Annotated in this window: 49 protein-coding genes, 1 tRNA gene and 1 pseudogene; 22 read left to right on the top strand and 29 right to left on the bottom strand. The window is 38.5% G+C overall.

Annotation, left to right across the window (positions count from 1 at the left end; all coding sequences use genetic code 11):
- The first annotated feature begins 331 nt into the window (after nucleotides 1-331).
- The 11 genes and pseudogenes from VB691_RS19780 to VB691_RS19730 all read left to right on the top strand — a co-directional run bounded on the left by VB691_RS19780 (nucleotide 332) and on the right by VB691_RS19730 (nucleotide 10,558).
- Entirely contained in the window at nucleotides 332-694 is a 363-nt protein-coding gene (locus VB691_RS19780) for a Mo-dependent nitrogenase C-terminal domain-containing protein (RefSeq protein ID WP_323293245.1), read from the top strand.
- A gap of 85 nt (nucleotides 695-779) precedes the next feature.
- Nucleotides 780-971 (top strand): annotated as a pseudogene (locus VB691_RS19775) (hypothetical protein); the annotation flags it as partial.
- Nucleotides 972-1,163: 192 nt separating this feature from the next.
- Nucleotides 1,164-1,340: a hypothetical protein gene (locus VB691_RS19770; RefSeq protein WP_323293311.1), complete on the top strand. Its 177-nt coding sequence runs from the start codon at nucleotides 1,164-1,166 to the stop codon at nucleotides 1,338-1,340.
- Nucleotides 1,341-1,415: 75 nt separating this feature from the next.
- Nucleotides 1,416-1,667 carry a hypothetical protein gene (locus tag VB691_RS19765; protein WP_323293244.1) on the top strand — a complete coding sequence of 84 codons (252 nt, stop codon included), beginning with the start codon at nucleotides 1,416-1,418 and terminating at the stop codon, nucleotides 1,665-1,667.
- 166 nt (nucleotides 1,668-1,833) lie between these two features.
- A complete protein-coding gene (locus tag VB691_RS19760; RefSeq protein ID WP_323293243.1) occupies nucleotides 1,834-2,997 on the top strand; it encodes a murein transglycosylase A in 1,164 nt (387 codons plus the stop codon).
- 60 nt (nucleotides 2,998-3,057) lie between these two features.
- Nucleotides 3,058-3,354, top strand: a complete 297-nt coding sequence (locus VB691_RS19755) for a hypothetical protein (RefSeq protein ID WP_323293242.1) — start codon at nucleotides 3,058-3,060, stop codon at nucleotides 3,352-3,354.
- Between the two features lie 58 nt (nucleotides 3,355-3,412).
- On the top strand, nucleotides 3,413-5,422 hold the full coding sequence (gene uvrB / locus VB691_RS19750) for an excinuclease ABC subunit UvrB (protein ID WP_323293241.1): 2,010 nt from the start codon (nucleotides 3,413-3,415) through the stop codon (nucleotides 5,420-5,422).
- Nucleotides 5,423-5,885: 463 nt separating this feature from the next.
- Nucleotides 5,886-7,394 (top strand): LamG-like jellyroll fold domain-containing protein, encoded by a 1,509-nt coding sequence (locus VB691_RS19745; RefSeq protein WP_323293240.1) that lies wholly within the window; start codon nucleotides 5,886-5,888, stop codon nucleotides 7,392-7,394.
- Nucleotides 7,395-7,561: 167 nt separating this feature from the next.
- Nucleotides 7,562-8,710, top strand: coding sequence for a branched-chain amino acid ABC transporter permease (locus VB691_RS19740; RefSeq protein ID WP_323293239.1), 1,149 nt, complete (start codon nucleotides 7,562-7,564; stop codon nucleotides 8,708-8,710).
- An 18-nt stretch (nucleotides 8,711-8,728) separates the two neighbouring features.
- On the top strand, nucleotides 8,729-9,184 hold the full coding sequence (locus VB691_RS19735; protein ID WP_323293238.1) for a GNAT family N-acetyltransferase: 456 nt from the start codon (nucleotides 8,729-8,731) through the stop codon (nucleotides 9,182-9,184).
- Nucleotides 9,185-9,223: 39 nt separating this feature from the next.
- Nucleotides 9,224-10,558, top strand: coding sequence for a glutamine synthetase family protein (locus VB691_RS19730; protein WP_323293237.1), 1,335 nt, complete (start codon nucleotides 9,224-9,226; stop codon nucleotides 10,556-10,558).
- 13 nt (nucleotides 10,559-10,571) lie between these two features.
- Here VB691_RS19730 and VB691_RS19725 read toward each other — a convergent pair whose 3' ends face one another.
- The 4 genes from VB691_RS19725 to VB691_RS19710 all read right to left on the bottom strand — a co-directional run bounded on the left by VB691_RS19725 (nucleotide 10,572) and on the right by VB691_RS19710 (nucleotide 18,734).
- Nucleotides 10,572-12,314 (bottom strand): ShlB/FhaC/HecB family hemolysin secretion/activation protein, encoded by a 1,743-nt coding sequence (locus VB691_RS19725; RefSeq protein WP_323293236.1) that lies wholly within the window; start codon nucleotides 12,312-12,314, stop codon nucleotides 10,572-10,574.
- Entirely contained in the window at nucleotides 12,277-14,967 is a 2,691-nt protein-coding gene (locus VB691_RS19720) for an S-layer family protein (RefSeq protein ID WP_323293235.1), read from the bottom strand. The genes VB691_RS19725 and VB691_RS19720 overlap by 38 nt, the downstream gene beginning before the upstream one ends.
- 227 nt (nucleotides 14,968-15,194) lie before the next feature.
- Nucleotides 15,195-15,359, bottom strand: a complete 165-nt coding sequence (locus VB691_RS19715) for a protochlorophyllide oxidoreductase (protein WP_323293234.1) — start codon at nucleotides 15,357-15,359, stop codon at nucleotides 15,195-15,197.
- A 762-nt stretch (nucleotides 15,360-16,121) separates the two neighbouring features.
- Nucleotides 16,122-18,734, bottom strand: a complete 2,613-nt coding sequence (locus tag VB691_RS19710) for an EAL domain-containing protein (RefSeq protein WP_323293233.1) — start codon at nucleotides 18,732-18,734, stop codon at nucleotides 16,122-16,124.
- Nucleotides 18,735-18,998: 264 nt separating this feature from the next.
- On the opposite strand from VB691_RS19710, the gene VB691_RS19705 reads away from it, so the two are divergent.
- The gene (locus VB691_RS19705) at nucleotides 18,999-19,841 is read left to right on the top strand and encodes a DUF928 domain-containing protein (RefSeq protein ID WP_323293232.1); all 843 of its coding nucleotides are present in this window, start codon (nucleotides 18,999-19,001) and stop codon (nucleotides 19,839-19,841) included.
- Here VB691_RS19705 and VB691_RS19700 read toward each other — a convergent pair.
- Nucleotides 19,838-20,560 (bottom strand): WecB/TagA/CpsF family glycosyltransferase, encoded by a 723-nt coding sequence (locus VB691_RS19700; RefSeq protein WP_323293231.1) that lies wholly within the window; start codon nucleotides 20,558-20,560, stop codon nucleotides 19,838-19,840. The genes VB691_RS19705 and VB691_RS19700 overlap by 4 nt on opposite strands.
- Nucleotides 20,561-20,833: 273 nt before the next feature.
- On the opposite strand from VB691_RS19700, the gene VB691_RS19695 reads away from it, so the two are divergent.
- Nucleotides 20,834-21,799 carry a lysylphosphatidylglycerol synthase domain-containing protein gene (locus tag VB691_RS19695; protein WP_323293230.1) on the top strand — a complete coding sequence of 322 codons (966 nt, stop codon included), beginning with the start codon at nucleotides 20,834-20,836 and terminating at the stop codon, nucleotides 21,797-21,799.
- 250 nt (nucleotides 21,800-22,049) lie between these two features.
- On the opposite strand, the gene VB691_RS19690 is transcribed toward VB691_RS19695, so the two are convergent.
- Nucleotides 22,050-22,481, bottom strand: a complete 432-nt coding sequence (locus VB691_RS19690; protein WP_323293229.1) for a DUF29 family protein — start codon at nucleotides 22,479-22,481, stop codon at nucleotides 22,050-22,052.
- Nucleotides 22,482-22,531: 50 nt separating this feature from the next.
- Nucleotides 22,532-23,656: a threonine synthase gene (thrC, locus tag VB691_RS19685; RefSeq protein WP_323293228.1), complete on the bottom strand. Its 1,125-nt coding sequence runs from the start codon at nucleotides 23,654-23,656 to the stop codon at nucleotides 22,532-22,534.
- A 133-nt stretch (nucleotides 23,657-23,789) separates the two neighbouring features.
- Between thrC and VB691_RS19680 the strand changes: the two genes are divergently transcribed.
- Both VB691_RS19680 and VB691_RS19675 read left to right on the top strand, forming a co-directional pair.
- Nucleotides 23,790-23,873, top strand: a tRNA-Leu gene (locus VB691_RS19680).
- A 25-nt stretch (nucleotides 23,874-23,898) separates the two neighbouring features.
- Nucleotides 23,899-24,681: an RNA methyltransferase gene (locus tag VB691_RS19675; RefSeq protein ID WP_323293227.1), complete on the top strand. Its 783-nt coding sequence runs from the start codon at nucleotides 23,899-23,901 to the stop codon at nucleotides 24,679-24,681.
- A 120-nt stretch (nucleotides 24,682-24,801) separates the two neighbouring features.
- On the opposite strand, the gene VB691_RS19670 is transcribed toward VB691_RS19675, so the two are convergent.
- Together VB691_RS19670 and VB691_RS19665 are read right to left on the bottom strand one after the other, a co-directional pair.
- Nucleotides 24,802-25,908 carry an AI-2E family transporter gene (locus tag VB691_RS19670; RefSeq protein WP_323293226.1) on the bottom strand — a complete coding sequence of 369 codons (1,107 nt, stop codon included), beginning with the start codon at nucleotides 25,906-25,908 and terminating at the stop codon, nucleotides 24,802-24,804.
- Nucleotides 25,898-27,835 carry a S9 family peptidase gene (locus VB691_RS19665; RefSeq protein ID WP_323293225.1) on the bottom strand — a complete coding sequence of 646 codons (1,938 nt, stop codon included), beginning with the start codon at nucleotides 27,833-27,835 and terminating at the stop codon, nucleotides 25,898-25,900. Before VB691_RS19665 ends, VB691_RS19670 begins: the two co-directional genes overlap by 11 nt.
- Nucleotides 27,836-27,986: 151 nt before the next feature.
- On the opposite strand from VB691_RS19665, the gene VB691_RS19660 reads away from it, so the two are divergent.
- A complete protein-coding gene (locus VB691_RS19660) occupies nucleotides 27,987-29,063 on the top strand; it encodes a D-alanine--D-alanine ligase family protein (protein ID WP_323293224.1) in 1,077 nt (358 codons plus the stop codon).
- On the opposite strand, the gene VB691_RS19655 is transcribed toward VB691_RS19660, so the two are convergent.
- The 8 genes from VB691_RS19655 to VB691_RS19620 all read right to left on the bottom strand — a co-directional run bounded on the left by VB691_RS19655 (nucleotide 29,002) and on the right by VB691_RS19620 (nucleotide 36,629).
- Nucleotides 29,002-29,340 carry a hypothetical protein gene (locus tag VB691_RS19655; protein ID WP_323293223.1) on the bottom strand — a complete coding sequence of 113 codons (339 nt, stop codon included), beginning with the start codon at nucleotides 29,338-29,340 and terminating at the stop codon, nucleotides 29,002-29,004. The two genes, VB691_RS19660 and VB691_RS19655, sit on opposite strands and share 62 nt — an antisense overlap.
- A gap of 214 nt (nucleotides 29,341-29,554) precedes the next feature.
- Nucleotides 29,555-30,001 (bottom strand): hypothetical protein, encoded by a 447-nt coding sequence (locus VB691_RS19650; protein WP_323293222.1) that lies wholly within the window; start codon nucleotides 29,999-30,001, stop codon nucleotides 29,555-29,557.
- A gap of 228 nt (nucleotides 30,002-30,229) precedes the next feature.
- Nucleotides 30,230-32,467, bottom strand: coding sequence for a pentapeptide repeat-containing protein (locus tag VB691_RS19645; protein ID WP_323293221.1), 2,238 nt, complete (start codon nucleotides 32,465-32,467; stop codon nucleotides 30,230-30,232).
- Entirely contained in the window at nucleotides 32,464-33,693 is a 1,230-nt protein-coding gene (locus tag VB691_RS19640; protein ID WP_323293220.1) for a P-loop NTPase fold protein, read from the bottom strand. The genes VB691_RS19645 and VB691_RS19640 overlap by 4 nt, the downstream gene beginning before the upstream one ends.
- Nucleotides 33,694-33,719: 26 nt before the next feature.
- The gene (locus tag VB691_RS19635) at nucleotides 33,720-33,989 is read right to left on the bottom strand and encodes a type II toxin-antitoxin system mRNA interferase toxin, RelE/StbE family (protein ID WP_323293219.1); all 270 of its coding nucleotides are present in this window, start codon (nucleotides 33,987-33,989) and stop codon (nucleotides 33,720-33,722) included.
- Nucleotides 33,989-34,195 (bottom strand): hypothetical protein, encoded by a 207-nt coding sequence (locus VB691_RS19630; RefSeq protein WP_323293218.1) that lies wholly within the window; start codon nucleotides 34,193-34,195, stop codon nucleotides 33,989-33,991. Before VB691_RS19630 ends, VB691_RS19635 begins: the two co-directional genes overlap by 1 nt.
- A gap of 121 nt (nucleotides 34,196-34,316) precedes the next feature.
- Nucleotides 34,317-36,230: a molecular chaperone DnaK gene (gene dnaK / locus VB691_RS19625; protein WP_323293217.1), complete on the bottom strand. Its 1,914-nt coding sequence runs from the start codon at nucleotides 36,228-36,230 to the stop codon at nucleotides 34,317-34,319.
- Between the two features lie 180 nt (nucleotides 36,231-36,410).
- Complete coding sequence (locus VB691_RS19620; protein WP_323293216.1) at nucleotides 36,411-36,629, bottom strand: hypothetical protein; 219 nt, start codon at nucleotides 36,627-36,629, stop codon at nucleotides 36,411-36,413.
- 420 nt (nucleotides 36,630-37,049) lie between these two features.
- On the opposite strand from VB691_RS19620, the gene VB691_RS19615 reads away from it, so the two are divergent.
- Nucleotides 37,050-37,415, top strand: a complete 366-nt coding sequence (locus VB691_RS19615) for a DUF1815 family protein (protein WP_323293215.1) — start codon at nucleotides 37,050-37,052, stop codon at nucleotides 37,413-37,415.
- Between the two features lie 37 nt (nucleotides 37,416-37,452).
- Here the strand turns inward: VB691_RS19615 and VB691_RS19610 are convergent, their stop codons facing one another.
- The 12 genes from VB691_RS19610 to VB691_RS19555 form a co-directional block, all read right to left on the bottom strand.
- On the bottom strand, nucleotides 37,453-39,753 hold the full coding sequence (locus VB691_RS19610; RefSeq protein ID WP_323293214.1) for an ABC transporter ATP-binding protein: 2,301 nt from the start codon (nucleotides 39,751-39,753) through the stop codon (nucleotides 37,453-37,455).
- Nucleotides 39,754-39,956: 203 nt separating this feature from the next.
- Nucleotides 39,957-41,231, bottom strand: coding sequence for an RNA-guided endonuclease IscB (gene iscB, locus VB691_RS19605; RefSeq protein WP_323293213.1), 1,275 nt, complete (start codon nucleotides 41,229-41,231; stop codon nucleotides 39,957-39,959).
- A 643-nt stretch (nucleotides 41,232-41,874) separates the two neighbouring features.
- Nucleotides 41,875-42,174, bottom strand: a complete 300-nt coding sequence (locus VB691_RS19600; protein ID WP_323293212.1) for a hypothetical protein — start codon at nucleotides 42,172-42,174, stop codon at nucleotides 41,875-41,877.
- 37 nt (nucleotides 42,175-42,211) lie between these two features.
- Nucleotides 42,212-42,862 carry a uracil phosphoribosyltransferase gene (gene upp, locus VB691_RS19595; RefSeq protein ID WP_323293211.1) on the bottom strand — a complete coding sequence of 217 codons (651 nt, stop codon included), beginning with the start codon at nucleotides 42,860-42,862 and terminating at the stop codon, nucleotides 42,212-42,214.
- 24 nt (nucleotides 42,863-42,886) lie between these two features.
- Complete coding sequence (locus VB691_RS19590) at nucleotides 42,887-44,101, bottom strand: tetratricopeptide repeat protein (protein WP_323293210.1); 1,215 nt, start codon at nucleotides 44,099-44,101, stop codon at nucleotides 42,887-42,889.
- 68 nt (nucleotides 44,102-44,169) lie between these two features.
- The gene (cobM, locus tag VB691_RS19585) at nucleotides 44,170-44,940 is read right to left on the bottom strand and encodes a precorrin-4 C(11)-methyltransferase (protein ID WP_323293209.1); all 771 of its coding nucleotides are present in this window, start codon (nucleotides 44,938-44,940) and stop codon (nucleotides 44,170-44,172) included.
- 4 nt (nucleotides 44,941-44,944) lie between these two features.
- The gene (locus tag VB691_RS19580) at nucleotides 44,945-46,660 is read right to left on the bottom strand and encodes an alpha/beta hydrolase (protein ID WP_323293208.1); all 1,716 of its coding nucleotides are present in this window, start codon (nucleotides 46,658-46,660) and stop codon (nucleotides 44,945-44,947) included.
- 159 nt (nucleotides 46,661-46,819) lie between these two features.
- Nucleotides 46,820-47,518 carry a phosphoribosylformylglycinamidine synthase subunit PurQ gene (gene purQ, locus VB691_RS19575; RefSeq protein ID WP_323293207.1) on the bottom strand — a complete coding sequence of 233 codons (699 nt, stop codon included), beginning with the start codon at nucleotides 47,516-47,518 and terminating at the stop codon, nucleotides 46,820-46,822.
- A gap of 3 nt (nucleotides 47,519-47,521) precedes the next feature.
- Entirely contained in the window at nucleotides 47,522-47,794 is a 273-nt protein-coding gene (purS, locus tag VB691_RS19570; protein ID WP_323293206.1) for a phosphoribosylformylglycinamidine synthase subunit PurS, read from the bottom strand.
- 184 nt (nucleotides 47,795-47,978) lie between these two features.
- Nucleotides 47,979-48,830, bottom strand: coding sequence for an energy-coupling factor transporter transmembrane component T (locus VB691_RS19565; RefSeq protein WP_323293205.1), 852 nt, complete (start codon nucleotides 48,828-48,830; stop codon nucleotides 47,979-47,981).
- Nucleotides 48,827-50,542: an energy-coupling factor transporter ATPase gene (locus tag VB691_RS19560; protein WP_323293204.1), complete on the bottom strand. Its 1,716-nt coding sequence runs from the start codon at nucleotides 50,540-50,542 to the stop codon at nucleotides 48,827-48,829. The genes VB691_RS19565 and VB691_RS19560 overlap by 4 nt, the downstream gene beginning before the upstream one ends.
- A gap of 7 nt (nucleotides 50,543-50,549) precedes the next feature.
- Nucleotides 50,550-51,335 carry a hypothetical protein gene (locus VB691_RS19555; RefSeq protein WP_323293203.1) on the bottom strand — a complete coding sequence of 262 codons (786 nt, stop codon included), beginning with the start codon at nucleotides 51,333-51,335 and terminating at the stop codon, nucleotides 50,550-50,552.
- Between the two features lie 351 nt (nucleotides 51,336-51,686).
- Between VB691_RS19555 and VB691_RS19550 the strand changes: the two genes are divergently transcribed.
- From VB691_RS19550 to VB691_RS19530, 5 genes are all read left to right on the top strand, one after another.
- On the top strand, nucleotides 51,687-52,316 hold the full coding sequence (locus VB691_RS19550) for a hypothetical protein (RefSeq protein ID WP_323293202.1): 630 nt from the start codon (nucleotides 51,687-51,689) through the stop codon (nucleotides 52,314-52,316).
- Nucleotides 52,317-52,347: 31 nt separating this feature from the next.
- A complete protein-coding gene (gene purC / locus VB691_RS19545) occupies nucleotides 52,348-53,079 on the top strand; it encodes a phosphoribosylaminoimidazolesuccinocarboxamide synthase (RefSeq protein WP_323293201.1) in 732 nt (243 codons plus the stop codon).
- A gap of 137 nt (nucleotides 53,080-53,216) precedes the next feature.
- On the top strand, nucleotides 53,217-55,493 hold the full coding sequence (locus VB691_RS19540) for a BamA/TamA family outer membrane protein (RefSeq protein ID WP_323293200.1): 2,277 nt from the start codon (nucleotides 53,217-53,219) through the stop codon (nucleotides 55,491-55,493).
- Between the two features lie 241 nt (nucleotides 55,494-55,734).
- Nucleotides 55,735-56,742 (top strand): DUF1517 domain-containing protein, encoded by a 1,008-nt coding sequence (locus VB691_RS19535; protein ID WP_323293199.1) that lies wholly within the window; start codon nucleotides 55,735-55,737, stop codon nucleotides 56,740-56,742.
- Nucleotides 56,743-57,645: a hypothetical protein gene (locus VB691_RS19530; protein WP_323293198.1), complete on the top strand. Its 903-nt coding sequence runs from the start codon at nucleotides 56,743-56,745 to the stop codon at nucleotides 57,643-57,645.
- Nucleotides 57,646-57,671 lie beyond the last annotated feature (26 nt).

Here is a 57,671-nt window from a genome sequence, read left to right as displayed (position 1 = left end):
TTGCTCACAACTTTCTTTAAGCATAAGAGGGATGATAGAAGCAAGGGGATGTTACTTTTCTTTAACTTTTTTTCTGTGCAGTCCCTTTGACGATTGGTTATGATGACGATGTTAGCTTCATCAGTCAGTTAGAAACATAAGGAAGTCTCTCGAATTTCCCTAACACAAGGAAAGTTCAAGGACTTCGCGGAATACCTGAGAACAAGCAGTTTTATGTTTAGACTCCCTAACCTAACTCCACTGACTCAGTGAATTTGTTGAGGAATCATTGACCAATCCGATGTAGTGATCTGACGTGACAACCTTAACTTAGTTGAAAGGAAGAAAATTTATGAGTGTTACCGATTATACCATACAAAACTTTATTTTGAGTAGTGGGACAAATACCCAATTTCCTTACTCATTTTCTGCTGCTAAATGGCTAAAATGGCCCTTTTCTCAAAGTATACAACGGATTCGCGCTTGGTTGGCTGAACAAGAAATCAGCGATCGCGCTTTTGCTCATCGTCTCTGTCGTTTAATTCCGTCTCAATGTCCCTTTGAACGGGAAATTAAGTTCTTTGGCTATGTATTGGTGAGTATTCCTCCCCTATGCAAGCTAAATCCCCTCTATGATGACTTAATGATGTTACGTTTCCGCGCTCTTTGTTATCTCGCTGATGAGTGGAACGAAGATATTAGCCCCTATTGTTAAGTTAAAAAAACAATACCTATGTACCAAAACGGGAAAAAATAGTGTAATATAGCAATGTTACCTATGATTGAGAGCAACAATTGCAATGGCGATTATACCTCTAAAAGCCTGGTATTTAGGAGAATACGAACCGTTACGGGAAGTAGTGAAGCGTCCCCCTGATTTACGGTTAAGTCGGAATAGTTTGCTAAAATCTGCTTTAAGAGCCGATTTTTTGGATGATAAACGGATAATTGAAGAATCCGAATGGTTTCAACGCTATTTAGTAACAGAAAGGCGGGGCCGAGATTGAAAACGAAGCTCGTTGTGTTAATATTTTAATATCTCGACAAGGCGAGAAACATAGCGATAACCAAGCTAGATTCATAATCATTTTTTTTGATTAACCTTGTATTTTACCTTCGGGACGAGGGAGTAGCTTATCGCCTTGGCTTAAGACTCGCTATTGCTTGCAATGGAAAGCTGCTGATTGGGTAAGAAGCCTACGCTGTACGCTTGCGCGACTCGTCGGGACAGTTCACAAGGGGAAGCCGTCGAATTTTATATAGAAGGCAGTGGCGGTTATATTATTGCTAATTTAGATTTAGTGTCTCAGGAAATGTACCTGAGTAAACAAGGGATTACAGCGACTTTAGAACCGATTTAGAAGCTTTATTGCAAAGCTTCTAATTATCCCCCTAGTCACCGATAATAGTAAAGAAGATCGGAGGAATTACTAATTATGCCTAGAAAAGCTGATGAATACGCGGTTTATTTGTTCTTGTCCAGTGGCCACCGCGAGGAAGTACGGTTTAGCCAAATTCAAGAGTTTCAGAAGTGGTATAGCGGGGAATTAGTGCCTAAATTTGATTCTGAGGAATTTATCAATGTTCCTATCAAAAATATTCAGGGAGAATATATGGTTGTTCGTCCTGCAAGTATTATGGCCATTCGGGTTGAACCCGTATTTTTTGGGAGTGTAGAACGAGACTAATCGCACATTTATAAGCTACTTTGTTAAATGTACAATAAAAAAGTTTGTAGTCAGGGCTTCAGCCATTAATTCTTTTAGGTTTCCACAAAGTGCTTACTACAAACCCTCGTTTATTTTTGACTACCTATTGACCATAAGTAAAAATAGTGAGCAAGATTATTGATATATGAATAAAGCGATCGCAATATTATCTATCGGACTCGGATTAATCTTTTGTACCCCACAAATTATCAGAGCAGAAGAACCGCCATTAAGTCAAGTTAAATTAACAGAAATCAATACTATTTGGGGAGAAGATGAACAACTTTGGGGAACGGTAGAAAACCCAGGAGATAAATGGGCATTAATTCGAGCAATTAGTTATAGTTTACGTTATTTAGATACCCCAAAAGCGGCTGAAGTTTATAATAATTATCCCATTCCTGGTATTACCCGTGATCGTGTGCGTCGTTCTTTAATCAGGTTTAAGGAATTATTAAAAACCGCTAAAACTCCCGAAGAATTGCAAACAGCAGTACAAAAAGAGTTTATTTTATATCAATCTCAAGGCAATGATAATCAGGGAAATGTACATTTTACAGGCTATTTTGAACCTGTTTATACTGCTAGTCGTCAGCGTACCCAAGAATATATTTATCCTCTTTATCGTCAACCAAAAAACTTTGAAAGTTTGGCAAAACCTCACCCAACTCGTTTAGAATTAGAAGGAAAAGATGGCTTGGGAAATAGTAGTATTATTAAAGGGAATGAATTAGTTTGGATGCGCGATCGCTTAGAAGCTTATTTAGTTCATGTTCAAGGTTCAGCAAAACTTAAATTAATCGATGGTAAAACTATCAGTATTGGTTACGATGGAAGTACAGATTATCCTTATGTTAGCATTGGGAAAGAGTTAGTAAATGATGGAATTTTTGCCTTAGATAAACTAACTTTACCAGTTTTAATTGACTATTTAACAAAAAATCCGCAACAATTAAGTAACTATTTGCCTCGTAATAATCGTTTTGTTTTCTTTCGGGAAACTAATGGCGCACCCCCTCAAGGAAGTATCGGGGTTCCTGTTACTGCGGAACGTTCTATTGCTACTGATAAATCAATTATGCCCCCTGGTGCGTTAGCATTAATAAAAACCCAAATTCCCTATACAACTAAAACAGGAGAAATGGAAACTAAATTAGTGAGTCGTTATGTGTTAGATCAAGATACAGGAAGTGCTATTAAAGGGCCAGGAAGGGTTGATATTTTTATGGGAACAGGAAAAACAGCAGGCGATCGCGCTGGTTTAATTAGTAATACAGGGCAACTGTATTATTTATTATTGAAAAATTGATGACTATTTGCTTTCGCAAGATAAAATAAATCAAGAAAAATATAGCAGGATTTTTGAGAAATGACAACACAACGCTGGACTGATGAAATGATTGATGGGTTAGCCTCTAGTATGGGTGAAATGAAAGAGAGTATTACAGAAATGAGAGAAAGTATTACTGAAATACGAGATAGCGTGGATGGTTTGAGAGTAACAGCACAAGCTTTGTTGCAAGTTGCGGCTCAAAATCAACGCAGGATGGATATGTTTGACGAAGAAATAGAATTAGTAAAGCGACGACAAGCTGAAAATGATGAGAGGTTTAATATTTTGCTTGAAGAAGTACGCTATTTGATTCGAGGAAATCAAAATAATTAGTTCGATAATGTTCTCATTAATTCACGAAAAATTAATCTAAAAGTATTGAATGTTTTTGATGATTACTAACACCATGTTTCAGTTAAAAGCACCTTTTAAACCTGCAGGAGATCAACCCCAAGCAATTTCTCAATTAACGGCATCTTTACAAGCAAAAAACCGCTTTCAAACCCTATTAGGAGCAACGGGAACAGGGAAAACCTTTTCTATTGCTGCTGTGATTGAAAAAATCGGCAAACCTACCTTAGTATTGGCACATAATAAAACATTAGCGGCTCAATTATGTAATGAATTAAGACAATTTTTTCCAGATAATACGGTTGAGTATTTTATTAGTTATTATGATTATTATCAACCAGAAGCTTACATTGCTGTCAGTGATACTTATATTGAAAAGACTGCCTCTATTAACGATGAAATTGATATGTTAAGGCATTCAGCAACTAGGTCATTATTTGAGCGCAAAGATGTGATTGTAGTTGCTTCTATTAGTTGTATTTATGGTTTAGGAATGCCCGCCGAATATTTAAAAGCATCTGTCCCTTTAGAAGTAGGGAAAGAAGTTAATCAACGTCAACTTTTAAGAGACTTAGTTACTATCCAATACTCTCGCAATGATCTGGAATTACAAAGGGGAAGATTTCGAGTAAAAGGAGATGTTTTAGAAATTGTTCCAGCTTATGAAGATAGAGTCATTCGAGTTGAATTTTTTGGGGATGAAATTGATGCCATTCGTTATTTAGATCCAGTCACAGGAGAGATTTTAAATAGTCTAAAAAACATGAATATTTATCCTGCAAGACATTTTGTTACTCCTGATGAACAAATAGAATCAGCTTGTGAAGCGATTGAATCAGAATTAAAACAACAAATTTTATTGTTAGAAAAAGCAGGTAAACTATTAGAAGCACAACGAATTAATCAACGCACTCGTTATGATTTAGAACTATTAAAAGAAGTCGGTTATTGTAACGGAGTTGAAAATTATTCTCGTCATTTAGCAGGAAGAAAAGCAGGATCACCACCAGAATGTTTAATTGATTATTTTCCTAAAGATTGGTTATTAGTGGTTGATGAATCTCATGTTACTGTCCCTCAAATTAGGGGGATGTATAATGGAGATCAAGCAAGAAAAAAAGTATTAATTGATCATGGTTTTCGTTTGCCAAGTGCGGCTGATAATCGACCTTTAAAAGCTGAAGAATTTTGGGATAAAGTAAATCAATGTATCTTCGTTTCTGCGACTCCTGGAAACTGGGAAATTGAACAATCTGAAGATAGAGTTATTGAACAAATTATCAGACCGACAGGAGTATTAGATCCTGAAATTTTTGTGAGGCCAACAGAAGGACAGGTTGATGATTTATTAGGGGAAATTAAACAACGAGTTAAGCTTCAAGAAAGAGTGTTAATTACCACTTTAACTAAGCGCATGGCTGAAGATTTAACGGAATACTTTCAAGAAAGAGATGTTAAGGTACAATATTTACATTCTGAAATTAAATCTATCGAACGCATTGAAATTTTACAAGCCTTAAGAAATGGAGAATTTGATGTATTAATTGGAGTCAATTTATTAAGAGAAGGATTAGACTTACCCGAAGTGTCTTTAGTCGCTATTTTAGATGCAGATAAAGAAGGTTTTTTAAGAGGAGAAAAAGCCTTAATTCAAACTATTGGACGTGCTGCACGTCATATTAATGGACAAGCTATTTTATATGGAGATAATTTAACAGATAGTATGATTAAAGCTATTGAAGAAACTGAAAGAAGGCGAGGTATTCAAATGGCACATAATAAGCTAAATAATATTACACCACAGTCAATTATTAAGCGTTATAGCAATTCAATTTTATCCTTTTTAGACATTTCTCGTCGTTTAAACTCTCAGCAGTTAGAAGAAGTTTATACCCAAGCTGATGATTTACCCTTAGATAAAATCCCAGAATTAATCCAACAATTAGAAACACAAATGCAAGAAGCTGCTAAGAATTTAGAGTTTGAAGAAGCAGCAAAATATAGAGACAAAATCAAACATCTGAGAGATAAAATATTAGGTCATAAATAAGCGATTATACATAGTAGATTTAATATTTAATTTAATACGGTATATTATTGCTCCATAATGTTGACTGAACAATCAAGTGTACAACATCAAATAGTTTACACATTAAAATTGACATTAATAGAGAAAATTTATGATATTTATCTAAATTGAATTTAGTTAATGATTCCGCGTACCTAAATCTACACCAAATTTTTGTATCAATCTTTGATTAAGGTTATATTTCTTAAACAAACTCTCTGTAAAATTGCTGAAACTGAAAAAATAGTCAGAATTTTTCCGTGTTTTTCCTAGTAGCGATAACAGCCATCACAATGACACAATGAGATTAATCACACAGAAATTATTTTTTAAGTTCCAGTAACAAGAATACTCATTAGTTACCTAATTTAATAAATCATAAACAGTGTGAGATTACTTTTTCGTGACGTTTTCACTTCATTAACAATATCAGGAGATTTCCATAATGACAGCTGTACAAACTCTAATACAACAGAATTTACAATCTGTGCTAAGTTTTGACGGACAAGATGATTATATTGATCTCGCTAAAAAGCCAGTTTTTAATATTAGTAAAGACTTAACACTTTCTGCTTGGATTAATGTTAATAGCAACAGGGAATGGGCAGGAATTATTTCCAAGATTTTTGATACAGGTTCTACTGAAAGTGGTTATGGTATCCTTCTTGATGGCAAAAGTGGTGTATATTTCGGTTTAAAAGTCCCATCAAAAGGGATTCAATATCTTAGCAGTGGTGCTAATACCGTGAAACTAAATCAGTGGCATCATATTGCTTGCACCTATGATGGTCAAACCATGAAAATTTATATTGATGGTATTGAAAAAGCATCCCAAAATCTTCCTGATTCTAAAATTGATTATGAACCTGAAAACAACTTATATATTGGGATGTATAAGGATGACAATGAAGCCTATTATTACACAGGTAAAATAGCCGAAGTTTGTGTTTGGGATAAAGTTTGTACCCCTGAAGAAATCAAACAAAATATGAACCATCGTTTAACTGGCCAAGAAGCTGGTTTAATCGGTTATTGGCCTTTAAATGGGAATGGTTCTGATCAAACTGCTAATAATAATAGCGGAGCAATTAATGGAACAAATTGGACACAAGAAAACTTAGACTTTCTCCAACCTCTTACAGCTAATGTAGAGATCGCAGAAATTGTCTACAAAGGCAATGTAAAACGGACTCAATCTGATGAATATATTGAGATTCGTAATAGTGGTAATGGTGCTGCTGACTTATCAAATTGGAAAGTTACCTCATCAGGAAAAAGTCAAATATTTGCCTTTCCAGAAGGAACTTCTTTAGCCGCAGGTCAAATTATTCGAGTTTATACTAACGAAGTTCATCAAGAATCAGGTGGTTTTAGTTTCGGCAGTAAAACGGCTATTTGGAACGATAAAGGTGACATCGGTAAAGTCTTAGATGCTGAAGGAAATGAAGTATCTAGTTTTAGTTACGGTGATCAAGGTCAAAAAGCCGAATCTATTGATAGTATTAAAGCAGAATTAGGCATTTCTGGGTTAAAAGTCAACATCAGTGAAAGCGATATTAATCAGTTAATGACACCTCAAATTAAAGTCAGCTTTTTAGATGCCTTCCGCAGTGCCATGAAAAGCTTTATGGAAGATGGAAACCTGGGAGAAAGTCCTCGGAATATTCTTCAAGAATTACCTGGAGAATATGGCTTATCCGATAACCATAATGCCCAAGAAATGAATGAGAAAATGAAAGAATTACTCAATGATTGTGGCATTAAATTAATCACCGATGCAGAAGATCCTGCGGATGAATGGGCGGGTAAAGTTATGTGTGATGAAACAGGAGAAACTTATGGAACTAATAGCTATTGGATCTTTAAATTATCTCCCTCTCAATTTACTGATCTTAACTATGCTGTGGTTGATAAAGCAGGAGTTAAACCTACCATTAACTGGGGTTTTAGCTAACTTTTAAATTGCATTTAATAACCTGATTTCTCAGTAGTTAATCCAGACTAACTGAGATTTTTTTTGATGAAAGTCACATGAGACAATTGAGAGGCTTAACAGTTTACTAGGAAATTTTTCTTAATTACTGTATAATCTCATTGCCATTCATCTTAGTTTTATTATTCATGGATAACGCCTTATTAGTTCAACTCATTGGCATTAGCGGTTATATTATTTATGTCGCAACCTCAGCCGGGGTTTACGGTATTTTTGCCCTGGGGTTAAACTTGCAATGGGGTTTCACAGGACTCATTAACTTTGGCGTGGTTGCTTTCATGACCTTGGGAGCCTATACTACTGTTTTATTGACCCTCAAAGGTGTTCCCTTCATCCTTGCTATCTTAGCTGGCGCAATTTTAGCAGCAGTGCTAGGGTTATTAATTGGACTCTCTACCTTACGCTTGAGAGAAGATTATCTTGCCATTGTTACGATTGGGGTATCAGAATTAGTTCGTTTAATTGCCTTAAATGAAGAATGGTTGACTAAAGGTGCATTAGGATTAAGACAATATCCCCTTCCCTTAAATATTGAACCGAGTTTACCCCTTAAATTAAGTCTCATTGCTATCTTAACTCTCTTAGGAATTTATGCAGAATGGACACTCTATAAAAGTCTTGCTTATCAATGGAAACAAAATAAGGAAATTCAAGGTAAAAGTTATCAACCGAGAAAACCTATTACTTTAGTTATTTGGGGAATTATTGCCACTGCTTTAATCTTATTAGTGTATGTTACAGGCATAACTGCCCTTTCTTATTACACTTATAAAGCCGGATTAATGGTGTTAGTTTTGTCTGTATTAGCGATCACCTATAGTGGCTTAGAATTTTTAGTTAATTCCCCTTGGGGACGCATTCTTAAAGCAATTCGAGAAGATGAAGAAATTCCCAAAGCTCTAGGGAAAAATATTTTATGGTATAAGTTACAATCTTTTATGTTAGGCGGTGCGATCGCAGGTATTGCCGGGGCTTTCTTTGCTTGGCAATTAACGGCAATTTATCCCGATAAATTCGATCCCTTGATTACCTTTAATACTTGGATTATTGTTGTTTTAGGCGGTTCAGGTAGCAATGCAGGAACAATTTTAGGAGCAGTTATTTTTTGGGCTTATGATTCCTTAACCCGTTTTATTTTACCTCAACTTGGTATTTTAAGCCCCAGTCAAGCTGGTTATTTTCGGATTATGGTCATTGGCTTAATTTTGATGATATTAATGGTTTGGCGACCTCAAGGAATTTTAGGTAAAAAAGAAGAATTAACCCTCGGTCGTTAAGTTCAAACATAAAGACAAATGCTTTTGCGAACCGTAGACCCAACAGAACCAGCTATCAGACGGCTAGTTGAAAAGTTAGACGAATACCGAAAATCCCTGTATCCGCTTAAATTAACTCTCATAGTGCCTCCCGAAAAGCTTAAATCGCCTCAAATCATCTTTCTCGCCGCCTATGAAAACCAACAACTGCTAGGTTGTGGAGGCATAGACTTCACTGACCCAGATTATGCTGAAATCAGGAAAATGTATGTAGAACCTGCTGCAAGACGCAAGGGAGTAGCCTCTTTACTCCTAAACGCCCTTGAACAACAGGCCCGACAACGCCAATATCATCTTATCTGTCTTGAAACGGGCAAATTCCAAGAACCTGCCATGGAACTATACCAGAAACACGGATATCAGCCCAGCAAAGCCTTTGGTTCCTATCAAGAAAATCCCTACAGCCGCTACTATTCCAAGACCATAGCGTTATAATTAAAGCAAGAGCCTTGTATCATAAGGCATCATAAACTTATGGATAATGAAATCCTTAAAGCTCTAGACCAGGCTGAAGTGCGATTTGTTCGCATCCTCTGGTGTGATAACGCCAATGTTATCCGAGCCAAAGCAATACATAATAAAAGACTATCCGCCCATTTCACTCACGGAGTCGGTATTACCGCCGCTCAGCAAGCCCTTCCCGTGATGTATGATGTCCCGGCAGCAGGAAGTGGACTCGGCCCAGTGGGAGAGGTTTGCTTAGTACCTGACTGGGATACCTTAACCTTGTTGCCCTATGCCAAGACCCACGCTAGAGTGATGGGTGATATGGTGGTCAATGGCAAGCCTTGGGCCTGTTGTCCCCGCCACTTTCTTAAGCGGGCGATCGCTGCTGCTGAGGTGGAAGGGCTAGAAATCAGGGCCGCCTTTGAGAATGAATTTTACCTGGTGCAAGCCTCAGCCGAGGGCATTGTTCCTACTGATGACACCGTTTTTGCCTCCACCCTGTCCATGGATTTACAGCAAGCTGTCATAGATGACATTGCTGATGCTCTACTGGCCCAAGGAGTGACGGTAGAACTGTATCATCCCGAATCAGGTTGGGGACAACAGGAAATTTCTGTCCTCTATAGTAACGCTCTCAGGGCAGCCGATCAACAGATCATCTTTCGGGAGACGGTGAAAGCGATCGCCAGATTTCACGATCTCAAAGCTTCATTTTTACCGAAAATCTGGCCTAACCAGGCAGGAAGTGGCTGTCATATCCATCTCAGTCTCTGGCAAGATGGCAAAAACCTTCTACCCCATGTTAAGGGTAACGGACAGCTTGCACCCATCGCTGAACACTTTATTGCTGGAATGCTGCACCATTTACCCGCCTTGATGGCCTTGACAACCCCTATTCCCAACTCCTACCGACGCTTACAACCGAGTTGTTGGAGTGGTGCTTTTCGCTGTTGGGGGTTTGACAACCGAGAGGCTGCCATCAGAGTACCGACGAATCCAGAACCGCCTAGTCCGACTCATTTGGAACTAAAAACTGTCGATGCTTCAGCTAATCCCTATCTGGCTTTAGGCGCAGTTATGGCAGCCGGATTAGATGGCATTCGTCGTCGTCTTGATCTGGTTCACCCTGTTGCCCTAGACCCCTGTACATTGAAGGAATCAGAGCGTCAGAACCAAGGAATTGAAAGGCTGCCAACAAATTTAGGAGACTCCCTTGAACATCTAAAGCAAGACGAGCTACTATTAACTGCTCTGGGGCCAGATTTGGCTAAGTCTTTCCTCGCTGTGCGTCAAGCGGAATGGGAGGCCATGAAAGATTGGGATTTAGATGCAGAAGTTAAGCTACTTCTTGAACGTTATTAGTAAATATCTCTCTTTAAGGACTAATCGTAATGGTAAAAAATATCCCATCATCCTGCAAAGAATTTCCCCCTTGAAACAGTTCTTTTCCTAAACGGTTTGCCCAGTCAATACGAGCATTAAAAAGACTACCATATTGTAATTGTAAACCGACCCCAACAGACGCTAATTCATTAATTTGCGGATCAGGCGTATTTCCACTATTCCAACCTTGACCATAATTGAAAAAAGGAATAATTTGCACCAAAACCTTATCTTTAGTAATACGATAAATCGGTAAACGTACTTCCATTCCTGCAAAAATTCCATTGTCGGTTAATAAAGAATTCTGTCGATACCCTTCTACATTCCCTAAACCCCCTAAAGAAAATTGCTCTAAAGATATAATAGGACGATCAGAAATTTGGAAATCACTTCTGATTAAAAATAAAGTATCAGGTGCCAATAATCTAACCCATTGTGCTTGACCTCTCCATAAAAAATAGTTACTATAAGGAGACTCAGAATTAACCTCAATATCAAAGGGTTTCGTTGTCCCTAATGCTTCAATTCCCCAGTCAAATTCTGACCGTGCAGACAACACTTGTTGATCGCTTCTTCCTACCCATTCCTGAGCAAATCTGACGGTTGAAATATTGGTTCTTCCATTATTATCTGAACCCCTCCCAGGAAAAGGAAGCCCCTGTAAATAAAGAGTTTTACTTTGTTGATGATCGAGATCTAACTCTAAAGTAAACTGTTGATTAGGGGTTTCTATAATCGGTTGTCGAAATTTGAAAGAATACTTTTGATAATCAGAATTAATCTCTAAAATATCTAAGGGTTGCTCAATAATTTCCCCCGTTAAATTTCTAAACCCTACTTGAACTGTACCATTATAAACATTGACAGGAACTTGATAAGTCACCTCAACATCATCACTGCCATCCGTATTAAAATATGTTAGCTCAACTTTATCCCCATTACCAGTTAAATTCTTCTCTGATAGATTAAAACCTCGACGAATTTCTCCAACTTGGGGGTTACGTCCATCATCAATAATAGCTGTCGGAAAAAAAGAACGGGCCGTGACTACATTAACAATTAAAAGATTATTACCGGGACGGGGACTCGCCGTTAATTCTGCGGAAATTTTCTCAATGATTGGATTTAATTGTAAGAGTTGTAAACCTTCCACTAAACGGTTAATATTTAAGGGAGTTTCTCCCGCTAAGGCCAAGCGATCACGGACATAATTTGGGTTTAGTTTTCCCTCAACTGTTACCTTAATATCTTCTAATTTTCCCTCAACAATATTAATTGTAACGATTCCATTTTCAATGGTTTGGGGAGGAATATAAGACCCAGAAGTGACATAACCATTATCAACATAAAGTTTAGTAATTGCCGATCTCGCTTGTAATAATTCGGCAAAAGTAACGGGACGACCCGTAAATTGCTGAGTCGCCTGAGCTAATTCTTCTGTACTAAAAGCCGTATTTCCCTGAAACTGAAACTGCTTAACTATAATGGTTCCTGGTATATTAGCAGGAAATTCTTCCACAGCATTCGGATTAAAGGAAGGGATTTTTAGAGGAGTTTCTGGTAAAGGGACAGGTTGGGTAGGGGTTAATTCCGGCAAAGAGGGGGGACGAATAGGGTTTCCTTCAAAGGGCTGTGCCTGAAGTTTACCGCCATTCAAACCACTAAGCCATAGAATACCAGCAAAAATAATCAACAGGTTAGGGAGACGGAGACTGGTTAGTCGTTGACAAATCATAGCAACTGGCTGGCATAAAACCGGAACTGTGAGGAGTCACAGCGGATGCTTGGGCCGTCAGCACTACTTTACCATCAGCATCGGTGATCCATCCTTGTGCTTCCACGATGGGAGGCCTGTGTGTTTCCCTCTGGTTAAGAGGTAGGGGGGAGGATGAATGATTTTCGTTGCCTTCTGATGAAGGCCTTGGATTAGACAAATTAGTATTAGGATAACCTAATTCAGTTAATCCTGTCTGAGTATTTACACCTTGATGGGGGTTTGGGTATAAACCCCCGCGTCCCGTAATGGTAAATTCCCCTTTAGAAAATGCCCCACCGGGACTACAAGCATCAATAATCAGGTTTTTGGCATCCACCACATCAGCAGGAAGTTTAACTAAGCTTCTTTGGGGGTCAACATCAGGACGGTTAATGGCCACAGTCCCTAATTGACCAAACTGGGAACTAGCAGTAATGTCACTCAGGGGAGTCAGTCTTGCTCTTTCTTCAATGCCAAAAACTCCCGAAGTCGTAATATTAATATTACCTCCTTGCCCCAGAAAAGCATTGGCAAAAATATCACTATTTTCAGCAGGAACGGCAATAATAAATTTAGCGTTAATATCAATATTACCCCCGTTACCTGTTCCTCCTTGGGTTCCTGCGGTGGTAGAAATTTGGCTATCATGTCTGAGGATTAATAATTGATTGACATCAAGGGCAATGTTTCCCCCTTCTCCTGATGCCGTTTCCGCAGTTAGGCGGCTATCATTATCTAATAAGATATTTTGCGCCTTAATATTAATATTACCCGCATTTCCTAAACCAAAACTGCTGACAGTCACTTCTGAATCATTGTTGACCGTTAGATTATCGGTAATAATGTTTAAACTCCCTGCATTAGCTGAGGTATTATCAACCTCTAATAATTCTGGTGCAATGCCCAATCTTACTAATTCTTGGACATTTTCCGGCGTTAAGGGTTGACTGGTAGCAGTGAGTTGACTGTTATTGTCTACAAAAATAGACCAGGCATTGAGGGTTAAATTACCCCCTTGACCCAAACCAATACTTCTAACCGCTACTCGTGAGTTATTATTAACCGTTAATTTGTCCGTTTTAATGGTTAAATTTCCTGCATTCCCTGTCCCTTGGGAAGATGCTGTTACAACGCCTTCATCTACAAGAATTGTATTGGCTTGAATATTTATATTTCCTGCCGTTCCTTCCCCCAAACTTGCTGCAGAAATAACGCCCCCATTCGTCACCATTAATCGATCAGTATTAAGGTTAAGACTACCTCCTTGTCCAAAACCCAAGAATCTGATATCGCTAAACCCTGATTCAGTAAATATTCCACTGGGAACTGCCCCTGCTTCTATACGATTAGGGATAATCTCTCTACCACTGATTTGTACTGATTCAGACGCATTAATGTTAACTGTTCCACCTTGACCGATAGCTGTATTGAGGGGATCTTGTCGTCGATTAGCAGTCGCAGCTAAAATTTGACCCCCATCTTGTAATCTTAAGTTTTTGGTATTAATAATTAATTCTCCTCCATCACCGGAATTTAGTGTGGTAGTAGTTAAGACACTACTAATGAAAAAACCCGTTCCAGTGACTTCAACTGAATCAGAGGCATTGATTTCAATGTTACCCCCTTGTCCCGAACCAAAAACATCTGATGAAATTGCAGCCCCATCGCGCACAATTAACTTTTGAGTGTTGATGATAATATTACCTCCTTTTCCTGACACCCCAGGGTCAACTTGAGCTAACAACGCACTGGGAAAACCTCGTGCTTTGGTACTGGTCATTTCAACAGACTCAGTCGCGTTAACAATAATATCTCCGGCAGCCTGAGAACTAGGGGTGCTACTAATTATTTGCGCGTTATTATCTAAGGAAACTCGTCTTCCTTCTAGATGAATTGAGGAATTAATCCCTCGAACAATTTCTACCCCTTGTGATAAAGAAATATCTTGAAAGTTTTTGACTCCTTCATAACCTAGTTTAAAACCACTGTTAGTCTCAGTTATTTGAACAACACTATTGCTGCCAACACTTCCAAATTCTATGCGTCCATTGCTAACCTCTATCCCATCGGTTTCATTTCCTGCTCCGATAAAGCGGATATTTCCCCCCACAAATGCTAAGGTATTGCCAGGGGAAACCTTAAGCTCGCTCACCCGATCAAGCAGAATATTGCCTGGGTTAGAGCCAAATTGTAACCCAACCGGAACACTCATCGTTAACAGAGGATTGGGTTGTGTATTGGTGGCATTAAATTGAACCCCATCAGCAAATTCTATGGACTCCGCACTACTCGCTAAAAAAGACCCCCCAATATTGATTTGAGCATTGGGGCCAAAAGTAATGCCATTGGGATTAATTAAAAATAAATTAGCCGTACCATTGGCGCGAATTATTCCCTCAATCTGGGAAATAGAACCACCCGTGACACGGCTAATAATGTTATTTATATTATTAGAATTGTTGAAATACGCCTCGACGTTGTCGGGAATAGAAAACTGATTAAAACTATGAAACAAATTATTCCCCTGTTGCGTTCCCCCAGTAATAACTAATTGATTACCTGTTGGGGTTACTTGGGTGTTTACGGTTCCATCACTAGAGACTTGTGCTAAAGTTGGCGGAATAACAGTCAAATAACTGATTGTAAGAAGGCTAAGGCTGACTTGAAATTTATGAATTGTTAGACAACTACTGACAATCATCACAGATTAGTTTAGATCTCTATTTTTCAAGCTCTAAGTCTAAGGATAATACCTTGAGACTCAACTCTCCTTTTCGATTATAGATCTTATCTCTATCTAATGCTGTTATTAAATTCTGCACATCAGCTATTAAAATATTCACTGAAGTTAAGAATTGATTAACATTTGCCAGGACATCCTTGAGGTTGAGTGGTTTCGGTAATAGGATTATGGCTTTTTGTTTGAGTTTGTTGTTCAGTGGGAACATTAGCCATTACAGAAACATTAATACCAGCGGTTAAAGCAACGGTGAAGATAGCGACTAAAGTATTGTTGAATTTCATTGTTTTTGCTCCTTGGTTGTTTGTTGTTTGTTGTTTGTTCTCTATGTCTACATAATAAGCTGTGACTCTATATAAAGACTACAGGATATACCCGTGAATTTCAAGCAAAAAAATATTTTTTATTTCGGTAGATTCTTGTCTGTAGAAAATACGCAATCCTAAAAAAAACCGCAAAAAACGATTGTAGGTGGAAAGTAAAATAACCCTCTGTGATCCAAACTACAATTCAATCCAGTTCCTCGTCATATTATCACAGATTATACTGAATTTTACTTGAAAATTTGAGTAATACATTTATATCGATATAATCAGATACAAAAAGCAATTAGTCATTGTCACTTGAAGCCAGGAATCAGCTTATCGAAAAATTGGGTTTAAAACCCCGTCCCTTCGACAAGCTCAGGACAAGCCTTTTAGGACGGCTTTGTGTTAAACTACGAGTGGTCGTAAAAAACCCGCCTTGTGTCTAAATACTCCAGAAAAGAAGATTAGGTTGAAACTCCTGAGTTGATCCCGACCAGTACAAGGAAAGCGGAAGTAAGGCAATGGTAAAAAAATAGCACAACCTTGAACGCAATTTAAAACAAAACAAGTATTGTTTTTAGTCGCGGGAGGGCATCCTGAGACTTAAAACGGACGCGGAGAGAAGGTAAGACTTTCGATCTGAAAGCACATCTTGGTGAAACGTCAACCCCATTCGGCGACCACTCTAAAAAAGTGGCGTGGCGAGAAATCACCGCCCTTTTAGGGCGCGTGAGGATGTCAATCCCCATACTCTCTTGCCAATAAAGCCTCTGCATTTTCATGGGAGAGAGGTTTGTAAAAGAAATATCCCTGTCCATATTCGCACTGTAGGGACTCTAAGATCTCAAGTTGTGCCGATGTTTCAATTCCTTCGGCAATGACATCTAAATGCAAATTATGACCCAAGGAAATAATAGTTCTTACAATAGTAATGTACTTACTACTATCTTCCCCTTCTTCCATACGGCCCACAAAAGATTTATCGACCTTAAGGGTATCTAGAGGAAAACGGTGTAAATAGCTCAAAGAAGAATATCCCGTCCCAAAATCATCGATACTCAATCGTAACCCTAAGCCTTTTAATCTATTCAGTAACTCGATCGCCGCTTCCACATCATTCATCATCATGCTTTCGGTGATCTCTAATTTCAGGCGATCGCTATCAATCTTCGCCTCATCTAAAATATGCTGAATCTGCTTAACTAAATCAGGTTGAGTAAACTGACGACCAGATAAATTCACACTCATCATTAAAGCAGGAGTCTGGGGAAATTGCTCATGCCAGCAACGCATTTGCCGACAAGCTTCAGTTAAAATCCATTCTCCCAAAGGAATAATTAAACCAGTTTCTTCCGCAACGGGTATAAAATCCCCTGGAGAGACAAACCCACGTTGGGGGGAATTCCAGCGAACTAAAGCCTCAAAACCCGCTATTTTACGAGTTTTGAGGGAGATAATTGGTTGATAATACAGTTGAAACTCTCGCCGTTCTAATCCTAAACGCAGATCCGTTTCTAATTGCCAACGCTGTACCGCTTGGGTATCCATTCCCGTTTCAAAGACTTGGGGACGACCCGATCCAATTTCCTTGGCCCGATACATAGCAATATCAGCATAACGGAGTAATTGTCCGGCCTGAAAACCCTGACCTGTACGATCAAAAGCAATACCAATACTAATGGTGGTAAAAATTTCTTGTCCTTGCCAGTAAAAAGGTTGACTTAAATCCTGTTGTAGTGTTTCAGCAAAGGTTTTTACCCCTTGAGGATCATTTACCCCTTGTAACCAGATAGCAAATTCATCACCCCCAACTCTTCCTAAATTCTCAGAAGATGGCAGATGTTGTTGTAACCTCTGAGCAATTTCCATCAATAAATAATCTCCTGCTTGATGTCCCAAACCATCATTAATGGTTTTGAAGCGATTAACATCAATAAACAAAACTGCCACCAATTCCCCTTTGAGGAAAGCCTTTCCGGTGTTAAGTTTTTTCAGTTTGCTCTCTAATGATCGTCGATTGGCCAATCCGGTCAAGGGATCATGGTAAGTTTGATAAACCGTCTTATAAGCTAAAACACAGGCCCCCGTCAGTAAAAAACCCAATAATGGGGGAATGACAGGAATCCAACCTGATTGGCTAAAAATCACCAAACACAGCATCCATAAGCCCCCCAGGGAAATTAGGACATTGCCCCCCAAAATCCAAAGACGCTGCGATCGCCAAACAACGATTCCCCCCAATAATGACCATAACCAAATCCAAGCCCATTCTAGCCCCTGATGCCAGAACCAAAAAGGCTGTTCTTCGTCTAACACCGTCCCTAAAATTTGACTAACGATTTGGCCATGAAGCACTACCCCTGGCATTTCAAAATTTTTCGTAGCAGTAGCACTATAAGGAGTGGGAAAGGTATCTTTATTACTAGGGGCGGTGACTCCAATTAAAACAATTTTATCTTTTACCCAATTCGGGTCAATTTTTCCTTGTAGGGCATCTTCTAAGGAAACTTCCCTGGCCACATTTTTGCCACGATATTTTAATAAAATTTGCCAGCCTACAGCTTCTGATGGTGGCAGTTGATAACCTCCGGCGTTACTTTGTAAACGGAGAAAAGATGCCGGGCCAATCTGTAGTGATTCGGGTTTAACTTGTAATCCTTGATTTTTTTGTGCAAGATAATTGAGGGCAATTTGTAAGGCAAAAGAACTTTCTTTAATCTTCCCTGATTTGGATTGAATATACATAAATGTACGACGCACCACATTATCAGGATCAATGGGTAAATCGCTAAATCCCACGCGATGGGGGGGAATTTCAGGGGGTGGGGGAACTTGTTCGCTGTCAGAGGTGGGTAGTTGCTTCACCACGACAATATTATCAGCTTGCAAAGCTTTATTTAGCAATTCACTACCAGGAGGATGAGGGAGATCCCGATAAATATCAAGACCAATAACTTTGGGGTTGTCGGCTTGTAATTTGTTTAATAATTGAGCAATGACTTGATCAGAAAGGGGCCATTGTTTTTGTTTTTGAATGTCTGCTTCTGTAACCCCCACAATTAATAACCGAGAATCATTCGCCCCAGACGGTAAGACTCTTACCATTTGATCATAGGCGACTAATTCTAGAAATTGTAAGCGGCCAATTTGTCTGAGTCCGATTAAGGGTAAAGTGACTAAGACACTTGAAAGAAGAATGGATGAAATTGAGAAAATCCTCACCTTTTTCGGTTTTGGCTTGAGTTGATTCATTTTGGGGTTGGACAACCCATCAATCCCTTGATGGGGTTGTTTGTTGGCTTGAGCAACAAGGAAAAAAGAACGAATTACCTGATGAAGCTTACCTATCACAGCAGTTTAAATTAGTAGGGCAAAAGAGATTAGGGGTTTTTGTGTCAAAGACTTCCCAATTTTTACAAAACAACTGGGATAACTTCAAGTACCTTGTGATTGTTATCACAGCCTTTAAAAACAACTGGACGGAGAACAACAATGGAGAGTAGAATATGAGTTAGGGGTATTTGTTAAATTATTGCACTCAATCCTATCGCATAGATCTTAAATCCAAATTAACTTGGGTTACTTATTAATTAAGTTTATCAACAGGAAAATGAAATGATGATCAAAAAACGCTCAATTAAAAAGGCGGCAGCCTTGATCGGCATTACCTTGGCCACAACTCTATCTTTGACAGATTTGGTGGTTATGGCTCAAACCCAAAGCTCTGCTCAAGATCAAGAAGAATCAATTGCTGATCTGGTTCCTGATCGCCGTAAAGGAGGGGCAAGTAGACGGCCTCAAGAACAGGAAAATGCTGGGAATGAAATGGCTGAAGCCCCCCAAAGACGTAAACCTGCCGCTAGTCGTCCCTTCAATAACCAATGCGACTTTGATCCGCAACAGTTAACGGCTTTAATTCCTAAAAATTTGGTCGGTGCAACAGCAACCAATAACCCAACTTTATTGTTCTCTGTTCCCGCTATTTCTACCGGGACGCAAATTGAATTCATCTTACGGGGCCCCCAAGATCAATTAGTGCAGAGAAAAGCGTTTCAGGGTCAAGGAAAAGCCGGAATTATGAGCTTACAACTCCCTCAAGTTCCCCCTCTTTCTAGGGCTAATTCCCCAGACAAATATCATTGGTATTTATCGGTTATTTGCAATGCTGAGGATCGCGCCTATGATGTGGTGGTAGAAGGGTTATTACAACCAGTCCAACTAGACTCGAATCTGGTACGGGAGATTGGCCAAGCTTCCTTAGCTAAACAAGTAACCCTATATCAAGATAATCAAGTTTGGCATGAAACCCTCAAGGTTTTAGTCGAATTAAAGCGATCGCAACCCCAAGATTCAGCCGTCTTAGCCATGTGGACAGATTTGCTTAACTCAGTGGATTTAGATCCGGTTATTGCTCAACAATCCCTCTTAGAACCGCAAATTTTGACCTTCACGCCTTAACTCAGTAAGGCCTTAATCAAAAATTGGGGCAATACCAACATCCGTCGCCAACGCCAAGGTTCTTGATACAACCGATAAAGCCATTCTAGGTTGTTTTCCCGTAACCAACGAGGGGCGCGGTTTTTTGTGCCTGACCAAATATCAAAACTTCCCCCGACTCCAATCCAAATCGCCTGGGGACACAAATATCTATTCTCCCGAATCCAATATTCTTGACGGGGGACTCCTAACCCCACCAAAATTATTGGGGGTTGTTGGGTTTTTAGGGTTTGTTTCCAGGTTTCTTGTTCTTCTGGGGATAAATAACCATGGGATGTGAGAATTGAGATTCCTGGGATTTTAGCCCGCCAATAATTGGCTGCGTCTTCTGTGACTCCTGGTTTGCCCCCATAAAAGACAATGGGAGAAGATGGGCTAACAGAGGCGAATTTTTCGAGCAAAGATTGGGCTAACTCTATCCCTGGACATCTTTGCTGTTGTTTGCCCCGAAATCGTAAATAGATTACTACCCCCGCACCATCAGGAATCACTAATTCGGCAGTTTGAATGACTTGGGCTACCTCAGACTCTTGTTGGGCCAACATGGCCATCTCTGCATTGAGAGTCACCACATGAACCCCTTGATTATGCTCAATACAATTTAGTAACCAATCACTATAGTTATCATTCAGATGAACGGGTAAACCGAGAACAGGAAATGTATTTAGGGGAGTAAACATAACCAAAGAGGGACAAAAGTTTAAAGTTTTTTAACAACCTAGAGATTAACACACCAGGATGGCTGTTTTAGCGGCTGAGAAGTGATAGCTTAGTTATATTGTGATTAATGATACGCAGCTATTTTCAAAGGTTGGGTTATGATCGGAAAAATTTTGGGCGACTCTGGCCATTAGATTTCAAAACCCCTGCCTTCATAAACTCAGCAGTGATTGTGAATTTTACTGTCTAATCCGTCAAAAATAAAATTTTCTTAAGCTTTTACTTCTCCTATTATGCACAAAAAAACCCTTTTTCGGCTCATTCCGTCCTGCTTAAGTCTGGTACTTTTCGGCTTATCCATCTGGACAATTCAGCAAAATTTACAAAATTATCAAGCTGACACTTTTTGGCGGACTTTATCGAAGATTCCCCACCATCATATTATCTGGGCGATCGTCTTAATGAGTATCAATTATCTAATTATGACGGGATATGATTTTCTTGGGGTGGCTTATGTTCGTCGTTCTATTCCTTACTCAAAAACGGCTTTAGTCGGAATTATCTGTTCTGGCATTAGCAACAGTGTGGGTTTTGCCTTATTAAGTAGTTGTATGATTCGTTATCGTTTTTATTCTGCTTGGGGATTATCTGTCGTTGCGATCGCTCAAATTTCTGCTTTTTGTAATCTATCTTTTTGTTTAGGATTGTTTGTGGTAGGGGCAATTGTTTTTCTGAAGGAACCCTTAGCCATTCCTAATTTATTAGATTTGCCTTTTATTTCTGTTCGACCTTTGGGGTTTATTTTTCTGTTGATCATTGTAGCTTATTTGTTTGTTACTGTGACTCGTCAAAAGCCCTTAATTATTGGTAAATGGACTTTACCCCATCTTCCGATCGGACTAGCTTTAGGTCAATTATTAGTTTCTGCCTTAGATTGGTCTTTAGCTGCGGCTGTTTTTTATGCCATTTTAAGTGCGTCTGTTTCTTTGCCCTATTCTACTTTTTTTGGAATTTATATGTTAGCACAAGTGGCAGGATTAGCCAGTAATGTGCCAGGGGGTTTAGGGGTTTTTGAAACAGTAATGATCTTGTTACTATCTTCCTTTATTTCTTCTGAGGAATTATTGGGGTCATTATTAATTTATCGTGGGGTTTATTATTTTATTCCTTTGACGGTTTCTGCTTTGTTGTTAGGTAAATATGAATTAGGGCGTTTTTTGGGCAATAAAAGTAGTTCTTGGGCAGAAGTTCAACAGTAATAAAATAACAGGAAACAGGCAATAGAAAACTGGGAAATAAGTCTAACCTTGGGGTTAATTTTTGGTTCTACCTAACTTGCCATGTAAAATTAATAAATGAATACAGGCTAAAGCCTTATTCTATAAGCACAAAGGCTGTCTACACAGCCTAATTTTAAGCCTGGGTAGCCAGGCTTAGCTCCTATAGCTTAACCCTTAAGGGTTTAAGCCTGTAATTTTTAATCGTTTTACATCCTAGGTTCGGTAGAGCCTAATTTTTGAATGCTAAAATCAACCCTAAAGCTTGTTCTAAAATATCTGTTTGATTGACTTTTTTTTGTAATTCTTCTGGTTGATAACTTCCTTCTTCAACTTCTAAAGAAGCAGCATCTAAAGCATTCAGATAAGCTTGTTCTAAGGTTTCTCTTAATTCATCTTCAGTTAAATAATAACCTTTGGCTTTGCGGCGTTTATTTTTTAGTTGAATTTCTCGCACAGAGTTACGAATAGAAACATCCCAAGAGCGAGTTGTGCGGTTTTCTGCTTGCTGTTTAATTAGATGAAGTAATACAATAACAGCATAGCTACGAATATTACTAATAATACCGCTTTTACTCATTTCTTCCAGGTCTTCTACAATGGCCAAAGAACCTCTAATATCACCTTTTAGTAGTAATTCTTTGAGTTCTAGTATTTCTTCCATAATGAATAATGAATAATGAATTATTCATTGATAATGAGTTCTTTATTATGCTAAAATCCCATCACTTCAGCAATTTTTGATATTTCAGGTTTAATGCCTGATTTAACTTGATTCTTACTATGTTTAATAGCACAATCAGGATCTTTTAGTCCATTTCCTGTTAAGACACAAACCACAGTTGCCTCACTGGGAACTTGATCTTTTACCTTTAATAAACCGGCCACAGAAGCAGCACTCGCGGGTTCACAAAAAATGCCTTCATGGGCTGCTAAAAGACGATAAGCGTCTAAAATTTCCTCATCAGTGACAGCATTAAATTGGCCAACACTGGCTTCTTTTGCTGCCCAAGCTTTATCCCAACCAGCCGGGTTGCCGATGCGAATTGCTGTTGCTAAAGTTTGAGGATTAGAAATAGGTTTACCCTGAATAAATGGGGCCGCCCCTGCTGCTTGAAAACCCATCATTTTTGGTAATTTATCACATTTTCCAACACTATGATATTGACAAAATCCCATCCAATAAGCACTAATATTTCCCGCATTTCCCACCGGAATACATAGCCAGTCGGGGGAATTTCCTAAGACATCAATAATCTCAAATGCGGCGGTTTTTTGTCCTTCTAAACGGTAAGGGTTAACCGAATTAACTAAAGTTACGGGGTAATTTTCTGCCATTTTCCGCACCACTTTTAACGCCTCGTCAAAATTCCCTTCAATGGCGATTACTTCTGCCCCATATAATAAAGCTTGGGCCAGTTTTCCTAGAGCCACATAGCCATCAGGAATAATCACAAAAGCCCGCATTCCGGCCCGTCTAGCATAAGCAGCAGCAGCAGCCGAAGTATTGCCTGTACTGGCACAAATTACGGCTTTAGCCCCGTCTTCTTTCGCTTTAGAGATGGCCATAGTCATGCCCCGATCTTTAAAGCTGCCAGTGGGGTTTAAACCATCATATTTTACCAAAACTTTGACCCCTCGTCCGATTTGTTGGGAGATGTAGGGAACGGGAATTAAGGGGGTATTGCCTTCGAGAAGGGTAATAACTGGCGTTTCTTCGGTGACAGGAAGATAGGGACGATAGTTTTCAATTAACCCCCGCCAAGGTTTGAAGTCTGAAGGGGTAGGGGTTTCAATTCTGTTATGAGGGGGTTGAGACGTGATGGGTTGAACAGTCATAGGGTGATGGGTTTCAGACTTCTGTTTTTTGACCAGGATTTTCCTATCTTCTTATTGTACCTAAAAGAGCCTAATCTTTAATGGTTGACTTTTCGTTAAAATTATGTGATATTTGTTCTTTAGGTATTAGTATGCGGGACTGGCGGAATTGGTAGACGCGCTAGATTCAGATTCTAGTGTTCTTTCGGACTTTCGGGTTCAAGTCCCGAGTTCCGCATCAAGTGAAAGGGTTTCCTCTCCCTATGATTACCAGTGTTCGGAATCCTCTGGTTAAACAGATTCGCAGTTTGCATCGGACGAAGGGAAGACGCGAACAAAATCAATTTTTGTTAGAAGGCACTCATTTGTTAGAGACGGCTTGTCAGGTGAATTGTTACCTTGTAACCTTATGTTACACTGAGCAATGGCAAGCCCGTTACCCTCAATTGTGGGAAAATGCGCTTAAACGGGTAGAACGGCACGAATTAGTTACCCCAGAGGTATTAGCAACTATGGCAACTACGGTTAACCCTGATGGGGTGGTTGCTACAGCAGTATCTCGGAAGATGGGGATTGGTGCGATCGCAGATTTTAAGTTAGGATTAGTGTTAGAAAGATTGCAAGATCCTGGTAATTTAGGGACAATTATTCGCACGGCAGTAGGGACTGAAATTGATGGAATTTGGTTAAGTGATGATAGTGTTGATATTGATCATCCTAAAGTATTAAGGGCTTCTGCGGGGGCTTGGTTTCAGCTTCCTTTGATGGTTGTTTCAGACTTAACGGATGTGATTAAGACCTATCAAAAATCAGGTATTAATATTGTAGCAACATTACCCAATGCAAATCGAACTTATTGGGATTTAGATTTTAGGAAACCCACTTTAATCTTATTGGGGAATGAAGGGGCCGGGTTATCAGATGATTTAGTTGAGTTGGCGGATGAAACTGTGACTATTCCTTTGGGGAAAGGGGTGGAGTCATTAAATGTAGCAATTGCTGCTGCTTTAATGTTATATGAAGCGAGACGACAAAGTAAAAAATAAGTCCTTTAAATTAGATACAGTATAGGATTTTTGTAGGGGCAATTCATGAATTGCCCCTACTGTGTACTGTATAAACTCACTAATTGCTGTCACCTTATTCATAACCAGATAATTAAAACATTATTGGCTGATTTTTGAGGGAATATCTAATTGTTGAGTGGCAGCTTTTTGGGCGGCTAATTTCGGTTTTACATAAAGATTTTCTAACAAAACTCCACCACCTGCTACCCAAGGAGGCAGAATTAATGCCCCCAAAATTCCCAATAATTGAACGCCACTTAATACCCCTAAAAGTTGATACAATGGCGGCACATTAACAGATGATCCTACCAAAAGAGGATCGAGAACATAAGTTTCTACATTTTGAATAATAACAAATAATAATAGCACCCAAAGAAACAACCAGCCGCCTTGGGCGACTGCGACAATTAAAGCAGGAATTGAACCTAAAACTGGGCCAAAGAAAGGAATTAAATTAGTGATTCCTGCAATAGTTCCCAACCCCAGGGCAAATTCACCAAGTCCCAAAAATTTTAGTCCCAAACTAACCGCTAAACCTAAAATAAAAGAGACTAATAATCTGCCTTGAATATACCCTCCCATTTTTTGACTTACAGGAATAACTTGGGCTTCTAAACGTTCATCCCAAGGGACAGGAAATAAGCTAACAATTCCTTTAACTAAGTTTTTGGAACCTGATAGCATATAACCTGATAATAAGATGGCTAAAATTACATTAAAAACGCTACCAATTATCCCTCTTGTTAAGCCACCCACCCCAATTAGTAATTGTTGACTAGAACGTAATGTCCAAGATACCAAAGATTGCAGATTAAATAATCGATTAACAAACTCAATAACGTCTGGTTCTGTAAAACCTTTTTGAGTCATAAATGTTTGAATTTCACTACCTAAAACTTCTAGATATACGGGAAATTTTTCTAGTAAATTTTGAATTTGACTGATGATTGTTGGCCCTAATAGGAAGCTAATTCCAGTTATTAAAAAGAGTAATCCTAGATAGACTGAAATGACAGCCAACCAACGAGGAAAACCAATCTTTTCCACACTTTTAACCAAGGGAGAAAGGGTAGAAGCAATGACAATGGCAATCATTAAAATAACAAGAAGTCCTCGGAGATGCCATAATAATAAAATGGCAAATCCTGCGCCAGCAATCAGGAATAAATTAGACAAAGAAAGAGAAATTTTTTGTTTAGGAATCATAATTAATAATATTAACAGAAGCTAAGTTTTCAGCAGGATCAAATCCAAAAATACGGGCATAGAAATAGAATTCACCATCTAATGCTCGCTTAATATTTTCAGCACGACGGAACCCATGTTGTTCTTGTTCAAAGGGAACATAAGCAACTGGAATTCTCTTATTTTTTAGAGATTCAACCATCTTTTCTGTTTGGTTAGGTGGAACAACTTTATCTTCTAAACCTTGAAAGAAGATGACTGGACAATCTAATTTGTCTACAAAATTAATGGGTGATCTCGCTTCATAAATGGCTTTTTCTTCGGGATATTTACCAATCAAACCATCTAAATAACGAGCTTCAAATTTATGAGTATCTTTGGCTAATGCTTCTAAATCACTAATGCCATAATAACTAGCTCCTGCTTTAAATGTCTCCTTAAAAGTTAAAGCTGCTAATGTAGTATAACCTCCCGCACTTCCGCCAGAAATTGCCAAGCGATCGCTGTCTACTTTTCCTCGATAAACTAAATATTCTGCTCCATTAATACAGTCATCAACATCAACAATTCCCCACTGTTTATTTAAGCGTTGACGGTATTCTCGGCCAAACCCTGTACTCCCACCATAATTAACATCAAGATAACCAAATCCTCGACTTGTCCAATATTGAATTTTTAGACTAAAATTAGGGGAAGCTGCGGCAGTTGGGCCCCCATGACTTTTAACTAATAAAGGGGGTAATTCTCCATCAGGGCCAGTATAATCTTTATTGGTTGGGGGATAATACCAAGCATAGGCAGTTAATCCGTTTTCTGTGGGAAAAGTGATGAATTCTGGGAGAGAAAAATAGCCTAGATCAATATCAAGATTACTCGAAGATTGAAGAATTTTTGTTTCCCCTAACTTTAAGTTTAAATAAATGGCTGCTGTTGGTTCTTTAGGTGAACCTCCAATTAATACAATATGCTGTTGATGAGCATGAAGATAGGCAATATTTGTATGGGGAGTATCCAATAAACTTAATTGTTTATTCGGAATATCTAAACTGGCTAAATACCACCGTCCATCTTGAGTAAAAGTACAAATGATTTTATTAGCAGAAGTGAAGGCGTAAGTAGATAAACCAAACACCCAATGAGGATAGGAAAATTCAGCCGTTAAGGGAAAAAGAGGGACAATAGTACCTGGTAATTTATAACAATAAATATTCCACCAACCATTTTTGTCACTGGAGAAATATAATTGACCATCAGGTGACCATTTCGGTTCATTAATTGACTCATCAATATCCCCAGCAATAAATTTTGTTTCTCCTAATGAACCATCATCTTGAACCGTTGCTAACCATAATTGTGTGCTATCCCAAGGCATATTAGGATGATTCCAACTCATCCAAACCAGTTTACTTCCATCAGGGTTAAGACGGGGAGAAGAATAAAAATCATGACCAGAAACTAAGGTTTTGATCGCTCCTGTTTTAAGATCAATAGAAACTAAGGTATTTTGGGGTTCAACCTCCGCCTTACTATGATCTTCACAAACACTAATTAAACGGTTATTTTTCTTGTCTAAAATAAAATCTGCATAGCGACATTGATTTTCTGGAGTGAGAGGTGAGGGGTCTTGATTAGGGGATTTTTGATAAATTCTTTGGTCAGAAAAATTCACAAAATAAATAATACCATCAACGACTAAAAATGCGCCGCCACCATATTCATGAACACGACTACGAACATTAAAAGGTTGAGGAGTCATTTCTAGGGTTTGACCATCAGATGTGTATTTTATTAGTACATTACGTCCCCCTTCTGTGGGCCGTCCTTCCAACCAATAAATGTCATCACCATCAAAAATAATAGCACCTAAACCAAGACTTCCTGCCACAATTAAATCAGATGTAATCGGAGATTTCCAGGAACCAAAAGGAGCAATTTTGGGAGATAGCATAATAATTATTGGGTTTTATATGATCATTGACTGCAAACAAGGGGACATTACCCCAATAGGTTATGGTATGTTAATTTTGGGGGAACGCCAAAGACATAACAACGGTCAATTATAGCGATAATTAAGTGTGATCGCAGCGAGAGTATAGCCAATGACAAAAATACGGGTAGGATTATTGTTTGGAGGGAGATCGGGAGAACATGAAGTCTCCATTAACTCTGCTACGGCGATCGCCCAAGCTTTACAATTAGGGGATAATTCCCATAAATATGATGTTTTACCTGTATATATTCAAAAAAATGGCATTTGGACGGCAGGAGAAACAGCAAAACAGGTTTTAGCCAACAAAACCCCTATCGTTACTGAAATCGCTACAAAACAGCAATTATGGCAGTTTCCCCCCCAAATGGAGGAAGTGGATGTCTGGTTTCCTATTTTGCATGGCCCCAATGGCGAAGATGGCACTATTCAAGGGTTATTAACCTTAATGCAAGTGCCGTTTGTGGGCAGTGGCGTGTTAGGATCGGCCGCAGGAATGGATAAAATTGCCATGAAAATGGTCTTTTCTCAAGCGAAACTGCCTCAAGTTAAATATATGGCCGTCGAGCGATCGCAAGTTTGGTCAAACCCTTGTATTTTCCCGAAACTTTGTGATGATATTGAGGCAACCTTGGGTTATCCTTGTTTTGTCAAACCTGCTAATTTGGGGTCATCTGTTGGCATTGCTAAAGTGCGATCGCATTCTGAATTAGAAACCGCTTTAGATAATGCGGCCAGTTATGATCAACGGATTATTATTGAAGCAGGAGTAACCGCTAGAGAGGTAGAATGTGCCGTGTTGGGCAATGATAACCCTAAAGCTTCTGTAGTGGGAGAAATTACCTTTGATGGTGATTTTTATGACTACGAAACCAAATACACTGAAGGGCGATCGCAAGTACATATTCCTGCCAATTTACCCCCAAATATTGTCAGCCAAATCCAAGAAATGGCGATTAAAGCTTTTAAAACCTTGAATTGTGCAGGGTTGGGGCGAGTAGATTTCTTTTATGTTGAAGAAACCCAAGAAATTTATATCAATGAAATTAATACTCTGCCTGGGTTTACCAAGTTTAGTATGTATCCTCAACTGTGGGAAGCAACAGGGGTTAGTTTTGAACAATTGGTTAACCAATTAATTCAACTAGCTTTAGAAGCGAACTTAAGCCCACCATCAGCCAAAAACTAGCGATAGAGGTTGATTTAGGGACAAACGGGATCTGATTATAAATAGGAACAATATTCATGTCATCTACCAGTTGTCCACCCAATAAATTGTTGCTATCTGTTACTATTCGGTCTTTAATTAGGGTAGATCCTGGTAACATTTGTTTGAGGATCTCACCTGAATCTTGAGAATTAATTTTAATGGGACTATTTTCAAGAAAATTAATGGCATAAACCGGATGAGTTGTGCTAAGTACAATTATGCTTGTACCGAGCAGCTTTAAACATAATGTTTTCATGGAAACCTTCAAGAATTGCTCGATGTCCTTTGATTTAGTTCGTAGTGAGGGCTTACTACAAACTAATTAATCGCTCTCTTTTATGCTGGCGAATAATTTTGGCTGTGAAACATTAATCAAAGGAAACGTAATGATTTTCAGTAAAAGTTATTTTTCTCTTATTAAAACGTAATATTTGATCATAAATCTTTACCAATCTGTATCAATAGGGACGTTAGGGTTTTAGGTTTCCCCCTCGAATAACCCAAGTTATTGAACCACTAACCAAGGCTGTTAAGGCAATGATGAAGATCTGCCTCCAGTTTTTTAATTCCCCTACTTTTTCAGCTAAATCAGGAATTTTCTGAATTAATGGCTGTTGTGCCTGTAAAGTCGCCTTTATAGTCGTTATTTCCTCTGATTGCTTATCTATTTTCTGGTTAACTTCCTTTTGGTTGCCATCTATTTTTTGCTCTAGTTTATCTATTTTCTGGTTAACTTCCTTTTGGTTGCCATCTATTTTTTGCTCTAGTTTATCTATTTTTTGCTCTAGTTTGTCTATTTGCTGGTTAACTTCCTTTTGGTTGCCATCTATTTTTTGCTCTAGTTTGTCTATTTTCTGCTCTAATCTAGAGAAAACTTGCTCAAGAGAATAGGTGACGGTAACAGGTTCTTGACTCATGGGTTAAACTCTTATTACATACGTTTTTTGTTGTCCCCTAATATTGTTAGGGGACTATTTTATTATCGGGCAACAAGCAAAAATAAGCAAAATACACACTTTGATAGAAGCTCATACAGCAGTTTGCAAGTCAGTATGATACATAAAAGGTAGGGGCATGGCATTAGTAATCTTACTCTTAAAACCATTAACTTATTATCGCCATGCCCATGCACTCCCCACAATAACCTATTCTTCTTCTGGTGCTAATCCTAACTTTTTTCTGAATTCTGGCTCATATATTGCTAGTTGCCAATACTTTGCTTTTTTAATTTGTTCTGGTGTTATATTTATAGCTACCATGAAGTTGGCTCCTATGAGATAGGTTCTTGCGAGGTTGGCTCCTGTGAGGTTGGCTCCTTTAAGATTGGCTCCTGTGAGGTTTGCTCTTATCAGGTTGGCTCCTTTAAGATTGGCTCCTGTGAGGTTTGCTCTTATCAGGTTGGCTCCTTTAAGATTGGCTCCTTTAAGATTGGATTCTCTGAGATTGACTCCTGTGAGGTTGGCTCTTATCAGGTTGGCTCCTTCGAGGTTGGTTTTGCTTAGGTCAATCGAATGTAGATTTAGGGCTGCTAAATTATCTTTATCTAACACAATTATATGTTTTAAAAAGAACTTAATTTCACCATTAAACGATAAATAATAGGAATTTTGACCATTCTTTTTTCTTAGTAGATACAAATAGAATAATTCTGCAATAAAGTATTGCATAAAAGATTTATGAATAAACTTATAATTTCCTTCAGCATCACGATTTAAAAAACTACAAGTAGTTGTTTCATACTTATAATAATCTTCTACTTTTTTTTCAAAATTAGGTTTTAAATATTGATTTTTTGGCTTACCAAGTTTGGAATGATTTAAAGAAAAGTCCCCACCTAATTTAAACATCTTACTAGCCATTTCCCACATAAAACTTCTTTTACCTTCTGGAGTCATTTGAGAACGCCAATCATCTCTTTTTATCCAAATATTAGTGTAAGCTCGATAAAGATCCACCGGATTAATATTCTCTTTCCCTATCAGTGTTGGCATTGTTTTAATAATCATTTCCAATAATAAAGGTCTAGTTGATAGTTCTTTTAAGTTATAAGTATCATTAATTATCTTTAAATGCTGGTTTGTGATTTTTTCATTATTAGTATATTTTTGAATACATTCTCTAATTTGATTGTCATTAAATTCTTTTAGCTTGATGCGAGTTATTTGATAATTACTTTTTGTCGCATAAGTACGATAAAGAATAGTATAGTCAGCTTTCAGAAGATCCTGTTCTTGAGATTCTGTTAGAAAATAGTGGGTACGAGATGTTAAAAATACCTTGTTAACTTTATAAGTTTTAGGTTGAGATTGAGTTATAAATAAGACATTTTCAAAAGATAATTTTGTCAACTCCTTTAAGTTTTGAGATGTGATTTCTTTGTCCGTGAGTGAAGCCATTTCATCAAAACCATCAATAAAAAAGATGAATTTTCCTGCTAATGCTAGTTGCTGAAAAATTGAGAAATCTATTTTTATCTCAAATTTATCATAAAATTCTCTGATCATAAAATCTTCAATATTTAGCTTACCCTTATAATCCTTTAGAGAGATAAAAATAGGAATACGCTCATTGTTATCAGTAAGATATTTTTTAGCTAATTCAACAAAATAATAAATAGAAAAAGAAGATTTACCAGTACCAAAATCACCTAAAAGCGTTAAAAAGTTTTGTTTGCTATCTTCAATAAAATGATTAAGTAAATTATCTAATAATTGTTCCTTTCCTTTTTTATCAACACAGTAAGATTTAACATAATAATGATATAAATCAGTTCTTTCCATTGGTTCAACTAAAAAAGATTCACCCTTTTCTTTTACTTCTGACCAATTCTCATATTGCCAAATTACTTTTTTAAAGTATTCATTGAGCTTCTTAAAATCAAATAATTCTTGATTGACTGAAGCAGTTAAATGATTTAATTCATCATCACTGATAGTCGTAAAATCATAAGTACCAAATATCCAATGATGGAAATCAGGTGCTTGAAAAAATAACGCTTTTTCCAACTCAGGTGATATCCAAAAAACGAGAGAATAAGGTTTTGCTTTTAACCTTTCTCTCGCATACTGTAAATATCCTATAAATTCTTTGACTGCTTCTGATGATAGATTTTCTTCTATCCCTAAAACATGATAAATATTACTTTTATTACCTATTTGTTCAAAAGTTTGTTCAAATACAATGGGAAACGGAATCTTTTGTTCATCTATAGATAATGGAAATTGAAAAAAGCCTTCTAAATCATTATCATTTTCCAGTAATTTCATGATAAACTTAGGTACTTCTTTATTGCGGTATAGTGCTAAAAAAAGACCACCAATTTTACAGATTTTTAATTCTGTTTTAAGTTCTTTATATTCTTTTTCTATTGATGGAATCATCATTTTAGCTCACCATTAAGAACTTTTTTAAGACAAGGATGTACGTCATACCATAAGTCATCTTCAAATCGATATTCTAAAATAAATAGATATTTCAAAAGATAGATAAGTTTTATATTTTCGATTTCATCTCGTTGAGATTTATCAGCAATTTTTTCTATATATTCTCGATAATTAGGAAAATCAAATAAACGCTTATATTGATTAGCTGTTTTATTAATAACTTTTTCAGCAATATTTTGATCTATAATCATAGATTCACTCACAATTGCTTCTTTACAAGCATCCTGCATAAATTTAATTAAATCACGCAGTAAACCTCCACTAGAAAGAATCATCTCTTTTAACGCTTCTTCCTCAATATATTGCTCACTAATTCTTTTCAAAACAAGTTTTTCTAATTGCTGAATACCTATATCACCATTTTTGTTTTGATCAACGACAACTAAAGAAATAAATTGATCTTCATAGCGATCTACATAAGTATTAAAAGCTTCACAATAATAAGTTTCTAGAGGAAAAGTATAAATAATTTTAGCTTTTGGCATCGTTAATAGATGAGAGTCTTTAAAGAAAATCTTTTCAGCAAATTCAGGAAGCAACTTATCAAGATCATCAATAATAATTAATACATCTTTCCCTGGATTATTGTTAGTTTTATAATGTTCATCAATACTTTCGATACAATCAGAAATACTATTATCTAATATTTCAATTTGATTTCTAAATTCTTCTCTTAAGGTAGCCCGTGATTCATTTTCAACTTTTATTTTAAATGTTAATATCTTTAAAAGAGTCACACCAACTTCAGTTAGATTTAGTTTCTGTTTGACAGACTTCATGACATCATTAAATCTTTGAATGGGTACATTAATGTCTCTCTCATTCATAGAATTAAGAAGTTGGAGATAGATGGAGATTAAAATATCAATTGTCTCCACATCATTCATATTTAAAGTGTCTGCTGCTGAAAAAGAAACAAGATAAAAATCGTTTTTTAATTCTTCACTAACTTTATTCAAAATTGTAGATTTCCCACAACCGCGATGGCCAATAACCAGCATTTTACGGTATTTTTTCGATATTGTTATGGTTGTTTTAATACTCTTAACAGCATCTTTAGTAAAGTCATCTATATAAAATTTTCTGAGAGTTTCACCCACTAAAGGGCGACTATCAAAATTATTATAAGCATTGGTGAAAGCTTCATTTATCTGGTTTTCAGACATAATTACTCTATCCTTTAAATTTTAAATCAATATACTTGGTCATGATTACCAATATCGACAAATACAACTTTGCCATCATCAGTAAAGTAAAATAACACTCTTTGATCATACTCAAGACTAAAACTCCACAAATCTTTAAGTTTACCCGACAATTTATGAGTTTTTAAGGTTATATCAAAGGGATTATCTCTAAATTGCTCTAATTTTACCCTAAATTTTTTTTCTAGGTTTTCATTTCCTTGAATACGCTTTTTGAAAGCACGTTTAAAAGAATCACTAAAACTGATTTCGGGCATTAATCTTCCAAAGAGTGCATTAATTCATCTATATCTGACGAAAATTTTAACTTACCTGCTTTTTCTTCCCCTTGACTGACCAAATAATTCTCATAAATTTCTTCTCGCTTTTCTTCTCGCAAATATTGAGCCAAAAGAGCTTGAATCTCTTCCTTTTCTGGTAAAGAAAGGGTTTTAATTGCTTCTACTACATCACTAAAACTCATTATTTTGTTACTCACCCTGTCACTAATAGATATATTGTACTCAAACCTAACTTAATCGACAAAAAACGGTGGGAAATTGTTACCCACCGTCAAAATTGATGATTAATAATTAACCAGAATGTTACTTAGTTTCTGAGAACTCGGCATCAATGACATCATCGCCACCGCTAGAAGTACCGCCACCAGGGGCAGCACCACCGTCACCACCAGGGGCAGCACCAGGCGCACCGCCAGCTTGTTGATACATACTGGTACCAATGCTATAAAGGGTTTGCTGTAACTCTTCTGTGAGGGTTTTGATCTGATCATCATTATCTTGGGCGAGGGCTTCCTTAAGATCCTTAATTAACCCTTCTGCCTTCGTTTTATCCGCAGGAGGCACCTTATCCCCTAACTCAGTCAGTTGTTTTTCCGCTTGGTAAACTAAAGAGTCAGCTTGGTTCTTGCGGTCAATTTTTTCCCGACGCTCCTTATCTGTTGCGGCGTTAGACTCTGCTTCTTTCACCATGCGCTCAACTTCCGTATCAGGCAGAGTAGAAGCCCCAGTAATACTGATAGACTGTTCTTTGCCAGTTCCTTTATCCTTAGCGGTTACGTTGAGGATACCATTAGCATCAATATCAAAGGTTACTTCAATTTGAGGCACACCACGAGGAGAGGGAGGAATACCATCTAGACGGAATACCCCTAAATCTTTATTATCTCTGGCCATTTCCCGTTCCCCTTGGAGAACATGAATTTCGACATTGGTTTGACCATCAACTGCTGTAGAGAAGACCTCAAATTTTTTGGTGGGAATGGTGGTGTTACGGGGAATAATTTTGGTCATGACACCCCCTAATGTTTCTACCCCAAGAGAAAGGGGAGTCACGTCTAATAACAGGATGTCCTTAACTTCTCCCGATAAAACACCCCCTTGAATAGCAGCACCCATGGCCACCACTTCATCAGGGTTAACCCCTTTATGGGGTTCTTTGTTTAAGACTTTTTGGACTAATTCTTGTACCGCAGGAATACGGGTTGAACCCCCAACTAAGACAACTTCATCAATATCACTATTGCTCAGTTTTGCATCCTTCATGGCCTTTTCCACGGGAATGCGAGAGCGATCAATTAAATCGGAACAAAGTTCTTCAAATTTAGCTCTGGTAAGGGTTGTATCTAGGTGTTTGGGCCCTTCTTGCGTCGCGGTAATGAAGGGCAGGTTAATTTCCGTTTGAGTGACGCTAGAGAGTTCAATTTTGGCTTTTTCTGCGGCTTCAGTTAAACGTTGTAGGGCCTGTTTATCTTTCCGCAGTTCAATACCTTCATTTTTCTGGAAGTCTGCCGCTAAATAATCGACAATTTTTTTATCAAAGTCATCTCCCCCTAAGTGGGTGTCTCCAGAGGTGGCCAATACTTCAAATACGCCGTCCCCTACTTCTAAAATAGATACGTCAAAGGTTCCACCCCCTAAGTCAAAGACGAGGATAGTTTCATTACTTTTTTTATCTAACCCGTAAGCTAAGGAAGCGGCTGTGGGTTCGTTAATGATGCGTTTTACTTCAATTCCGGCAATTTTCCCCGCGTCTTTGGTGGCTTGACGTTGAGAGTCGTTAAAATAAGCAGGAACGGTAATTACAGCTTCGGTAACGGTTTCCCCTAAATATTTGCTGGCATCTTCGACTAATTTACGCAGCACTTGGGCGGAAATTTCTTCGGGGGCAAATTGTTTGCTTTGGGCGGGACAGTCTAATTTGACGTTCCCATTACTATCGCGCAATACTTTATAAGATACTTCCGTCGCTTCGGTGGTGACTTCTTCATTTTTACGCCCAATGAAGCGTTTTACCGAATAAAAAGTGTTTTCGGGGTTCATTACCGCTTGACGCTTGGCAATTTGTCCTACTAAGCGATCGCCATTTTTGGCATAAGCAACAACCGAGGGGGTGGTGCGAAACCCTTCCGCATTGGCAATGACTGTAGGTTTTCCCCCTTCCATAACGGCCACACAAGAGTTTGTGGTTCCTAAATCAATTCCGACAACTTTTCCCATATCCACAACTCCAAAATTACTATAAGACCGACTGGATAATTAGTTTGAGTGAGCAGTATTAATAAATAGTTGATCTCTATCCAGCTATTCATATCTATAGTGACGGGATTGGGACTATCTATGGTAGTGTAGTTTTCCGAACCTAGGATGACGGTTTGACTTTTTTTTCCTCACTTCCTATCAATAGGATTGAGTTGATTGACCAATGGGCCAATCTTCACGGGGGGGAAAAGACTGATCGGAATGAAACGCTGTCCCTCCAGGTTCAGCCGGCCGATTTAAACGCAGGGCTGCCCCAAATCCTAACCCAGCAGCACTAGAAATTGCGCTAGTAATCAACAAAAATTCTAAGATAAACAACCAAGGACGAGATTTATTGTCAGATTTTGCTAATTTCATGAACGTCTCAACACCACACCAGAAATTAAATCTTTATTAACTTACCGATAGAGCTTACCTTGAGATGTCAAATTTGCCAAGTCTTTTTATTGTCGAGACACAACCGAAAAATTCTTGAATGTAATGATTTGTTGTTAATTAAAAGTGAAACCAACAACCCCCTAATTGCTTCAATAACAATCAGGGAGAGCCTTGGGGAAACTCTTTTTTTTCCTGAAAGTTCTCAAAATAAGGGGACAATTCATCTAGTGTAACCCCCGATACTGGGAAATTTGGTAAAACTAGGTTAACGTAGTCGATGATGAGTTTATTTTATAGATTTCACGATCTTACGTTAAAGCCTAGCTCAAATCACAAAAATAAAACCTTAAAAAAGTATTACGGTTTTATAATAGAAAATGTTATCAGGAGGAAAAAAGAGTGTTTACTCGATTAGCGCAACAACACCGTGATTTTGTGAAAGACTTGGTAATGAACCTCCAAGCCTTAGCCGTTGTCCTTGAAAACCGAGGTTATTTAGCTTCTTGCTACACTTGTGGCGATCAGCTAAACAGTGCATCGTTTATGGTCAGTTTAAGCGAAAACCATCTCATCCGTTTTTTAGTTTCTGATTATGGAATTACCTGGACAGAAATGCGCGATGATCGTGAATTGATGAAATTAGAAGGGGCAGAAGCCATTAGCCAATTGCAAGAATTAGCCAATTTGATTAAATATCAATATCCTTCACCATCTCAAGATAAATCAGCCGCCCAAAAACTGCCTCAACTGGAAACGATGGTTTAAACAGAGCAAAGACAATTAACAACCATTGATCTCTAACCTAATTATCCGATAACCAGACCAATTCTTCTGGAAATTGAGGGATAGAATCAATTAATTTTTTTGTATAGTCTGTCTCAGGATTATTTATAATTTTATCGGCTGGGCCAATTTCTTCAATTTCTCCTTTATTCATTACCATAATGCGATCGCTCATAAATCGGACAACGCTTAAATCATGGGAAATGAAGATACAAGTTAATTTAAGCTTTTCTTGTAGGTCTTTTAATAAGTTCAAAACTTCAGCCTGTACCGAAACATCTAAGGCAGATACAGACTCATCACAAATAAGAAAACGAGGGTTTAATACTAAAGCCCTTGCAATACAAACTCGCTGTCTTTGTCCCCCAGAAAATTCGTGAGGATAGCGATTGAAACTCTCTTTTTCTAACCCGACTAATGTTAATAATTCCTCAACAATTTCTTTTCTCTTTCTGGCCTTATTTTCTGTTTTATGGATAATCATTGGTTCCATAATTGCTTGACCAACGGTTAATCTTGGGTTTAAGGAATTATAAGGATTTTGAAAAACAATTTGCAGATCTTTTCTAATCTTGCGGAGTGCTTTATTTCCCCTTAAGAGCAGATTATTTTTGTCATCACAGGTTGATTCATTTTGAGAACTATCAGCAAGAGTTAATTTACCTTCAGAACTATTAGCAGAGGTTGAGCCAATTTGAGGACTAGATGAAATATCAAACTCAATGAAAGAATTTTGGTAGTACGGTAGAAGTAGTGATCTCCATAAAAGTATTGATCTCCATCTACATAACTTGCTCTTTAGGCGTTGCTTAATCGAGGTATGAAAATAAAAATTCAATAATCTGAAATATTGATCACTTAAGAGTTTAGCGATCGCCAGTAAATAGAAATCATACCCACAATCAGCAACGCCGCTCTTTATAAGAAGCCCTATCGCAAAAATCACTACTTGTTTACCACTACCAGAATTTTTGTTTTTTGTAGCAGGAATTAATCTCAAAATTGCTCTAGCTAAGGTCGATTTTCCACAACCAGATTCTCCTACCAATCCTAATATCTCTCCTTCATAAACATCAAATGAAATATTCTTAACTGCCGTGACGACATCTTTTTTTAAGCCAAAAATGCTTGATTTCCCAAATTCAACTGTCAAATTTCTAACGCGGAGCATTACTTGCTGTTTTTCTGTTTTTGTCTGTTTAGTCTGGGAATTAGTGTCATCATCAGCAGTATTCTTATCAATCAAATCAGGTTCTTTTGGCAAACTAGGGGGTTGTTCCCCAGAAGCATCCCATTTTTGTAAAAGCATCATCCAAAGTAATGATAACCCAAGGGTTTCAGTACCTCTTAACAAGGCTAATATGCAAAAATTGACAATGAGAAAATCCCCAACTGTTGGCAATCTATCTAATTTAATATGTAAGGGGGGACGACAGGCTAATAAACCTTTAGTATAGGGTTCTTTGGGACTGGAAAAAATTTGTATTCTATCTCCTTTCTCAACAATTTTGCCCTTCTTCATGACCAATATTTGATCAGCCACTTCATTAATTACTCCTAAGTCATGGGAAATAAAAATCATGGACATTTCCCGTTCTTTACAAATATTACGCAGGAGTTGTAAAATTCCTTTTTGAACCGTAACATCTAGAGCAGTTGTCGGTTCATCTGCAATTAATATGGTGGGTTCACAAGAAATAGCCATGCCAATCATTACCCGTTGTAATTGTCCCCCAGAAAGTTCATGGGGATAACGCTTTAAATAGGCTTCTTTTTGCTGTTTAATATAAGCTTCTAATTGCTTCTTGACTGAGCCATTTTCGGGTTGAAATTGCTTTAAATATTTTTCTTCTAATTGTTCATCACTAAGGATCACTTTAACTTCTTGTAGTAAAGCAATTGCTTGATTATTCGCCTGTTCTTGGTTAATATTTTGATGTAATTTAATCGCTTCTGTTAATTGATATCCAATGGTATAAACAGGATTAAAAGAACTCATGGGTTCTTGAAAAATCATAGCAATCTTTGCACCCCGATACTCTGTCCATTGTTGGGGTTTTAATTGCGTCAATTCAACTTTGTCTTGTTGGGGTGGATAAAAAGTAATTGTTCCCTTAGCAATTTTTCCAGGAGATTGAATTAATCCCATGATAGCCAAAGAAGTGACAGATTTTCCTGACCCTGACTCTCCCACAATGCCCAGAATTTTCCCTCTTTCTAGCTGAAAACTAATATTATCAACAACTGGCTTAGGTTCAAACTCCCCTTGTCTGGGAAATTCAACTCTGAGATCACAAACATCAAGAACAACGTCATTCATAACTCTAGTCTATGGAAGTTTAAACGAATTTTAACTTATTTTTTCCCATCTTTATACCTCCAGGGGACTCCCGTTACAGGTCAGGCGGACGCATACTTCGGCTGCGCTCAGCACAAGTCGAGGCGTAGCCGAGTACCGCCGAACCCAAGAGCGGGAGGGGAAGGTCGTTCAATAAACAAACTGAGGGTCGCGAATTCTTATCCCTAAAACGCATAATTGTAACCGTCATTTTGATGAATTTGAGTTAGATATTTAGGGTGAACATCGAATTTCTTATCAGGTAATTGAAGAACAAAACTAGGTCTGAATCTGATAGCAATTCTGCCTGTATATTGTCCCGTAAATTTACCTTTAGGAATTGATGCCAATACCAAATTTCCTGTTTGAAATCCTTGAAAGAATTTAGCTTTTGGAGCATGGCTTTTAGGAAAACCAAATTTGTCAGGACGGCATCGTTGCCTTGTTCCGTGTCCTGTTGCCTTAATTAACAAAGGTTGATTGGTTTTGAAAATTAAATCATCAGGGACTTGACCGACACAAGCTGCATCCTGCCAATGGGTTTTTGGTACTTTTAATCGTTTGCGATTAAACTTAGTTAATCCACCACTGCCTGTTTCTACTGGCAAACCTAATTCTTTAAGGGAATTAACTAATGCCCAACGGGTAGAGTTAACAGCAGCAGCATCTTTTAAAGGTGTTTTTGCCTGTTTTAAAATGCGGTTAACTAAGTCAGGTTTTCCTTTGAGAAAATCTTTGATGTCTTGATTTCCTTTAGCTTGATTACAATCGTGACAAGCTAAAGTTAAGTTAGAAACTCGATCACTTCCAGACTTTGATCTTGGTTGAATGTGGTCAACTTCAAAAGGTTTATCTGTCACTCCACAATACTGACAAGTCCGATTAAATTTAGCTAATAAATATTCTCGAACTTCCCACCCGTAAAGGGTTCCGTGTTGATACTCAACACCAGTGATTTCAGGGTTTTCCTGCTTTTGCAAATCAAATCTAACTAACTCAACAGCAAGAGAATTAATCGGAATATATCGAATTAATCTTTTAACCCAAGTTAACGTAGTATCAACTCGATGCTGTAAAGATGGAGCCAACCAACCTTCCTGACGTTTTCTGTTAAGAAATCGCGGTTGACGATAACGAGTTTTACGCCCACGTCTTCCCCTTCTTAATTGTCGCCGTGAAGTCAAATCATCTTTGATGTTTTGACCTCGATGCTGTAGCTCTGCCCCCCAAATTACTTGGTTGTCTTGAACTAAAGCAATGCCCGTAAACTTAGAACCTGGGTCTAGTTTAAGGACAATATTTTTGGGTGTTTCTGTTATTTCCTCCTTCAATATAATAGTGAAAGGATAGCGTCTAAGTACAGCCGCTTTTCCTTCTTTCAATAACCGTCTTGCCTGTCCAGGGTGAACAGGGTTTAATGGTTTTTTTGTTGTGTCTAAAACAAATACAAAGTTTTGCATTTTAGTCTCCCGTTAGGGGTAATGTTTGCCTCGTTCTGTTATCTAGTCTTGTTAGGTCTAACTCACTTCCTTAACCCGTTTAAAGATGTTTAAAATTAGACGACAGTTGCTCTAAGCTGGCACGCACCTAGAGGTGTCTTGAACTAGATAACGTCTCCTAGAAATTCTAGGGAACTGGTCACGTCTTGGACTCTTTCAAGCCCCCGTTAGACCGCTCTTAGCGGTTAGCGGTGGGTTCGTGACTTGATAGAGAGCTTTTTCTTAACTCCATAAAGTTGCTTAAAATTATAATAACAATTGATTGAAAATAACTTTAATACACACTTTGAGCATTTTGTCAACCCCAAGCAATTATACTTAGGCTAAAAACAGTACAAATGCTCAAAAAAGTAGTAGAAAAACACCAATATTCAAATAAAGTTCGCTCTTAATGGGATGATGACAACGAAATAATGATACTTGTAGGGACTATTTTTAGGACAAGACACACTGGCTGTAGATTTTTATCTTCTTCAAATCATACCATAAAGGCGTAACTTCGTTCCTAATTAAAAAAAATTCTCATTACTTGTCAAGAGCAATGAGAATTGATTTATTGTTATTTTAAAACAAATATACTTGATTAATTAGATTAACTTATCAATTAGTCTGATGAGGCTTCCTGTTCAATAGAATGCTTCTCAATGGGGCCTAATTGTTGACGAACATCATCAATGGCATGATTAAGTTGAGAAATCTTCTCTTCTAAGCGGTGACGGGCCATTTCAATACTTTCTTCATGAGACAATTTGTCCCGTTTTGCTGATTTCAGTAAGGATGAACCTTCTTCTTCATTATTATTATCAAGACGAGACGTAACCACTGCCCCAATAATTCCCCCAACAATTCCCCCGACTAGGGTTCCCACTAAAAATCCGCCTGTAAATCCATCCCGTTGACTCATAATTCTTGACCTTAATATTCATCAATAATTCTATATTTTAGGTTCCGAAGGCGCGATCGCCCGCATCTCCCAAGCCAGGAACAATATATCCTTGATCATTAATCCCTTCATCAATAATAGCGGTATAGATTGTCAAACTGGGATAATGTTGGCTCAATTGTTGCAAAGCAGGAGGAGCAGCTACTATCGAAATAATCCGCATTAAAGCCGGATCTCCACCCCGTTTAGTTATTTCTGCCATAGCCGTCATAATTGACCCCCCAGTGGCTAACATGGGTTCTAAGACAATGATTTGGGTTTCGGGCTTAAATTGTTCGGGGAGTTTATTGAGATAACAACTGGCTTTTAAGGTTTCTTCGTTGCGAACCAGGCCCAAATGATAAGTAGAGGCCAAGGGGAGTAAGGTTTGGGCCCCATCTAATAAAGCGAGTCCTGCTCGTAAAATGGGGATGATAGCGATGGGAATTTCAGGATTAATCAAAGTTGCGGGGCAAGGGGCCAGAGGAGTTTTAACCGTCGTCTCGAAGGTGGGAAACCAATAACGGGTGGCCTCGTAGGTTAACCACCGTCCTAATTCTGTCATAGCCGTTTTAAACAAGACAGAGGGCGTATTGACATCCCTGGCCACTGCTAACCAGTGTTTAACCAGGGGATGATCGGGGACATAAACGCGGAGTTGAAAAGTCATGAGTATCGGGGGAGAAAGTAAGGTTTATTCTGGGGACAATTCCAATTCCTTAAGACGAGTTTGGGCCGGTTCAAAATCCGGTTGAATTTCTACGGTTTTACGATAATAGGCGATCGCTTCTTCCACTCGTCCCAGTTGTTCCAAGGCACTGGCCCGATTGTACCAAGCTTGGTAATAGCTTGGTTGTCCTTCAATCACCCGCTCAAAACAGACGATCGCTTCTTCAAATTGTCCCATGTTGTATAACACGAGGCCTTTACCATTGAGGGATTGAAATTCTTGGGGGTTGAGGGCGATAACCCGATCAAAACTAGCGATCGCTTCTTCAAATTGTCCTAGCTCTCCCAAGGCACTGGCCCGATTGTGCCATGCTTGGATGAAATTGGGGTCAATTTCTAAGACTTTTTCCCAACTGGCGATCGCCCCTTCTAAGTCTCCCAATTTTAGTTGTTGCTCTGCTTGTTCTAACCAAAATTCAAGAGACTCTGGGTTTTCCTGGGAATTTTCTGAGTTTTCCTGGGAGTTTTCTGGACTTTGCTGAGTTTCTGACTGACGAATAATCGCATCAATAATAGCTTGAGGTTGGGTTGAGTCTAAGCCAAATTGTTGAGCAAGTTGGGCAGCAAATTCCTGATCTTGGTCAAGTCTGGTGGCTAATTCTTCTAAAGTTAAGGTGAGAGTTTCGACTTCGGGTTCTTCTGTGGAGGACTGGGAGGGCATGACTGGGGGGAGGCCATTTCCTAGGGAGGGAGGGGTGATCTGAGTTTCCATGATATCTGTCACGAAATGATCGGGCCCTTCATATTCCCAAACCGTACTATCTGATTCTCTGGTGTAGAGTTTTCGCCCAATTTCGTAAGCCGTTTGGCCTATAGGCTCTATGGCTTGAAAAGACTGGGCTAATTCCCCTAAACGCATCATGCGGGCAGCTAATTGTAAGTTAGGGGCTGAGGAGGCCAAAGCTTTTTGCCCAAATCGTTCTAACCAGTCCACCCAAAGTTTGGCTTTTCCCCGTTCCCCTAAATCTTCAAAATACTTGAGAATTCTGCCTTCATGCCATCCGTGGGCCACTCCATCTAGTAGCTGGCTAAACAAAAATTCGTAATCAGTGTCGGTTAAGGGAAGCTTAGCAGAGGTTTCCCCATTTTGATAACGGCCTGATGCCAAGGGAGATGAGGCAAAAAACTGACCTAAAAATTGTTTAATCCATTGCCAGATGCGTTTGAGTAAACCCTGCATATTAATGTTTCTAGACTTTGATGATGAAAGAGAAATCAGTATTTTGACAACCCTCGTTCAATTTTATCCTAATGGGGTCTGAATAAGTGAAAATGATCGGGATGATAAAGGTTAGAACGACTATTTTTACTAGGGTTTAGGGCTGGACTAATTAAATAAAGGGTGGTACGAATCAAGTTTTCTGCTTGGGTTACTTGGGCCATTTTTTCTAAGGGAACAATTCGGATTTTTTCATCGGGCCAACCAATGCGGAAACAGATGGCAACTGGGGTATTAGGGGGATAATATTTGAGTAATTTTTCTTGGGATGTTTCGACATGACGGGCGGCTAAATAAAGACATAAACTGGCTTGATGGGCCGCTAAACTGCTTAATTCTTCTGTATCAGGAACTTGAGACGCACTGCCACTAATACGGGTTAAAATAATTGTCTGTACTAAGTCGGGAATGGTTAATTCTGTGCCAATTTTTGCGGCTGCTGCTTGAAAGGCACTAATTCCAGGAATCAATTCAAAGGGAATATTTTCTGCTAAAAGTCTTTGTATTTGTTCATGAATGGCACTATATAAGGTTAAATCTCCTGAATGTAAACGAACCACTGAACAATTATTTTTTACCTTTTCAATCATCATTATCATGATTTCTTCCAAGGTTTTGTTACCTGTGGGAATTATATTGGCATCATCACGAACATCTTTTAAGATTTGTTGGGGTACTAAAGAATTAGCATACAAAATTACATCAGCTTGACTGATAATTTTATATGCTTTTAAGGTTAATAATTCGGGATCGCCTGGCCCCGCACCAATGAAATAAACTGCAGGTTTTAAATGAGTCATGTAGTTAATTATTTGGTTGGATATTCCGAGGAAAAATGGGAGGTATTCTTGATGCTCTTAAGCGATTAAATAATTGACTTAGAGGTAATTCAGCCTGAGATCCCACCAAATACATTGTATTAGGTTCTTGACTAATATATTCTCCATAAGCTGAAGTTAAAAATGGTCTAAATGCTTCGTTTTTGGCTATATAAACCTCGGCAAATCCCACTAATAGAGCATTACCATATTGATCCATAATATCTTGTTTAGGAATGGTTAAATCTGGAAAAGAATCGAGTAATGCTTTCATACTTGCATCCAATTTAGAAAAGTTGACGTGAGCTTGTCCTTGGACTAAAACAAAATATTTATCATCTGTATTAATCCAGACAAATGCTTGTAATTGTTCAATTACGGCAGGGGTTGCTGGATCACTGCTTCCTGCCCCTAAAATAACAGGAATTTTCACTTGAGACAGCCCTTCTGCGCCAAAAATTACGCTAGTAACTGGGTTAATTACTAGGGCAGATGTTACTCTTTCATCTCGAAAATTATAGTCTTTTCGTGGTAAATCTAAAGCGCGACATTGCAACACTAAAGACAAATTTGGCCCCCATATTCTTTGACCACAAACTTCTTCTAATCGATTAAAATCAAGGGTCGCACCTGCTACAGCTAAAGCTCCATAACCGCCAAAAGAATGACCCATAACTCCTACATTTTTTAGGTCTAAACGCCCGCCAAATTCTCGATCATTGCGTCTTTCTAATTCATCAATTAGATAGCTAATATCTAAGGGACGATCCACAAAATCATTGAGTTTAAACAGCTCTCTAGAAAAGCCATTTAACATAGACTCAAGTTGTTGAAAATCGCTGCCTGGATGTTGGGGTAATGCCACTAAATAGCCATAGGAAGCTAATTGTCTGGCCCGCTCTTCAAAATCTTCAGGACGGGAAGCTAACCCGTGAGATATAATAATTACAGGGGTTTTTCCTTCTCGCCATTGTTGGGGTTGAATCAAGACAACGTAAAAATCTTGTTGACGACTTTCATCTCTTAATTGAATCACCCTTCTAGGAGCAACCCCATACTTTCCAGGTTGACGAATATCGGGAAGATTAGAAAAATTAGGAACGGTTTCTGTTTGTGCTATTTGAGAAGATAAGGTTCTCATTTCTTCGACAACTTCATTAGTAGCTTGTCCTAATAATTCAACATAACCTGCTACTTGAAAAATGTCTTCAATGTTAAACTGCATATTAACAGCTAGATGATTCAAAACATTAAGCAAAGTAAGTCCTTCTTCTGGATCTAAAGCTGCTTGTACCATCGCCCCTCTTAAGGCATATTTCCCATTCCGTCCCCCTTGAATAGAAACTAAATTGCCCATTTGGGTGAGAATTTTTTCCCCGGTTGGGGTATTGAGAAAACGAGAAAGTTGCACCGCATTAATATCAGCCCGTTTTGATAAAGCTTCTCTAAATTCCGCTTTTTGTTCCGCATTAACCCCCGCCAAATTCATATAATCAGCTAATTCTCGATTAACAACACCTGTTCTCGCAAAGGTGTCTAAAGAATCAATTCCCAAGGATAAATTAATGGGGCCATAAATAAAGACAAGTCGTTGGGCTGCATTAACAGGAAAAGTTGTTAAGATAGCAGCTAAAGTTCCTAATGTTAGGTTTTTTACGGTTTTAGGGAAGGAACGCTGATGAGACGAAAAAAAAGCAACCATAATCTTTTAAAAAGGCGATCACTGTTGAGTGTTGCGTTACTTACTATAGCAGGATTGGACAAATTTTACAGGCTAAAACCCTGAAGGGTTAGGCTATACAAACAAAACCCGCCTTCGCGGGTTGAGCATTTCCCTATGCAGGATAGTTGTCAATTTAGCTTAAGAAACTAAGATTTTTGCCTCAATTAACCCTTCAAACAACTTTAGCCCTTCTATTGACCTGGTAAGGGCATCTGAAGCCCTTTCTGGGTGGGGCATCATCCCTAAAACATTGCCCTGTTTATTCGTAATTCCGGCAATATTATTAAGGGAGCCATTGGGGTTACTTTCCTGGGTTATTTCTCCACTTATGGCACAATAACGAAACAATACTTGACCTTTATCTTCTAACCCTTTTAACGTATCCTCATCCCCATAATAACGCCCTTCTCCGTGGGCAATGGGTAGGGTAATGACTTGATGAGGGGAATAAGCTTTTGTCCAAGGTGAATGATTATTTTCGACTCGGATGGAAACGCGATCGCAGATAAAATGTAAATCTCGGTTACGAATTAAGGCCCCTGGCAATAATCCTACTTCTGTTAATACCTGAAACCCGTTACAAATTCCTAAGACTAATTTACCTCGGTTAGCGTGTTCGATCACTGAAGGAATGATTGCTGAAAACCTTGCGATCGCCCCACATCTGAGATAGTCTCCATAACTAAAACCCCCAGGAATGACAATGACATCAAGCTCAGAAATATCAGTTTCTTGGTGCCAAATCATGCGGGTGGGTTGGTTTAATAACCCTTCTGTTACCGTGGCAATATCCCGATCGCAATTTGACCCTGGGAAGACAATAACACCAAATTTCATGATTTACCCCACAACGGTTTGACTAGCGGTAATTTCAAAGCGATAATTTTCAATAACAGGGTTAGCTAAAAGGCGATCGCACATTTCATCTAATTGTTGCTGGGCCTGACTTTCATTCTCAGCAGTCATGGTAAGCTCAATATACTTGCCAATTCTCACCTTTTCTACCCCTTCGTATCCTAATTGTTGGAGTCCAGACTGTACTGCTACTCCGGCGGGATCTAAAACCGATGGTCTGAGAGTAACATAGATGCGACAGTGATATTGTTGAGACATAAGTATAGGCTAAATTATATAATTAATAACAGGCTAAAGCCTGATTCTACAAAAACGAGCGTCCGCCTTCGCAGACTAATATCCTAGGTTGCGTAGGCAAACTTTGTTTGTATAGCCTAACTCTTTAGAGTTAAGCTATATTGTTTGTGATAACTTAGCATAACATCAAACTATGCTTTGATTGCTAAGTATAAATTAACCAAGCAAACTTACCCACTCCCCAAGCGAAATAAAGAAAGATCACTGACAGTAATAAAACCAGGAAAAAAATCATCGTAAAATAATCAGTTTTTGTTAAAATAGATTGGTGTAAATAGGTACGTTGAGAACTGCCTGAAAAAGCTTTTGATTGTAACACGACTTCTAATTTTTGGGACTTAGCCATTGCATTAAGAATTAAGGGGACAGCAATAGCTGCATAAACTTTTCCTTTGCGAATTAATCCCATATTTTCTAAAGCCAACCCTCGCAACCGTTGAGCATCTAAAATACCTTCTATTTCTTCTAATAATAAGGGAAAGAAGCGCAAAGTAGAGGAAAAAATAAAAACAATTTTATAAGGTATTTTCACTTGAACCATTCCCACAACCATGTGATTAATATCAGTAGTAAAAATACCCAAGGGAATAATTAAAACCATTGTCAAGGTCTTAAAAATAACATTTAATCCGTAGATAATTCCCTCTTGGTTCATGGTTAACCCTCCTACCCACCACCAAGTTTTAGGAACGGCAAAAATAGGGGTTAAAGTCTCTCTATCAATTAAGGTTTTGACCTGTTCAATATTAAAAAAGCCCATGGTAACTAAGAGTAGAAGATAAAAGGGAATCATCACTTTTAAAACTGTTTTCAAATACTCTAATTTTACTCCTGCAAATAAACAAGAAAAAGCAACAATTAAGGTTAAAATTCCCCCAGTGATCGGACTTTCCCAAATAAAAGCAATTAGGGTAATAACTCCCATCATAAGTAGCTTTGTTCGGAAATCTAAACGGGTAAAAATTGAGTCATGATCGACGGTTTCAAATTTCATCATGGGACAAAACACTCCGCTACTTCAGATGGGGTTAATAAAGGATATTTCTCATTAGAAATTTTACTTAATTGTTGTGCCAATAAAACCGCTTGAGGTGGGGTAATATAGGTAGATTCTAATAAGTCTGTTTGATGATAAACTTGACGAATTGGCCCATCTAATAAAATGGTTCCTTGTCCCATAACAATCACTCTTTCTGCATAGTCTGGCATTAAATATAAACGATGAGTAATTACGATGACTGTTTTACCCATTTGATGCAACTGACGACTCACTTCTAAAATAGCAAGAGATCCTTTATAATCTTGTCCTGTAGTGGGTTCATCAAAGATAATTATATCTGGTTCCATCGCTAAAATTGCCGCAATAATAATCCTAGCGCGATCACCTTTTGGTAAGGATAAAGGATGAGCATGACGCTGTTCTAATAATCCCATTTCCTGTAATGTTTCAGTTACTTTCTTCTCAATCTTTTTCTGATCATAACCTACATTTTCTAGGGCAAATGCTACTTCTTGTTCCACCGTCATACTAAATATTTGATTATCGGGATTTTGACCCACATAACCAATAAAACGGGCTAACTCACTTACCGATAAATTTCTCGTATCTTTTTGCCTAATTGTAACATTTCCACTCGTTGGTTGTAGCAGGTTTAAAAAGTGTTTTACTAAGGTACTTTTTCCAGCCCCATTTTGACCAATAATTAGTAAATATTCCCCTTCATAAATATTCACAGAAACCTGATGTAATGCTTGGGTTCCATCTTCATAGATATGGGTCAGATTTTGGGTGGATAATAAAGGTTGTTTGTCCCCTTGATTTTTCGGTTGAGAAAATTGAAAGGTTTGACGGATTTTTACGGTTTCTTCGAGAGATTTTATTGTATTAAAACTAGAATTTAAAGTAACAGGAATTTCTGGCAAAATAATTCCTTTTTTCTTGATTTGATAGAAGGTTTGAGCAACTTGAGGAGGACGTAAATTATGGGTTGTTAATAGGTCAATTTCTGAATAAATTTCCTTGGGTTTTCCCGTAGCAATAATTGCTCCCTCAGACATTAAAACCAGGCGATCGCTAAACTCTGCCATTTCTTCTGCTGCATGGGAAACCATAACAATTGTTACCCCCAATTCTTGGTTAAGTTCCTTAATAGTAGAAAACACTTCTTGAGAACCAATGGGGTCTAATTGAGATGTAGGTTCATCTAATATTAATAAAGTCGGTTGTAGGGCTAAAGCAGCAGCAATAGCAAGTCTTTGTTTTTGTCCTCCTGATAATTCTTGAGGGTGTTTTTGTTCTGTTCCATCTAAACGAACTGCGGCCAAAACATGAGGAATGCGGGCTAAAATTTCCTCTCTTTCTACACAAAGATTTTCTAAAGCAAATGCAATTTCATTTTCAACAGATGTAGAGATTAATTGAGTTTCCGGATCTTCAAAAACTGCTCCTACATAACGGGCTAAATGACTAACTGGATGTTCTAAAGTATCACAACCCGCTATATTAACATAACCAAAAAAACGCCCCCCATAAAACTGCGGAACAATGCCATTAAGGGTTAAACAAAGGGTTGTTTTTCCCGCCCCTGTGGGGCCAATAATTCCCAAAAATTCTCCTTGATGAATTTCTAAAGAAATATCTTTGAGAACAGGTTGTTGAGAATTTGGATATAAGTAGGAAACTTTCTCTAAACTAGCAATCAATTTCATAGTATAATTAGTAAATAGCTTCTTTAGGTTTCATTAGACCAATGGCCCGTAATCCCGCAATTACTCGCACCCCAATAAATGCCCCCACTAAAGCACGAACTAAGTTTTCTAAAGGCATAATAGGTGTTAGAAATAACCAGGTAGCTTCTGGCCAATTATAGATCGGATAAACTATGGCACATTTAATAAGATGAGACAATCCAGCAATCATCCAACTTCCCAAAAATAATCCTAATCCTACCAGAGGAAGATTAGAACTATTGATCCATCGAGCGAATAGAGTACGAGTCGGTAAAATAAACAATATTAGTGCTGACCAATCAATAAAAGAACCGACGATAATGATAGGAATAGAAACGCCATTTTTCATAGCAAGACTGCTATAAACAAATAAGCAAATTATAAAAATAATGGCTAGGCCAAACCACCAATATTTTCGCTTCTTACCTAATACCATTGACCCGGCTGTAAAACTGGTGATCATTGCCCCGAAAATTGAGACTAGGGGAATACCTGCGGTGTGGGGGGCTAAAAACACTCCAATTAAGGTACCAATGCCGCTGGCTGCTGCCCCACCAAAAGGCCCTAAAAGCCATCCTAAAAGGGGAAAAATGCCTTGACTTAAGGGAAATACCCCGCCAGACCCAATGGTAATGGAAAAGGGGATAAAAGCCAATACCGTAACCACTGCGGCCATGACCACAATATAATCTAAGGGAGTGCCATCTAAAGACGCGCTACCTAGGGTTTTAATTTCTCGTTCTTGTCCTTGGGGGGTGATAAAAAGTGACATGATTGGTTTAGTAAATATAGTCAAAATTCCCAATTTTGGGTGAGGAAGGATGACCGATTACTGAAAATTTATCTCCGAATTATTGTATCATATCTTCGCAAGTTTCTCGATTTTCACCAAAGATATTTTCGATTAACAACTTTCGACTAAATGGCCTTGCTTCTGAGAAACGTTTGATCTTGTTTCGCAAAATCATGGAAAAAAGTCAAGCTTAACTTGTCACAGATGCCGAACTCAGATACACTTATTCTATGTAAGTTTATCCAATCTATAAATACCAACTTGATTTATTACAATCCTGACATCATTTCCGACAATGACACAACGATTAGTCCTCCTAGCGAAAAAGCAATGATGACTGAAATCGATGCTAATCTCTTAGAGGAGATTCTTGTGTTTAAAGCAGCAAAAAGCAATTCATCTATTGCTGTTTTAGAATGGGGTTTTGGAAGAAGTAGTCTTTATTACCCTTCCGTATTAAATAAGCATGGCTATCAATTTACTTGGGATTCTATTGAGAATGATCGTGACTATTTTCAAGATTTTTTTAATAAGGTATCCCAGGATTTTGTGACTCCAAATACAGTTAATTTCTATCCTGAAAATAACCTTGATAATCTTGAACCAATTAAAAATAATGAATTAAGTCATCATCATTTTCACGTTTTTAATTTAGGGATTGTAAGATCCCCTTTTGTGATGAGTAAACCGACTAATTTACCCAATGGTGATGCTTATGTTGGATTACCCAGTAAGCTTAATCAAAAGTATGACATTATCTTAGTGGATGGACGATACAGAAGACGATGTGTAATCGAAAGTTCTTCCTTGATGAAACCTGATGGCATCACATTATTACATGATGCTTGGCGAACCTATTATCACTGTGCTTTTACCCATTTTAAACATCATAGGAGAATTGGTGAAGCTTGGTGGATAGGTTCTCAGTCTCCCCTGGATTTTTTAGTACCTACTTCCTGATTTTTTTATTTTATTAACCCAATTAATCAATATGGAAAAACTCTACGAAGGCAAAGCCAAAATTCTCTATCCCACTGATGATCCAGAGGTATTGCTAACCCACTTTAAAGATGATGCAACCGCCTTTAATGCCCAAAAACGGGGAACCATTCAAGGGAAAGGAGAAATCAACTGTAAAATCTCAACTGCCCTCTTTCAATGGTTAGAATCTCAAGGCATTGCCACCCATTTTCTTGAACAATCAGCCCCTGATCAAATGTTAGTGAGACGGGTAAAAATTCTGCCCCTTGAAGTCGTGATAAGAAACATTGCCGCCGGAAGTTTATGTCGTCAAACCGGATTAAAAGAAGGTCAAATTTTATCTTTTCCCTTGGTAGAATTTTACCTAAAAAATGATGAATTAGGAGATCCCTTATTAACCCGCGATCGCATTTTAATTCTCGAACTAGCGACCCCCGAACAAATAGAACAACTACAAAACCTTGCCCTAACCATCAATCAATATTTACAGCAATTTTTCGAGAGTTGTCAAATTACCCTGGTAGATTTTAAGCTGGAATTCGGCATTGATAGTCAAGGAAGACTCTTATTAGCGGATGAAATTAGTCCTGACACCTGCCGTCTTTGGGATCAAACTGAAACAGATCCCCAGGCCAGAGTCCTTGATAAAGATCGATTTCGTCGAGATTTAGGCCAAGTGGAAGCCGCTTATCAACAAGTACAACAGCGAGTCTTAGCAAAATTATCCCAAGGAAAAATCTAAAGATCTTGGAACATTCTCCGCTAGTCATAGTCAGGATCTTGGGTAATATGGCTCGGCTGTTAGGCACGTTGTTAGCTTATGATGGGTCAATAACAAGCAACGGATAACATTAAAAACGCTATAGCTTGATTGGGTGTGTGGACGTGTCAAACGAGATCAAAAAGTTACATTTCTTTCCCTTCCTGGGGATCATTCTGGCAACAACTGCGATATTGGTGGCAGGAAAACCTGTTCACGGGGAAGATCTGCCCTCGATGGTAAGCTTGAGTGAAGCAGAACCCTCCCTAGATTTTCCCGATCCTTTGGGGTTAGAAACTGCATCTGATGAACCTTCTGAGACGATGGAACCCTTTCCCAAGGTGTCTAGCTTAGAAAAAGCCATTGCCGCAGAATCACAACCTGTGACCCCTGCTGAGTCAGAGTCACCCCCAACAGAGGAACCAGGGGCCGCCGAAGAAACCCCAACGGAAGATCCTAATACTCCGCCACCGCCAAACATTCCTGAACCTGTCCCCCCCCCAGAGGAGAGTCCCAGTCCCAATGCTCCACCAGTCCCAGAAGGGTTGCAACCGCCCCCCCAAGAAGGGGAAGGAAGCAGCCAAAATGAGCCACGGGTATTGGTGGTAGAAGTGCTGATCGAGGGGGTCAACGAAGAATTAAAAAATTTAGTCTATAATACCCTTCAAACCAGACCAGGACGCACGGCTACCCGTTCTCAACTGCAAGAAGATGTTAACGCTATCTATGCCACCGGATTTTTTGCCAATGTGAAAGTAACCCCCGCCGATACGCCTCTAGGGGTACAAATCACCTATACCGTAGAAGCTAACCCCGTCTTAAATAATGTGGTGATTAATACCGTCCCTGAGCTTGAAGACAAGCGGGCTTTACCTCCCGAAGTCATTCAAGAAATCTTTGGCACTCAATACGGTAAAATCCTCAATCTACGAGATTTACAAGAGGGGATCAAAAAACTCAATGAATGGTATGCCGAAAAAGGCTTTGATCTCGCTCAAGTAATCGGTTCCCCTGAAGTCAGTGATGAGGGGGTTGTCACCCTAATTATTGCTGAAGGGGTGATTCAAAATATTCAAGTGCGGTTCTTTGATGCGGAAGATGAACCTGTTGACGGCAGAACCCGTGATTTTATCGTTACCCGTGAGATGCAACTCAAACCAGGGAACGTATTCAACCGTAGGACGGCCCAATTTGATTTACAGAGGATTTTTGGCCTAGGTTTGTTTGAAGATGTACGAATTTCCTTTAGTCCAGGGGAAGACGCTAGAGAAGTCATCGTTAACGTCGATGTGGTAGAAGGTAATACTGGATCATTGGCCGCAGGGACTGGGATCAGTTCTACTAGCGGACTGTTTGGGACGGTGAGTTATCAAGAACAAAACCTAGGGGGCAATAACCAAACCATCGGGGGAGAAGTGCAAGTCGGGGAAAGGGAATTGCTCTTTGATGTCAATTTTACCGATCCTTGGATTGCGGGCGACCCCTATCGGACAGCTTACACGGTAAACGGGTTCCGCCGTCGTACCATTTCCCTCGTCTATGATGGGGATGACTCCTCCATTAGAACCCTCAACGGCTTTGATAGTCCTAGGGTTGTGCGCTCAGGGGGGGGGGTTTCCTTTGCTCGTCCTTTATCTGATAATCCCTTTCTCAAACCAGACTGGCGACTGACGGCCGGCGTTAACTATCAACGGGTCCTGATTGAAAACTCTGATGGTGACATTGCTCCCCTTTCTGCTCCCCTTAATGGCTTTCCTGAACAACCCCTGTCCTTTAGTGATTCGGGACGGGATGATATTTTCACCTTAAGCTTTGCTGCGGCTCAAGATTTCCGTAACAACCCCTTACGGCCTACCAGTGGTTATGTGGTGCGCTTAGGAATAGAACAAACGGTTCCGGTGGGGTCAGGAAATATCGGGTTTACTCGTTTACGGGGTAACTATAGTTACTACATTCCCGTAGATTTTGTTGATTTAGGGTTTATTGAGGAAGATCAGCCTAAACCCCAAGCTCTGGCTTTTAATGTTCAAGCAGGAACGGTTTTTGAAGATTTACCCCCCTATGAAGCCTTTGTAATCGGAGGTAGTAATTCGGTGCGGGGTTACAATGAGGGGGAATTGGGTAACGGACGCAGTTACTTCCAAGCTACGGCTGAATACCGTATTCCGATTATTCCCTCTGTGGGGGCGACTCTCTTTTTTGACTACGGTACCACTATTAAATCTCAACGCTCTGTCCGAGGTATTCCTGGGGTTGTGCGGGGTTTACCCAGTGATGGTTATGGTTATGGTGTTGGACTTAGAATTCAATCCCCTGTGGGCCCCATTCGAGTAGACTATGGGATTACTAATGAGGGTGACTCTCGTGTCCATTTTGGCATTGGGGAACGATTCTAAATTTACACCTAGCTTGAAAACCCCGATTTTTTACTAAATAGTAAGGAAGTCAACATTGTTTGCTGTCTTTAAAAATCGGGGTTTTGTGATTTTTAAATCATGGTGCAAGATCTGAGTTTACAGATAAGACAGTTTAAAATGGCATTTTACGTCCTTTTTTGAGTTTATCCTAAAACAAGATAATTTATTATTCAAATTGGGAACCCTAACACTAGAGATAGAAGATAGGAAATGCTAAATTATGCTAAGAAAAACAACGAATCTTTTATTCGGGACTCTATTAGCGATCGCTACCATAAACAGCATCGAAATTCCCAAAACTCAACTAACCTCATCAAATTTGCTTAATTTTCAGTCAGAGGCCCAGGCCAGAAGTAGTGGGGGACGCAGTAGAGGGGGATCATTTAGTCGCGGTTCAAAAAGTTCCTTAAAATCTACTTCTCGTAGTAGTTCAACCTCTCCCAAAAAACCCTCAAGAGTCCGAGTTTATTCTGATAACAATCCCACTTATTATCATAGTCGATCTAGCACTGGCAGAGGAACCCAAATGGGGGGAACAGGAACAGCTATTTTTTTAGGATTTCTCTTTTTTGGTGTCTCAGGAATTATCATTTTTCTCGTCCTAAAAAATGTTTCAAATGCGAGTAATAATACTTCTAAAACGGAATCATCTAATCGAGAATTAGACAATGATATTGTTACTATTTCTCAGTTACAAATTGCCTTATTAGCATCAGCCAAAGATGTCCAATTAGAGTTATCAGAACTTAGTTTAAGGGCTAATACTAGCACGGAAGAAGGGTTAAGAGAATTGTTACAAGAGTCCATTTTAGTTTTGCTGAGACATTCTGAATATTGGAGTCATGGATTAGGCAATTCTGAAAAAATAAAGCTTGATCAAGCTGAAGCAAAATTTGAAGCTTTATCCTTAGAACAACGCAGTAAATTAAGCCAAGAAACCTTAAGAAATGTTGGGGGAGATCTCCAAGAAAAAACGGTTATAGCTCCTGAAGATGAATCTGCTATGTATATTGTGGTAACATTATTAGTAGGAACGGCCCATGATCGTCCCCTATTTAAAGAGATTAAGACCATAGAAGCAGTAGAAACAGCCTTAAAAACTTTAGCAGCAATGCCCCCTGATTATTTACTAAAATTAGAATTATTGTGGAGTCCGCAAGCAGAAAATGACAGCTTAACCTATGATGAATTTATTACTGAATACACTCTTATGGTACAATTAGTTTAAATGATAAATTACTCCCTTTTTAGTCGATTTCAAGGTGGTTTATTAGGTAATCTCATTGGCGAAACCTTAATTAATCGAGAAAAATCTCAATTTTGGTGGCGTGTTATGAGTGAAAAAGTCATGATGAAATTAATTGAAAAGGGAGAAATAACCTCAGAAGATTGGGCCGTGATCTCACCTGAAAACCCTAGCTTAAGTTCTGGAGAATTAATCTTAGGAATCTTCCCCTTAATGCTTCTTTTTTATGATGCTCCTTACCAGTTTCAGCAACAATTAGAACCATTGATTAACCTTTGGAATATTCCGTCAGAAACTGTAAAAGAAATCATATTTTTTTATGATTTATTAGGAGAAATATTAACCGAAAAACTCACTAAAAACAGCCCATTAAACCTTTTAGACATTGCGGCCAAAGTTCCCCTATCCTGGGAAACATCATTACAAAAAATCCAAGAATTTCTAGATAAAGGAACCCCTTTAACAGAGGTAAGTCGATATTTTCGACAAAAAATGTCTCCAGAAAAGACAATAATTCCCTTATCTTTATATTGTTTTAGTCGTACTCCTAATAATTTTCGCCTGAGTGTTTTACAAGGGATAAAAACAGGGTATCCTTTAATTAGCACCTTAACAGGAACCTTGTCAGGAGCCTATAATAGTGTTTTAGGTATTCCCATTGCTTGGCGTTTAGCTCAACAAATTGACCGAGATTGCCCCTTATCTTATCAACAAATCTTTACATTGTGGGAAATATGGGCGGGTGTTGACAAGGTAGCACGGGGAGAGACAATGGGAGACAAGACGGCAGTAAATTCACCAGGGGTAATGCAGCAGAGGCCCCCATTGATGCTAATTTCGCAAAAAGAATATTTACAACCCACATTCCGCACTTCAAAAAAGTAGTATGAAATACTACAGTTATCTCTGAT

It is taken from the genome of Crocosphaera sp. XPORK-15E, from assembly GCF_034931425.1.
In the GTDB taxonomy this organism is placed as follows: Bacteria; Cyanobacteriota; Cyanobacteriia; order Cyanobacteriales; family Microcystaceae; genus UHCC-0190.
This window is presented reverse-complemented; position numbering and strand designations above follow the sequence as displayed.

What these genes read in the sequence shown, in the direction of transcription:
- VB691_RS19780 (WP_323293245.1), top strand. Translation starts at nt 332, where the DNA reads ATGAGTGTTACCGATTATACCATACAAAACTTTATTTTGAGTAGTGGG.
- VB691_RS19765 (WP_323293244.1), top strand. Translation starts at nt 1,416, where the DNA reads ATGCCTAGAAAAGCTGATGAATACGCGGTTTATTTGTTCTTGTCCAGT.
- VB691_RS19760 (WP_323293243.1), top strand. Translation starts at nt 1,834, where the DNA reads ATGAATAAAGCGATCGCAATATTATCTATCGGACTCGGATTAATCTTT.
- VB691_RS19755 (WP_323293242.1), top strand. Translation starts at nt 3,058, where the DNA reads ATGACAACACAACGCTGGACTGATGAAATGATTGATGGGTTAGCCTCT.
- uvrB (WP_323293241.1), top strand. Translation starts at nt 3,413, where the DNA reads ATGATTACTAACACCATGTTTCAGTTAAAAGCACCTTTTAAACCTGCA.
- VB691_RS19745 (WP_323293240.1), top strand. Translation starts at nt 5,886, where the DNA reads ATGACAGCTGTACAAACTCTAATACAACAGAATTTACAATCTGTGCTA.
- VB691_RS19740 (WP_323293239.1), top strand. Translation starts at nt 7,562, where the DNA reads ATGGATAACGCCTTATTAGTTCAACTCATTGGCATTAGCGGTTATATT.
- VB691_RS19735 (WP_323293238.1), top strand. Translation starts at nt 8,729, where the DNA reads ATGCTTTTGCGAACCGTAGACCCAACAGAACCAGCTATCAGACGGCTA.
- VB691_RS19730 (WP_323293237.1), top strand. Translation starts at nt 9,224, where the DNA reads ATGGATAATGAAATCCTTAAAGCTCTAGACCAGGCTGAAGTGCGATTT.
- VB691_RS19725 (WP_323293236.1), bottom strand. Translation starts at nt 12,314, where the DNA reads ATGATTTGTCAACGACTAACCAGTCTCCGTCTCCCTAACCTGTTGATT.
- VB691_RS19715 (WP_323293234.1), bottom strand. Translation starts at nt 15,359, where the DNA reads ATGAAATTCAACAATACTTTAGTCGCTATCTTCACCGTTGCTTTAACC.
- VB691_RS19705 (WP_323293232.1), top strand. Translation starts at nt 18,999, where the DNA reads ATGATGATCAAAAAACGCTCAATTAAAAAGGCGGCAGCCTTGATCGGC.
- VB691_RS19700 (WP_323293231.1), bottom strand. Translation starts at nt 20,560, where the DNA reads ATGTTTACTCCCCTAAATACATTTCCTGTTCTCGGTTTACCCGTTCAT.
- VB691_RS19695 (WP_323293230.1), top strand. Translation starts at nt 20,834, where the DNA reads ATGCACAAAAAAACCCTTTTTCGGCTCATTCCGTCCTGCTTAAGTCTG.
- VB691_RS19690 (WP_323293229.1), bottom strand. Translation starts at nt 22,481, where the DNA reads ATGGAAGAAATACTAGAACTCAAAGAATTACTACTAAAAGGTGATATT.
- thrC (WP_323293228.1), bottom strand. Translation starts at nt 23,656, where the DNA reads ATGACTGTTCAACCCATCACGTCTCAACCCCCTCATAACAGAATTGAA.
- VB691_RS19675 (WP_323293227.1), top strand. Translation starts at nt 23,899, where the DNA reads ATGATTACCAGTGTTCGGAATCCTCTGGTTAAACAGATTCGCAGTTTG.
- VB691_RS19670 (WP_323293226.1), bottom strand. Translation starts at nt 25,908, where the DNA reads ATGATTCCTAAACAAAAAATTTCTCTTTCTTTGTCTAATTTATTCCTG.
- VB691_RS19665 (WP_323293225.1), bottom strand. Translation starts at nt 27,835, where the DNA reads ATGCTATCTCCCAAAATTGCTCCTTTTGGTTCCTGGAAATCTCCGATT.
- VB691_RS19660 (WP_323293224.1), top strand. Translation starts at nt 27,987, where the DNA reads ATGACAAAAATACGGGTAGGATTATTGTTTGGAGGGAGATCGGGAGAA.
- VB691_RS19655 (WP_323293223.1), bottom strand. Translation starts at nt 29,340, where the DNA reads ATGAAAACATTATGTTTAAAGCTGCTCGGTACAAGCATAATTGTACTT.
- VB691_RS19650 (WP_323293222.1), bottom strand. Translation starts at nt 30,001, where the DNA reads ATGAGTCAAGAACCTGTTACCGTCACCTATTCTCTTGAGCAAGTTTTC.
- VB691_RS19645 (WP_323293221.1), bottom strand. Translation starts at nt 32,467, where the DNA reads ATGATGATTCCATCAATAGAAAAAGAATATAAAGAACTTAAAACAGAA.
- VB691_RS19640 (WP_323293220.1), bottom strand. Translation starts at nt 33,693, where the DNA reads ATGTCTGAAAACCAGATAAATGAAGCTTTCACCAATGCTTATAATAAT.
- VB691_RS19635 (WP_323293219.1), bottom strand. Translation starts at nt 33,989, where the DNA reads ATGCCCGAAATCAGTTTTAGTGATTCTTTTAAACGTGCTTTCAAAAAG.
- VB691_RS19630 (WP_323293218.1), bottom strand. Translation starts at nt 34,195, where the DNA reads ATGAGTTTTAGTGATGTAGTAGAAGCAATTAAAACCCTTTCTTTACCA.
- dnaK (WP_323293217.1), bottom strand. Translation starts at nt 36,230, where the DNA reads ATGGGAAAAGTTGTCGGAATTGATTTAGGAACCACAAACTCTTGTGTG.
- VB691_RS19620 (WP_323293216.1), bottom strand. Translation starts at nt 36,629, where the DNA reads ATGAAATTAGCAAAATCTGACAATAAATCTCGTCCTTGGTTGTTTATC.
- VB691_RS19610 (WP_323293214.1), bottom strand. Translation starts at nt 39,753, where the DNA reads ATGAATGACGTTGTTCTTGATGTTTGTGATCTCAGAGTTGAATTTCCC.
- iscB (WP_323293213.1), bottom strand. Translation starts at nt 41,231, where the DNA reads ATGCAAAACTTTGTATTTGTTTTAGACACAACAAAAAAACCATTAAAC.
- VB691_RS19600 (WP_323293212.1), bottom strand. Translation starts at nt 42,174, where the DNA reads ATGAGTCAACGGGATGGATTTACAGGCGGATTTTTAGTGGGAACCCTA.
- upp (WP_323293211.1), bottom strand. Translation starts at nt 42,862, where the DNA reads ATGACTTTTCAACTCCGCGTTTATGTCCCCGATCATCCCCTGGTTAAA.
- VB691_RS19590 (WP_323293210.1), bottom strand. Translation starts at nt 44,101, where the DNA reads ATGCAGGGTTTACTCAAACGCATCTGGCAATGGATTAAACAATTTTTA.
- cobM (WP_323293209.1), bottom strand. Translation starts at nt 44,940, where the DNA reads ATGACTCATTTAAAACCTGCAGTTTATTTCATTGGTGCGGGGCCAGGC.
- VB691_RS19580 (WP_323293208.1), bottom strand. Translation starts at nt 46,660, where the DNA reads ATGGTTGCTTTTTTTTCGTCTCATCAGCGTTCCTTCCCTAAAACCGTA.
- purQ (WP_323293207.1), bottom strand. Translation starts at nt 47,518, where the DNA reads ATGAAATTTGGTGTTATTGTCTTCCCAGGGTCAAATTGCGATCGGGAT.
- purS (WP_323293206.1), bottom strand. Translation starts at nt 47,794, where the DNA reads ATGTCTCAACAATATCACTGTCGCATCTATGTTACTCTCAGACCATCG.
- VB691_RS19565 (WP_323293205.1), bottom strand. Translation starts at nt 48,830, where the DNA reads ATGATGAAATTTGAAACCGTCGATCATGACTCAATTTTTACCCGTTTA.
- VB691_RS19560 (WP_323293204.1), bottom strand. Translation starts at nt 50,542, where the DNA reads ATGAAATTGATTGCTAGTTTAGAGAAAGTTTCCTACTTATATCCAAAT.
- VB691_RS19555 (WP_323293203.1), bottom strand. Translation starts at nt 51,335, where the DNA reads ATGTCACTTTTTATCACCCCCCAAGGACAAGAACGAGAAATTAAAACC.
- VB691_RS19550 (WP_323293202.1), top strand. Translation starts at nt 51,687, where the DNA reads ATGATGACTGAAATCGATGCTAATCTCTTAGAGGAGATTCTTGTGTTT.
- purC (WP_323293201.1), top strand. Translation starts at nt 52,348, where the DNA reads ATGGAAAAACTCTACGAAGGCAAAGCCAAAATTCTCTATCCCACTGAT.
- VB691_RS19535 (WP_323293199.1), top strand. Translation starts at nt 55,735, where the DNA reads ATGCTAAGAAAAACAACGAATCTTTTATTCGGGACTCTATTAGCGATC.
- VB691_RS19530 (WP_323293198.1), top strand. Translation starts at nt 56,743, where the DNA reads ATGATAAATTACTCCCTTTTTAGTCGATTTCAAGGTGGTTTATTAGGT.